Annotated in this window: 48 protein-coding genes (2 of these 48 cut by a window edge); 32 read left to right on the forward strand and 16 right to left on the reverse strand. The window is 57.0% G+C overall.

Going from position 1 to position 57671, the window contains the following annotated elements; genetic code table 11:
* Positions 1–3169, reverse strand: the 5' portion of a protein-coding gene (locus L6D81_RS04185) for a hypothetical protein (RefSeq protein WP_236178002.1). 1304 nt of this gene lie to the left of the window's left edge; only the first 3169 of its 4473 coding nucleotides appear in the window; the start codon lies at positions 3167–3169; its stop codon lies beyond the left edge, outside the window.
* A 218-nt stretch (positions 3170–3387) separates the two neighbouring features.
* Here L6D81_RS04185 and L6D81_RS04190 point away from each other — a divergent pair, with 218 nt between their 5' ends.
* Positions 3388–5850: an EAL domain-containing protein gene (locus L6D81_RS04190; RefSeq protein WP_236178003.1), complete on the forward strand. Its 2463-nt coding sequence runs from the start codon at positions 3388–3390 to the stop codon at positions 5848–5850.
* A 79-nt stretch (positions 5851–5929) separates the two neighbouring features.
* Positions 5930–6694: an iron-containing redox enzyme family protein gene (locus L6D81_RS04195; RefSeq protein WP_373874282.1), complete on the forward strand. Its 765-nt coding sequence runs from the start codon at positions 5930–5932 to the stop codon at positions 6692–6694.
* 61 nt (positions 6695–6755) lie between these two features.
* On the opposite strand, the gene L6D81_RS04200 is transcribed toward L6D81_RS04195, so the two are convergent.
* The 5 genes from L6D81_RS04200 to L6D81_RS04220 form a co-directional block, all read right to left on the reverse strand.
* On the reverse strand, positions 6756–7682 hold the full coding sequence (locus tag L6D81_RS04200) for a GGDEF domain-containing protein (RefSeq protein ID WP_236178005.1): 927 nt from the start codon (positions 7680–7682) through the stop codon (positions 6756–6758).
* Positions 7683–8044: 362 nt separating this feature from the next.
* The gene (locus L6D81_RS04205; protein WP_025113079.1) at positions 8045–8785 is read right to left on the reverse strand and encodes a YciK family oxidoreductase; all 741 of its coding nucleotides are present in this window, start codon (positions 8783–8785) and stop codon (positions 8045–8047) included.
* 90 nt (positions 8786–8875) lie between these two features.
* Positions 8876–9547, reverse strand: coding sequence for an N-acetylmuramic acid 6-phosphate phosphatase MupP (gene mupP / locus L6D81_RS04210; RefSeq protein WP_236178006.1), 672 nt, complete (start codon positions 9545–9547; stop codon positions 8876–8878).
* Between the two features lie 4 nt (positions 9548–9551).
* Positions 9552–10250, reverse strand: coding sequence for a bifunctional 2-polyprenyl-6-hydroxyphenol methylase/3-demethylubiquinol 3-O-methyltransferase UbiG (gene ubiG, locus L6D81_RS04215; protein ID WP_007950906.1), 699 nt, complete (start codon positions 10248–10250; stop codon positions 9552–9554).
* Positions 10251–10307: 57 nt separating this feature from the next.
* Positions 10308–11642, reverse strand: coding sequence for a TRZ/ATZ family hydrolase (locus L6D81_RS04220; protein WP_236178007.1), 1335 nt, complete (start codon positions 11640–11642; stop codon positions 10308–10310).
* A gap of 108 nt (positions 11643–11750) precedes the next feature.
* Between L6D81_RS04220 and mtnA the strand changes: the two genes are divergently transcribed.
* The 22 genes from mtnA to L6D81_RS04330 all read left to right on the forward strand — a co-directional run bounded on the left by mtnA (position 11751) and on the right by L6D81_RS04330 (position 40820).
* Positions 11751–12827 (forward strand): S-methyl-5-thioribose-1-phosphate isomerase, encoded by a 1077-nt coding sequence (gene mtnA, locus L6D81_RS04225; protein ID WP_011335374.1) that lies wholly within the window; start codon positions 11751–11753, stop codon positions 12825–12827.
* Between the two features lie 423 nt (positions 12828–13250).
* The gene (gene gyrA / locus L6D81_RS04230) at positions 13251–15914 is read left to right on the forward strand and encodes a DNA gyrase subunit A (RefSeq protein WP_074688032.1); all 2664 of its coding nucleotides are present in this window, start codon (positions 13251–13253) and stop codon (positions 15912–15914) included.
* Positions 15915–15978: 64 nt separating this feature from the next.
* Positions 15979–17064, forward strand: a complete 1086-nt coding sequence (gene serC / locus L6D81_RS04235) for a 3-phosphoserine/phosphohydroxythreonine transaminase (protein ID WP_236178008.1) — start codon at positions 15979–15981, stop codon at positions 17062–17064.
* On the forward strand, positions 17064–18158 hold the full coding sequence (gene pheA, locus L6D81_RS04240) for a prephenate dehydratase (protein WP_085730518.1): 1095 nt from the start codon (positions 17064–17066) through the stop codon (positions 18156–18158). The genes serC and pheA overlap by 1 nt, the downstream gene beginning before the upstream one ends.
* A 13-nt stretch (positions 18159–18171) precedes the next feature.
* The gene (gene hisC, locus L6D81_RS04245) at positions 18172–19284 is read left to right on the forward strand and encodes a histidinol-phosphate transaminase (RefSeq protein ID WP_236178009.1); all 1113 of its coding nucleotides are present in this window, start codon (positions 18172–18174) and stop codon (positions 19282–19284) included.
* Between the two features lie 28 nt (positions 19285–19312).
* Entirely contained in the window at positions 19313–21520 is a 2208-nt protein-coding gene (locus L6D81_RS04250) for a bifunctional prephenate dehydrogenase/3-phosphoshikimate 1-carboxyvinyltransferase (RefSeq protein ID WP_236178110.1), read from the forward strand.
* On the forward strand, positions 21517–22206 hold the full coding sequence (gene cmk / locus L6D81_RS04255) for a (d)CMP kinase (protein WP_236178010.1): 690 nt from the start codon (positions 21517–21519) through the stop codon (positions 22204–22206). Before L6D81_RS04250 ends, cmk begins: the two co-directional genes overlap by 4 nt.
* Before the next feature lie 120 nt (positions 22207–22326).
* Positions 22327–24012, forward strand: coding sequence for a 30S ribosomal protein S1 (gene rpsA, locus L6D81_RS04260; protein ID WP_236178011.1), 1686 nt, complete (start codon positions 22327–22329; stop codon positions 24010–24012).
* A 203-nt stretch (positions 24013–24215) separates the two neighbouring features.
* Complete coding sequence (locus tag L6D81_RS04265; protein ID WP_064598424.1) at positions 24216–24494, forward strand: hypothetical protein; 279 nt, start codon at positions 24216–24218, stop codon at positions 24492–24494.
* A 151-nt stretch (positions 24495–24645) separates the two neighbouring features.
* Positions 24646–24942, forward strand: coding sequence for an integration host factor subunit beta (gene ihfB / locus L6D81_RS04270; RefSeq protein WP_236178012.1), 297 nt, complete (start codon positions 24646–24648; stop codon positions 24940–24942).
* Positions 24943–24969: 27 nt separating this feature from the next.
* Positions 24970–25209 (forward strand): LapA family protein, encoded by a 240-nt coding sequence (locus L6D81_RS04275; RefSeq protein WP_236178013.1) that lies wholly within the window; start codon positions 24970–24972, stop codon positions 25207–25209.
* Positions 25210–25438: 229 nt separating this feature from the next.
* Positions 25439–26515, forward strand: a complete 1077-nt coding sequence (gene rfbB / locus L6D81_RS04280; protein ID WP_236178014.1) for a dTDP-glucose 4,6-dehydratase — start codon at positions 25439–25441, stop codon at positions 26513–26515.
* Positions 26512–27405: a dTDP-4-dehydrorhamnose reductase gene (rfbD, locus tag L6D81_RS04285; protein WP_236178015.1), complete on the forward strand. Its 894-nt coding sequence runs from the start codon at positions 26512–26514 to the stop codon at positions 27403–27405. The genes rfbB and rfbD overlap by 4 nt, the downstream gene beginning before the upstream one ends.
* Entirely contained in the window at positions 27402–28292 is an 891-nt protein-coding gene (gene rfbA / locus L6D81_RS04290) for a glucose-1-phosphate thymidylyltransferase RfbA (RefSeq protein ID WP_236178016.1), read from the forward strand. The genes rfbD and rfbA overlap by 4 nt, the downstream gene beginning before the upstream one ends.
* Positions 28293–28350: 58 nt before the next feature.
* Positions 28351–29274 (forward strand): glycosyltransferase, encoded by a 924-nt coding sequence (locus L6D81_RS04295; protein WP_236178017.1) that lies wholly within the window; start codon positions 28351–28353, stop codon positions 29272–29274.
* Positions 29271–30233 carry a UDP-glucose 4-epimerase family protein gene (locus L6D81_RS04300; protein WP_236178018.1) on the forward strand — a complete coding sequence of 321 codons (963 nt, stop codon included), beginning with the start codon at positions 29271–29273 and terminating at the stop codon, positions 30231–30233. Before L6D81_RS04295 ends, L6D81_RS04300 begins: the two co-directional genes overlap by 4 nt.
* A gap of 368 nt (positions 30234–30601) precedes the next feature.
* Positions 30602–31609, forward strand: a complete 1008-nt coding sequence (locus L6D81_RS04305) for a glycosyltransferase family 2 protein (protein WP_236178019.1) — start codon at positions 30602–30604, stop codon at positions 31607–31609.
* Between the two features lie 117 nt (positions 31610–31726).
* Positions 31727–32545 carry an ABC transporter permease gene (locus L6D81_RS04310; protein WP_085612176.1) on the forward strand — a complete coding sequence of 273 codons (819 nt, stop codon included), beginning with the start codon at positions 31727–31729 and terminating at the stop codon, positions 32543–32545.
* Entirely contained in the window at positions 32535–33902 is a 1368-nt protein-coding gene (locus L6D81_RS04315) for an ABC transporter ATP-binding protein (protein WP_236178020.1), read from the forward strand. The genes L6D81_RS04310 and L6D81_RS04315 overlap by 11 nt, the downstream gene beginning before the upstream one ends.
* A 4-nt stretch (positions 33903–33906) precedes the next feature.
* Positions 33907–38784, forward strand: a complete 4878-nt coding sequence (locus tag L6D81_RS04320; RefSeq protein ID WP_236178021.1) for a glycoside hydrolase family 99-like domain-containing protein — start codon at positions 33907–33909, stop codon at positions 38782–38784.
* A gap of 60 nt (positions 38785–38844) precedes the next feature.
* A complete protein-coding gene (gene cysC, locus L6D81_RS04325) occupies positions 38845–39438 on the forward strand; it encodes an adenylyl-sulfate kinase (RefSeq protein WP_065257146.1) in 594 nt (197 codons plus the stop codon).
* The gene (locus tag L6D81_RS04330) at positions 39435–40820 is read left to right on the forward strand and encodes an FAD/NAD(P)-binding protein (RefSeq protein WP_236178022.1); all 1386 of its coding nucleotides are present in this window, start codon (positions 39435–39437) and stop codon (positions 40818–40820) included. Before cysC ends, L6D81_RS04330 begins: the two co-directional genes overlap by 4 nt.
* Positions 40821–40931: 111 nt before the next feature.
* Here the strand turns inward: L6D81_RS04330 and L6D81_RS04335 are convergent, their stop codons facing one another.
* From L6D81_RS04335 to L6D81_RS04365, 7 genes are read right to left on the reverse strand one after another with little or no spacing between them, the layout of a single operon-like run.
* Positions 40932–42191, reverse strand: a complete 1260-nt coding sequence (locus L6D81_RS04335) for a hypothetical protein (protein WP_236178023.1) — start codon at positions 42189–42191, stop codon at positions 40932–40934.
* Positions 42172–42666 carry a hypothetical protein gene (locus L6D81_RS04340; RefSeq protein WP_236178024.1) on the reverse strand — a complete coding sequence of 165 codons (495 nt, stop codon included), beginning with the start codon at positions 42664–42666 and terminating at the stop codon, positions 42172–42174. Before L6D81_RS04340 ends, L6D81_RS04335 begins: the two co-directional genes overlap by 20 nt.
* 27 nt (positions 42667–42693) lie before the next feature.
* Positions 42694–43074 carry a GtrA family protein gene (locus tag L6D81_RS04345; protein WP_236178025.1) on the reverse strand — a complete coding sequence of 127 codons (381 nt, stop codon included), beginning with the start codon at positions 43072–43074 and terminating at the stop codon, positions 42694–42696.
* 15 nt (positions 43075–43089) lie between these two features.
* Positions 43090–44037, reverse strand: coding sequence for an aldo/keto reductase (locus tag L6D81_RS04350; protein ID WP_236178026.1), 948 nt, complete (start codon positions 44035–44037; stop codon positions 43090–43092).
* Entirely contained in the window at positions 44034–44771 is a 738-nt protein-coding gene (locus L6D81_RS04355; RefSeq protein WP_236178027.1) for a glycosyltransferase, read from the reverse strand. Before L6D81_RS04355 ends, L6D81_RS04350 begins: the two co-directional genes overlap by 4 nt.
* A complete protein-coding gene (locus L6D81_RS04360) occupies positions 44768–45925 on the reverse strand; it encodes an NAD(P)/FAD-dependent oxidoreductase (protein ID WP_236178028.1) in 1158 nt (385 codons plus the stop codon). Before L6D81_RS04360 ends, L6D81_RS04355 begins: the two co-directional genes overlap by 4 nt.
* Positions 45925–46944, reverse strand: a complete 1020-nt coding sequence (locus L6D81_RS04365) for a glycosyltransferase (protein ID WP_236178029.1) — start codon at positions 46942–46944, stop codon at positions 45925–45927. Before L6D81_RS04365 ends, L6D81_RS04360 begins: the two co-directional genes overlap by 1 nt.
* Before the next feature lie 322 nt (positions 46945–47266).
* On the opposite strand from L6D81_RS04365, the gene L6D81_RS04370 reads away from it, so the two are divergent.
* From L6D81_RS04370 to fabF, 5 genes are all read left to right on the forward strand, one after another.
* The gene (locus L6D81_RS04370) at positions 47267–48304 is read left to right on the forward strand and encodes an MraY family glycosyltransferase (RefSeq protein WP_236178030.1); all 1038 of its coding nucleotides are present in this window, start codon (positions 47267–47269) and stop codon (positions 48302–48304) included.
* Positions 48305–48384: 80 nt separating this feature from the next.
* Positions 48385–50379, forward strand: a complete 1995-nt coding sequence (locus L6D81_RS04375) for a polysaccharide biosynthesis protein (RefSeq protein WP_236178031.1) — start codon at positions 48385–48387, stop codon at positions 50377–50379.
* Positions 50380–50489: 110 nt separating this feature from the next.
* Positions 50490–50825, forward strand: a complete 336-nt coding sequence (locus L6D81_RS04380) for a ComEA family DNA-binding protein (RefSeq protein WP_236178032.1) — start codon at positions 50490–50492, stop codon at positions 50823–50825.
* A 216-nt stretch (positions 50826–51041) separates the two neighbouring features.
* Positions 51042–51836 (forward strand): SDR family NAD(P)-dependent oxidoreductase, encoded by a 795-nt coding sequence (locus tag L6D81_RS04385; protein ID WP_236178033.1) that lies wholly within the window; start codon positions 51042–51044, stop codon positions 51834–51836.
* Between the two features lie 26 nt (positions 51837–51862).
* Positions 51863–53137: a beta-ketoacyl-ACP synthase II gene (gene fabF / locus L6D81_RS04390; RefSeq protein WP_236178034.1), complete on the forward strand. Its 1275-nt coding sequence runs from the start codon at positions 51863–51865 to the stop codon at positions 53135–53137.
* Here the strand turns inward: fabF and L6D81_RS04395 are convergent.
* Positions 53134–53691 (reverse strand): TetR/AcrR family transcriptional regulator, encoded by a 558-nt coding sequence (locus L6D81_RS04395; RefSeq protein WP_236178035.1) that lies wholly within the window; start codon positions 53689–53691, stop codon positions 53134–53136. The two genes, fabF and L6D81_RS04395, sit on opposite strands and share 4 nt — an antisense overlap.
* 176 nt (positions 53692–53867) lie before the next feature.
* On the opposite strand from L6D81_RS04395, the gene L6D81_RS04400 reads away from it, so the two are divergent.
* Positions 53868–54719, forward strand: a complete 852-nt coding sequence (locus tag L6D81_RS04400; RefSeq protein ID WP_236178036.1) for an urea carboxylase-associated family protein — start codon at positions 53868–53870, stop codon at positions 54717–54719.
* A gap of 45 nt (positions 54720–54764) precedes the next feature.
* Here L6D81_RS04400 and L6D81_RS04405 read toward each other — a convergent pair whose 3' ends face one another.
* Both L6D81_RS04405 and eat read right to left on the reverse strand, forming a co-directional pair.
* Positions 54765–54932, reverse strand: coding sequence for a DUF2897 family protein (locus L6D81_RS04405; RefSeq protein WP_007950938.1), 168 nt, complete (start codon positions 54930–54932; stop codon positions 54765–54767).
* A gap of 119 nt (positions 54933–55051) precedes the next feature.
* Positions 55052–56416: an ethanolamine permease gene (eat, locus tag L6D81_RS04410; protein WP_236178037.1), complete on the reverse strand. Its 1365-nt coding sequence runs from the start codon at positions 56414–56416 to the stop codon at positions 55052–55054.
* A gap of 430 nt (positions 56417–56846) precedes the next feature.
* Here eat and kdpF point away from each other — a divergent pair, with 430 nt between their 5' ends.
* Positions 56847–56936 carry a K(+)-transporting ATPase subunit F gene (gene kdpF / locus L6D81_RS04415; RefSeq protein ID WP_007950940.1) on the forward strand — a complete coding sequence of 30 codons (90 nt, stop codon included), beginning with the start codon at positions 56847–56849 and terminating at the stop codon, positions 56934–56936.
* An 8-nt stretch (positions 56937–56944) separates the two neighbouring features.
* Positions 56945–57671 carry the 5' portion of a potassium-transporting ATPase subunit KdpA gene (kdpA, locus tag L6D81_RS04420; protein ID WP_236178038.1) on the forward strand. Its footprint extends 968 nt past the window's final position, so the window shows 727 of its 1695 coding nt (coding positions 1–727); it begins with the start codon at positions 56945–56947; the stop codon falls past the right edge of the window.

Raw genomic sequence — 57671 nt, forward strand, 5'->3', positions numbered from 1 at the left:
GGTCAAATGAGCGAAGCGGCGGGGTATCGGGATGGGGATCGCCAGTAATGAACTCATTAACGCAAATGTCACTCCCTGGTGCGCGTTTGATACGGCAGGAAGTGCGTTTGAACTTCGAACTTTCATCAATCAGTTCGATACGGCGCAACCAGTCGCCATCCAGTCGATAGGGTACGTTGTCGATATAAACGGTCATTTGGCCATCGATTTCCGGCAACTCGCGAATTGTGGCGTGTTCTGCCACTTCGACGAAGACGTGCTGATCGGTTTTTTGAATTGGGCGATAGGCAGAGCGGCCCAGCGACAACCGGTAAAGCTTGTCGGCCAGGGGCGGTCCAAAGGGTTTGTCGGTCATCGGATCAAGCATTCGATAATCAAGCAGCGTCGCGCTGTCGACTCTGCGAGCCGGAAGGTCATCGAACCCTCTGGTCGAGACCAGGTTGTCAGAAGCGGCAAGCAGCTTGTAGCTGCCCGGGTCCGTGACTTGCGGTAGTCCTTTTACGAAGTCATATGAGCCAGCTCTCCCGGTCAGCCTGTTGATTTGCCTGATGGCGGCCCGCAGTGCCAGCCGGTTCACGGCATAAAGTCCATGTACCAGTACTTTCCCCAGAGTGGGCGCGCCATCCAGCGGGTTGAAGTTGCGTAAGGACGTGATCAGTAGTTTTTGGGTCAGGCGGGAAAACTGTGGCAGTACCTGTTTGTAACCCAGGCGAACAGCGGTGGAGGCGAGTCTTGCAGAGCCGGAAACGAATTTTCCAAGAGGAAGGGCAAAGGACAGTGTGTCGGTGAACATGCCGAAGACTGCGTTAATGCTTTTTCGCGGATCATCGGAATGAAGATCGTCGAGGTTGCCAAAGAAGGGTACCCACTTCCCGATCTTGATAAGCAGGGTATGACGCCTCTCTTCCGCCTTCTCCAGTTCTGTCTGCTGCCGTGCGTTGGCGTAAAGCTTGTCTTCCGCTACATAGAGGTGGTCGCGTGCGATGAATAACGCGATCTCCGAGGCGCGCTTGGAGGTGATGGCAGGGGGATGACCCGTCGGCGCTTCAGGGGGAAAGGTCACGCCCAGTTGTTCGATGATGGCGATGCATGTGGCCTCTTTCTTTGGTGCGCGGCCGATTTCGTAGGCACCCCAGTCCAGTGGTACGGGTTTGCCACGCCGCACGGTCACCCGCACCTTGCCGCGAATTCGCCATTCTTCGGTTGTAAGGCGACCGTTGAGCATGTCCGCGTTGAAGTCGGTGCGCTGGCGAATGATTCCGGCGCGCGGCAGGCATTCATACCAGCAGGTCCGGTCGTTGTAGGTCATGGAAAGGATAAAGCCCATTCGCAGCCTCAACGGCATTGTGAGTGAGGGCTTCTCCTGGGAAGCTTCCAGGTCTTTGGTCGACGATCTCACGGTGTAGATTTTTGTCTCACCGTATTCGATGGCCAGACGATCATCATGGGGCAGATGGCTGAACAGGCTGATCAGTAATTGCCGGTAGGCACTTTTTATCATGTTGAGATAGGTGTTGTATTGACTCTCGAACAACACATTGACATCTGGCAGTGTCCTGAGCCGGATGGCTTCCGGGATCCATTTGGCGGTCGTTTCAATGCTGCCGTCCGATCGAATGCTGAAACGGGCGGTGCTGACACTTTCGCCATCGTATCCGGTAATGAGCCAGGTTTTGTCTTTATGTCCCTTCCACATATAGACATCGCGAAAGGACACGCTTTTCTGTCGTAGATCCGGCACGAACCTTGAACCCGTGTCGGGCCCCAGGTATCTGACCAGTTTTCGACCATCGCTGGTGAACACCTGTTGACCGAATACTTTCTTGATTTCCCGGTCTGCGATCTCCCAGCGTTTTGGCGGATCGATATCCAGTTGTTTCAAAGTGGTTTTCATCACCTCTGTATGCTGGTCGAGGGCCTCCATTACGCGCTTCTTGGTGGACTCGCTGTATTCGGCGTTTCTGTCTTCTTGCACGATGCCGTTGGCGACAGCCCAGTCCATCGCGGGAGCAATCCTGCTCCAGGCGACGATATCCAGTTCCTGTTCAGTGGCTTCTGTGGATTCCTCCAGAGGAAAGTCAACCAGTTGCTGGAATGTCATGTGGGGCACACGGTCCGGTTCGATGGCGTCAGCCAGATGAAGTCCATGGACAAAGTTCACCCAGACGAGAGAGCTTCTATAGGGCAGGTCGACGGGAGTGTCGGAGCGATGGAAGTCGATTGGAAATTCGCAGCGGTACAGGCAGGCCAGCAGGACCGCCTCGATTTCCGAAGTGACCCGATTGCTGCTCAGAAGGTGGTCTTCGAACTCGCTCCATATGGCCTGGTAGCTTTTCCCGTAGTTGGAGCGCTGATGCCAGGGATACCCTGCGATATCTCTCTCTGCATCAGTGTCACGTTGCTCCCACAAGCGGATTGCCCTGCTCAGCAGCTTGTTGCGAACGAGCGGTGAATCGTCTTGTTCAGTGTCGCTGCCGTACCATCCCAGTTTTGTCAGCAGCGACTTCGCCAGCTGGCTGGCGTCGGCCGATTGAAGGATTTGCTCCAGGTACACGGTGGGGGTCTGGCGAACGCGCGCTGCGGTGATATCGGAGGCGAGATTTTTCGCGAGATGGCCGATCAGCGATTTGACTGACGCCGGCAAGAACTGTCTGATGGCTTCACGGATTTTGCTCTCGGTCAGACGGCCCAGCAGGGTCGAGAGGGGCAAGCGTTCTTTGGGTGGTAAGCTCCGGCTTTTCCGCAAAGCCTGGTGTTCCTCGAGGTTCGGAGTGCAGGCCAGCGAGTCGACGTCAATGCCGCGTTCCAATTGCAGCCCATGACGGGCGCGCTTTTCTTCCAGGGCGCGCAATGCGGCTTGGTGTTCCTCTTTATCGGCAGGATTCCAGGGGGAGATACCGTAATAAAGTGCCATCCGGGCGAGGCTGAACTGCCCGTCCGGGCGTAGAGTCAGTTTCAGTTTTCGGGCGATGGACGGGTTTTTTGCATCCAGGTCCAGAGGCGAGCCAGGATGTGGCTTGAGGTAGGTATTGGTCAAGGCGCTGGCGGTGGAGGGCGTGTTACGCAGTTTTTCCAGCAACCTGCTGTACTCTTCCAGTAAGGCCTGATGCCGCGCGGGATAAGAGGAGCCTGCGTCGAGCGGGGCGCTGGAAGTCGAAGGGGGCAGCATGTTTGATTGTCCTTTTGGTGTGGAGGGATCCGTAAGGCTTTAGCCCTCAAGGGGGCGGTTTGCAGTAGATCGCTTCCAAAAGGCAGAAGGGCGGTACATATGTCTTGTCGGAAAGGAGTTGAAGCGCCCGTCGCTTGCCTAGATTCACAAGCCAACCTAGTCTCGTGATAGCGATTTCGTCCGGACGACGAACGGACTGTGCTCACGCAAGGAATCCCATGAAGCAAAAGCGGACTCTCGGAACGCCTCGGTTGCTGGGCATTGTCTGGCCATTTATCGCCGTCGTGCTGTTTCAAGCCTTGCTGGGGGGCGTGAGCCTCTATGTCCTTTCGGCCGTTCGCGGTTATGTGGCGGGCGAGAGTCTTTGGTCCAAGGGCCAGAAAGACGCCATCTATTACCTCAATCTTTATGCCGACAGCCGTGACGAGGCGATTTACCTCAAATATCAGAAAGCAATCGCTGTGCCTCAGGGTGGTCATCAGTTGCGAGTGGCACTGGACAGGCAACCGCCGGACCTCCAATCGGCGCGCGAGGGCATTCTCAAGGGCGGCAATCATCCGGATGATGTCTCCAGCCTGATCTGGCTGTATCTGAATTTCCGTCATTTCAGTTATCTGGAAATCGCCATCGACCGCTGGACGCTGGGTGATGCCTATCTGGTGGAACTTGATGATGTTGCGCGAGAGATGCATCGGTCCATCACCGCCAATGCCGCCACCGATGCGGATATCCGGCGCTGGAAGGCCCGGATCTATGCGATCAACGATGGCGTGACCCCCGCCGCCAAGGCCTTCAGCGATGCTCTGGGAGAGGGGTCGCGGGTGATCCTGCGCCTGTTGTTGTTCACCAACCTTGCCACGGCGCTGGGCCTGATCGTTCTGGCATTGCTGCGTACCCGCAAACTGCTCAAGCAACGCCATGCCTTCGCCGAGGCCTTGCAGCTGGAAAAGGACCGGGCCCACATTACTCTGCAGTCGATTGGCGACGGGGTGATCACCACCGACGTGAGCGGGGCAATTGAATACATGAACCCGGCCGCCGAAGCCTTGACCCACTGGAAAGCCGAACAGGCGGCCGGGCTGCCGCTGGCGGCCCTGTTCAATCTGCTGGACGACAACGCCCAGACCGAAGGGCTGACCTTGATCGAGCATATTCTCAGCGGTCAGCTCAGCGGTGGCAGCGAACACTCCAGGCTGATCCAGCGCCTCGACGGCAGTACCGTGTCGGTAACCCTGGTCGGGGCACCGATCCGCAACTCCGACAAGGTCAGCGGCACTGTACTGGTGCTGCATGACATGACGCAGGAGCGGCAATACATCGCCAATCTGTCGTGGCAGGCCACCCACGATGCACTGACCGGGCTGGCCAACCGTCGCGAGTTCGAATACCGCCTCGAACAGGGCCTGCACAATCTGACCCGGCAACCCGGCCGCCATGCGCTGATGTTTCTCGACCTCGACCAGTTCAAACTGGTCAACGACACCTGTGGGCATGCGGCGGGCGACGAGTTGCTGCGGCATATCTGTGCGTTGCTGCAATCGGGCCTGCGCGAAGGCGACACCCTTGCGCGCCTGGGCGGCGACGAGTTCGGCATCTTGCTGGAGAACTGCGCCCCGGAGGCGGCGGAGAAGATTGCCGAGAGCTTGCGCCAGACCGTGCAGAACCTGCACTTCGTCTGGAAGGGGCGACCGTTCCTGACCACCGTCAGCATTGGTCTGGTGCACGTCGCGCAAACCCCGACCACCCTGGAGGCCTCGTTGCGGGCCGCCGACATGGCCTGCTACATGGCCAAGGAAAAGGGCCGCAACCGGGTGCAGGTCTACCATGCCGACGATTCAGAGCTGTCCCTGCGTTTTGGCGAGATGGCCTGGGTGCAGCGCCTGCACATGGCACTGGAAGAAAACCGCTTTTGTCTGTACGCCCAGGAAATTGCGCCATTGAGTTCGGCTGCCGGTGGCTCAGGCGGGCATATCGAGATTCTGCTGCGACTGCACGATGAGGCGGGCCGGATGATCCTGCCGGACAGTTTTATACCGGCGGCGGAACGTTACGGATTGATGACGTCGCTGGATCGCTGGGTTGTGCAGAATGTATTCAAGGTTATTGCCCAGTGTATTAACGATAAGTGTCAGAGTCCTCTGGCAATGTGTGCGATTAATCTTTCAGGCATTACTATCGGAGATGACGCGTTCTTGCACTTTCTACGCGAACAGTTTGATAACTACGGTGTACCGCCTGAAATGATTTGTTTTGAAATTACAGAAACCAGCGCCATTGCGAATCTTGGGAGTGCAATCAAATTTATTAATGAACTCAAGGGCTTGGGTTGTTATTTCTCGCTTGACGACTTTTGCGCCGGAATGTCTTCATTCGCTTATCTGAAACATTTGCCTGTAGACTTCCTGAAGATCGACGGGAGTTTCGTAAAGGATATGCTGGACGACCCGATTAACCGTGCAATGGTCGAAGTGATCAATCACATCGGACATGTCATGGGTAAGCAGACAATTGCCGAGTTTGTCGAAACAGCGCAGATCGAGCAGGCATTGCTTGAAATCGGCGTGGATTACGCTCAGGGTTATGTTGTGGAGCGTCCGCAGTTGTTTACCTGTGACAGTTTGCAAAGTCGGCCGGCCAGACCGCAGCCGTTGTTATTCAAGGCGCCTGGCACGTTCCGTTGAAGTCTCTTGCCGATCCTTACAATCACAAATCAAAAGGAGCCGAACAGTGATCGACACATTCAACCGAACCGGACCACTCATGGAAGCTGCAAGTTATCCCGCCTGGGCGCAACAGTTAATCCAGGATTGCAGCGAGAGCAAACGCCGGGTTGTCGAACATGAACTTTATCTGCGTATGCGTGATAACAAGCTCAGCGCCAAAACCATGCGCCAGTACCTGATCGGGGGCTGGCCCGTCGTTGAGCAATTCGCGTTGTACATGGCGCAGAATCTCACCAAAACCAAATTCGCCCGCCACCCGGGTGAAGACATGGCGCGGCGCTGGTTGATGCGCAATATCCGCGTCGAACTCAACCATGCCGATTACTGGCTGCACTGGAGCCGGGCCCATGGGGTGAGCCTGGAAGATCTGCAGGCGCAGCAAGTACCACCGGAATTGCATGCCCTGAGCCACTGGTGCTGGCACACCAGTTCGGCGGACTCGCTGATCGTGGCCATCGCGGCCACCAACTACGCGATCGAGGGCGCGACAGGGGAGTGGTCGGCGCTGGTGTGTTCAACGGGGGTCTATGCCGCCGCTTTCCCTGAAGAGGATCGCAAGCGGGCCATGAAGTGGCTGAAGATGCACGCCCAATACGATGATGCCCACCCGTGGGAGGCGCTGGAGATCATCTGCACCCTGGCCGGGATGAACCCGAGCAAAGCCTTGCAGGCGGAACTGCGACAGGCCATCTGCAAGAGCTACGACTACATGTACCTGTTCCTTGAGCGCTGCCTGCAGCTTGAGCTGTCGGAGCGGGTGGTAATGGTCGGGCGCGAGCGTCGGGCGCTGGTCGAGAGCTAGTTTCGGCGACATCAATGAAAAACGGGAGCCTCGGCTCCCGTTTTTCATTGGCTGCAAAAATCTAACCTGCCATGGTCAGGCGATTTCGCCCTTCGCGCTTGGCGACGTACAGCGCGCTGTCGGCCCGGCGCAACAGGCTGTCGGCGGATTCACCCGGCAACAGGGTCGAGCAGCCAAGGCTCACGGTCAGTTCGATCAGTTGGCCATCGGCGTAATAGTCCTGGGCCTGTACCGCATGGCGCAGGCGTTCGCCGACCATTGCAGCGGCTTCACGGCTGGTGTTGGAAAGCAGAATCAGGAACTCTTCCCCGCCATAGCGAAACACCATATCAACGTTGCGTAACTGATCCTTGATCGATGCGGCCACGGCTTTGAGCACCTGATCGCCGGCACCGTGACCATGAAGGTCATTGACCTGTTTGAAGTGGTCGATGTCCAGCATCAGCAGTGACAATGGCTGCAGGTGTCGACGGGACATTTCGATTTCCCGATGCAGGGTCTGTTCCATGGCGATGCGGTTGCCGGCACCGGTCAGCGGGTCACGCAGTGCCGTTTGCGTGGCGACGCGATACAGCAGGGCATTACGCATCGGATACAGCAGGGTCGACAGCAATGACTCGAAATTGCCCAGCTCCTGCTCGCTGAACCGTTGATTGCGGCGGAACACCAACTCGCCCATATGCTCGCCTTCGTGGCTCAGGCTGTAGCTGGCCGAGTGGTGCCCGCGGGCACCGAACTCCAGGCGCAGGTCGCTACCGTTGTGCACGTAGATCAGGGCGTCCAGCGGTACCAGGCGCTGAACTTCGCGGAAAAACAGACCGAGAATACGTTGAGGCTCGAGGCTGGTTTGCAGTTGCAGGCTCATTTGTTGGCGCAATTGCGCCAGGCTGACAGGTCGCGCCAGCAGGGGAGGCAGCTGACCAAAGCCCAGGCGTTGCAATTTGGCACTGTCGAAGTCAATTGCAGTGGTCTGGGAGGGTGATTTCATATGGCGTGAGCCCCTAAGCAGTAAGTCTGTCTTACAGGCTGGGTGAGAGCGGCTATGGGCTGCGCGTCATACTGATCCATCAGTCCCGTAGGACATTTGGCGTAAGTTTAGTCTGCCCGATGACGATTAGTCAGCTATCGAATCAGGCCCTGCCCGACTGCCTTCACACGGCGTGCTTTGAGCAAATGTAGAGCGAAAGTCATGCCATACGGTTCATATTTTTTGAAAGCCGTTGCGAATCAATGGTTTGAGATTTACGCGGCAGAAATGACGGTGGTTATTTGACTGAGATGGCCGCGCTGGAAGCGGCAATTGCATGCCGCGACGGGATTCCGCCACGGCAACAAATGCGACGTATGGCATTACTGGGCGTTGAAAGCCTGGCCATTGATACCTGTGCTGTCCGGGCCCATCAGGTACAGATAGACCGGCATGATCTCTTCCGGCGTCGGGTTGTTCAGCGGGTTTTCACCCGGATACGCCTGCGCACGCATGCTGGTGCGGGTTCCCCCCGGGTTGATGCTGTTGGAGCGTACCGGCGCCACGCCGTCGACTTCATCGGCCAGGGTCTGCATCAGGCCTTCGGTGGCGAACTTCGATACGCCATAAGCGCCCCAGTAGGCCCGTCCCTTGCGCCCGACGCTGCTGGAGGTGAACACCACCGAAGCGTCCTGCGACAGCTTGAGCAGCGGCAGCAGGGTGCTGGTGAGCATGAACATCGCGTTGACGTTGACCTGCATGACGCGCATGAAGTTTTCACCGGACAACTGCTCGATCGGCGTGCGCGGACCGATGATCGAGGCGTTGTGCAGCAGGCCGTCGAGGTGGCCGAACTCGGTCTCGATCATCGCCGCCAGCTCATCGTACTGATGGGGCAGGGCGGTTTCGAGGTTGAACGGGATTACAGCCGGCTGCGGATGCCCGGCCGCTTCGATCTCGTCATAGACCTGGGTCAGGTTGGCTTCGGTCTTGCCCAGCAACAATACGGTCGCACCGTGGGCGGCATAGGTCTTGGCGGCGGCCGCGCCGATGCCGCGACCGGCACCGGTGACCAGAATGACCCGATCCTTGAGCAATTCGGGGCGAGCGGAGTAATCAAACATAAAAAACCTCATCAAGAGTCAGATCGTTCCCGCGTCCAGGCGTCGAACCGTCCGCGCGGGAATGCAGCCAATGACGCTCCGCGCCAGGTCTCAGCAACTGCAGAGTGCGTTATCCAGTACCTTGCGCAATTCCAGCGGATGATCCACCACCACGTCCGCCCCCCAGTGCCGAGGGTTATCGTCGGGATGAATGTAGCCGTAGGTCACGGCGGCGGTCTTGGTGCCGGCGTCACGACCGGATTCGATATCGCGCAGATCATCGCCGATAAACAGGACGGTCGACGGATCCAGATCAAGCATCTTGCAGGCAAGGATCAGCATTTCGGGATCCGGCTTGCTGTTCTTCACATGATCCGGGCAGATCAGCAGGGCCGAGCGCTCGGCCAGCCCCAGTTGCTGCATGATCGGTTCGGCGAAGCGCAGCGGCTTGTTGGTGACCACGCCCCAGATCAGATTGGCTTTCTCGATGTCGGCCAGTAATTCGCCCATGCCGTCGAACAGCTTGCTGTGCACGGCGCAGCCCACGAGATAGCGCTCGAGGAACTCCAGGCGCAACTCCTCGAAGCCCGGCGACTCCGGATCCATCGAGAACGTCACCGCGACCATGGCCTTGGCGCCGCCGGAGATTTCGTCGCGAATGTGTTTGTCGTTCATCGGTGGCAAACCGCGATCCGCGCGCATCGCCTGGCAGATGGCGATGAAGTCCGGCGCGGTGTCGAGCAGAGTGCCGTCCATGTCGAAAAGGACTGCTCTGATGGCCATCGGCTTATTCCTCGCGCAGGGTCTGGATCATGTAGTTGACGTCAACGTCCGCCGCCAGCTTGTAGTGCTTGGTCAGCGGGTTGTAGGTCAGACCGATGATGTCCTTGACGGTCAGGCCGGCCATGCGGCTCCAGGCGCCGAGCTCGGACGGGCGGATGAATTTCTTGAAGTCGTGAGTGCCGCGCGGCAGCAGCTTCATGATGTATTCGGCGCCGACGATGGCGAACAGGTACGCCTTCGGGTTGCGGTTGATGGTGGAGAAGAACACCTGGCCGCCGGGCTTGACCATGCGGAAGCAGGCGCGGATCACCGAGGACGGATCCGGTACGTGCTCGAGCATTTCCAGGCAGGTGACGACGTCGAACTGCTCGGGCATTTCTTCGGCCAGGGCTTCGGCGGTGATCTGGCGGTATTCGACGTTCACGCCGGATTCCAGCTGATGCAGTTGCGCGACTGCCAGCGGCGCTTCGCCCATGTCGATGCCGGTCACGGTCGCGCCGCGCTGGGCCATGGCTTCGCTGAGAATGCCGCCGCCGCAGCCGACGTCGAGGACCTTCTTGCCGGCCAGGTTGACGCGCTCGTCAATCCAGTTGACCCGCAGCGGGTTGATGTCGTGCAGCGGTTTGAACTCGCTTTCGCGGTCCCACCAGCGATGGGCCAGGGCTTCGAATTTGGCGATTTCGGCGTGGTCGACGTTGCTCATGATTCAATCCTCTAAAACTTGAAAAAGGCTGTAGCCCCGGAGTTTGCCCCGGGGTGTTTACGATTCGGTGTGGCCGTTGATGCGTCGGCCCCAGGCCCGGGCGGTTTCGCCGAGCTGTTGTTCGTCCAGTCGAGTCAGGCGGCGGTCGTCGAGCAACTGCTTGCCGGCGACCCACAGGTGTTTCACGCAGTCTCGGCCGGTGGCATATATCAGTTGCGAGACCGGGTCATAGACCGGTTGTTGTGCCAGACCGGACAAATCGAAGGCGACGATGTCCGCGGCCTTGCCGAGTTCCAGAGAGCCGGTCTCGGCTTCGATCCCCAAGGCTCTTGCGCCGTTCAACGTGGCCATGCGCAAAGCCCGGTGGGCGTCCAGCGCGGTGGCCGAGCCGGCGACGGCTTTGGCCAGCAGGGCGGCGGTGCGGGTTTCACCCAGCAGGTCCAGGTCATTGTTGCTGGCCGCGCCATCGGTGCCGACCGCCACGTTGACCCCGGCCTGCCACAGGCGCTCCACTGGGCAGAAACCGCTGGCCAGTTTCAGGTTCGACTCCGGACAATGGATCACGCTGGTGTTGCTTTCTACCAGCAACGCCAGGTCGTCATCGCTGATCTGGGTCATGTGCACGGCCTGGAAGCGCGGGCCGAGCAGGCCGAGCCGGCCGAGGCGGGCCAGCGGGCGTTCGCCGCGCTGTTCGACCGCTTGCTGCACTTCGAACGCGGTTTCGTGGACGTGCATGTGGATCGACGCGTCCAGCTCTTCGGCGATCACGCGGATTTTTTCCAGGTTCTCGTCGCCCACGGTGTAGGGTGCATGAGGGCCGAACGTGATCTTGATGCGCTCGTGATGCTTCAGGTCGCCGAACAGTTCGACGCCCTGACGAATGGCTTCATCGGCACTGGCGGCGCCCGGAATCGGGAAGTCGAGGATCGGAATCGCGATCTGCGCGCGGATTCCGCTGTTGTGCACGCGCTCGCTGGCAACCTTGGGGAAGAAGTACATGTCCGAAAAACAGGTGATGCCACCTTTTATCTGCTCGGCGATGGCCAGGTCGGTGCCGTCACGCACAAAATCTTCATCGACCCATTTGCCCTCGGCCGGCCAGATGTGGTTTTCCAGCCAGGTCATCAGTGGCAGATCGTCGGCCAGACCACGGAACAGCGTCATCGCGGCGTGGCCGTGGGCGTTGATCAGGCCCGGACTGAGCAGCACGTCCGGCAGTTCACGGACTTCGGCGGCGTTGCACTTCAGCGCTTCGGCACGCGGGCCGATAAACACGATGCGCCCGTCGCGGATGCCCAGGCCATGCTCCTTGAGCACAACGCCTGCGGGTTCGACGGGTACCAGCCAGGTCGGCAGCAATAATAAGTCGAGCGCAATGGCAGGTTTCGGCATCGAGGGTCGGTTCCAGTGCTTTTGTAAAGGATGGCGAAGTATACCCGAGCGTCTTCGCGGGGGGATCGCTATAATCGGCGGCTTTTGTTCATGAGTGCGGGGTGAGGGATGCGCGATCGACTGTTGGCTGCGGAGAAAGTAAAGGCCATCGATTGGCGTGATGGCGCGCTCCACCTGCTGGATCAGCGCGTTTTGCCGTTCGAGGAAAACTGGATCGCCTACACCAGCGCCGCCGGCGTGGCCGAGGCGATTCGTTCGATGGTGGTGCGCGGTGCGCCGGCCATCGGTATCAGTGCCGCCTATGGCATCGTGCTGGCGGCCCGTGCCCGGATTGCCGAAGGTGGCGACTGGTACGCGGCGCTGGAAGAGGATTTCATGCTGCTGGCCGATTCCCGGCCGACAGCGGTCAACCTGTTCTGGGCATTGAACCGCATGCACGACCGCCTGGATCGCTTGAAGGAAAATGCCGATCCGTTGGCGGCGCTGGAAGCCGAAGCCATCGCCATTCATGAAAGCGATCGCGAAGCCAACCTGACCATGGCCCAGCTCGGTGTCGACCTGATTCGCAAGCACCAGGGCAATGCCCAGGCGATTCTGACTCACTGCAACACCGGCGCCCTGGCCACTGGCGGTTTCGGCACGGCGCTCGGGGTGATTCGCGCGGCGTTCATCGAGGGTATGGTCGAGCGCGTCTACGCCGACGAAACCCGGCCGTGGCTGCAAGGTTCGCGCCTGACCGCGTGGGAGTTGGCCAACGAAGGCATTCCGGTGACCCTGAACGCTGACTCTGCCGCTGCGCACATCATGAAAACCAAAGGCGTGACCTGGGTGATCGTCGGCGCCGACCGGATTACCGCCAACGGCGATGTGGCGAACAAGATCGGCACCTATCAACTGGCGGTCAACGCCATGCACCACGGCGTGCGCTTCATGGTGGTGGCGCCGAGCTCGACCATCGACATGAATCTGGCCAGCGGTGATGACATCCCGATCGAGGAACGCGATGGTGCCGAGTTGCTGGAGGTTGGCGGCAAGCGTGTCGGGGCTGACGTTGAGGCGTTCAACCCGGTGTTTGACGTGACCCCGGCAGACCTGATCGATGCGATCGTCACCGAAAAAGGCATCGTCGAGCGCCCGGATACCGCGAAGATGGCGCAGTTGATGTGCCGCAAGCGCCTGCATTAAGGGGTTCGGCTCCCGCTGAATTGCCATCGCCAGCAGGCGGACTTCCACAGGTTTTGTGCTCGCCACTGATCCTGTGGGAGCTGGATTGCCAGCGATGGGGCCTTGAAAGTCAATAAACATCCGCAATTTCATCCCGAAATTTGCATTCAGGTAAGCTCTGAGCCTCTCTCGTCCCCGTTAAGCCTGTCATCGGTCAACTAACTATGCTCCATGCGCATCTGGGGGATAGGTGCGTGGCGGCTCTTGTGATAACATCCGGCGTTTTCCGAGGCAGTCCCACGGGGTTGTCTTCACTGCGCAAATCCAGGGTCAACTTGTCGATTTGTCGTAAGTCGGCGCATGGCACTCGGCCTGCATCGACGAGCTTCGTGCGTCCCCTATGGATATGGCGAAGTTTCACCAGAAAAAGGAATCAGGCTTCTCATGGGCGAACTGGCCAAAGAAATCCTCCCGGTCAATATCGAAGACGAGCTGAAACAGTCCTACCTCGACTACGCGATGAGCGTGATCGTCGGCCGTGCACTGCCGGATGCGCGCGATGGCTTGAAGCCCGTGCACCGTCGCGTGCTGTTCGCGATGAGCGAGCTGGGCAACGACTTCAACAAGCCGTACAAGAAATCTGCCCGTGTCGTCGGTGACGTGATCGGTAAGTATCACCCGCACGGTGATACTGCGGTGTACGACACCATCGTGCGCATGGCGCAGCCATTCTCGCTGCGTTATCTGCTGGTGGACGGTCAGGGCAACTTCGGTTCGGTGGACGGCGACAACGCTGCAGCCATGCGATACACCGAAGTGCGCATGACCAAGCTGGCGCACGAGCTGCTGGCCGACCTGCACAAGGAAACCGTGGACTGGGTGCCGAACTACGACGGCACCGAACTGATCCCGGCGGTCATGCCGACCCGCGTGCCGAACCTGCTGGTCAACGGTTCCAGCGGTATCGCCGTGGGCATGGCGACCAACATTCCGCCGCACAACCTCGGTGAAGTCATCGACGGTTGCCTGGCCCTCATCGACAACCCCGAGCTGACCGTCGATGAACTGATGCAATACATCCCCGGCCCGGACTTCCCGACTGCCGCGATCATCAACGGTCGCGCCGGCATCATCGAAGCCTACCGCACCGGCCGTGGCCGCATTTACATGCGCGCCCGCTCGATCATCGAGGACATCGACAAGGTCGGTGGTCGTCAGCAGATCGTCATCACCGAACTCCCTTACCAGCTGAACAAGGCGCGTCTGATCGAGAAGATCGCCGAGCTGGTAAAAGAGAAGAAACTCGAAGGCATCACCGAACTGCGCGACGAGTCCGACAAGGACGGTATGCGCGTCGTGATCGAACTGCGTCGCGGCGAAGTGCCCGAGGTGATCCTCAACAACCTCTACGCCCAGACCCAGCTGCAATCGGTATTCGGCATCAACATCGTTGCGCTGATCGACGGCCGTCCGCGGATCCTCAACCTCAAGGACCTGCTGGAAGCCTTCGTCCGTCACCGTCGCGAAGTGGTTACCCGCCGTACCGTGTTCGAACTGCGCAAGGCGCGCGAGCGTGGTCACATCCTCGAAGGTCAGGCCGTTGCCCTGTCGAACATCGACCCGGTCATTGCCCTGATCAAGGCTTCGCCGACCCCGTCGGAAGCCAAGGAAGCGCTGGTCAGCACGCCGTGGGAATCCTCGGCTGTGGTGGCGATGGTGGAACGTGCCGGTGCCGATTCGTGCCGTCCGGAAAACCTCGATCCGCAATACGGTCTGCGCGACGGCAAGTACTTCCTGTCGCCAGAGCAGGCGCAAGCCATTCTGGAGCTGCGTCTGCACCGTCTGACCGGTCTGGAACACGAAAAGCTGCTGGCCGAGTATCAAGAGATCCTCAACCAGATCGGCGAGCTGATCCGCATCCTCAACAGCGCCGTGCGCCTGATGGAAGTGATCCGCGAAGAGCTGGAAGTGATCCGCGCCGAATACGGCGACGTGCGCCGCACTGAAATCCTCGATGCCCGTCTCGACCTGACCCTGGGTGACATGATCCCGGAAGAAGAGCGCGTCGTGACCATCTCCCACGGTGGCTATGCCAAGACCCAGCCGCTGGCTGCGTACCAGGCCCAGCGTCGTGGCGGTAAAGGCAAATCGGCTACCGGCGTGAAGGATGAGGACTACATCGCTCACCTGCTGGTTGCCAACAGCCACACCACGCTGTTGCTGTTCTCCAGCAAGGGCAAGGTGTATTGGCTGAAAACCTACGAAATTCCGGAAGCGTCCCGTGCCGCCCGTGGTCGTCCGCTGGTCAACCTGCTGCCGCTGGATGACGGTGAGTACATCACCACCATGCTGCCGGTCGAGGAATACACCGAAGGTCACTACATCTTCATGGCGACCGCCAACGGCACCGTGAAGAAGACCCCGCTGGAATCCTTCAGCCGTCAGCGCAGCGTCGGTCTGATCGCGCTGGAGCTGGACGAAGGCGACGTGTTGATCTCCGCCGCCATCACCGATGGCGAGCGTGAAGTGATGCTGTTCTCCGACGGCGGCAAGGTGACCCGCTTCAAGGAATCCGACGTTCGTGCCATGGGCCGTACCGCCCGCGGTGTGCGCGGCATGCGTCTGCCGGAAGGGCAGAAGCTGATTTCGATGTTGATCCCGGAAGAAGGCAGCCAGATTCTCACCGCTTCCGAGCGTGGCTACGGCAAGCGCACCGCGATCACCGAGTTCCCTGAGTACAAGCGTGGCGGTCAGGGCGTGATCGCCATGGTCAGCAACGAGCGTAACGGCCGTCTGGTCGGTGCGGTTCAGGTGCTCGACGGCGAGGAGATCATGCTGATTTCCGACCAGGGCACGCTGGTGCGTACCCGCGTCGACGAAGTCTCCAGTCTGGGTCGTAACACCCAGGGCGTGACCCTGATCAAGCTGGCCAAGGACGAAACCCTGGTCGGTCTGGAACGGGTTCAGGAGCCTTCGGAAGTGGAAGGTGACGAGCTGGAAGGCGAAGAAGGTGTCGAGCTGGAAGAAGGCGTGATCGGCGCCGAACCGGACGATGCGGTCGACAACCTGCAGGCCGACGCCGCAGACGAAGAAGAGTCGCAAGACTAACCAAATCGTAGCAGGGCAGAGTGTTTGCTCTGTCCGCTACCGTGATTGCATAGCGAGAGTGGATGTGAGCAAACGAGCCTTTAACTTCTGCGCAGGTCCCGCTGCGCTGCCTGAAGCTGTCCTGTTGCGTGCCCAGTCCGAGATGCTCGACTGGCATGGCAAGGGTCTGTCGGTCATGGAAATGAGCCATCGCAGCGATGACTACGTGGCCATCGCCGAGAAGGCCGAACAAGACCTGCGCGACCTGCTGTCCATCCCCTCCAATTACAAAGTGCTGTTCCTGCAGGGCGGTGCGAGCCAGCAGTTCGCCGAGATTCCGCTGAACCTGCTGCCCGAGAACGGCACTGCCGACTATGTCGAAACCGGCATCTGGTCGAAGAAAGCCATCGAGGAAGCGCGTCGCTTCGGCAACATCAACGTTGCCGCCAGCGCCAAGCCTTATGACTACCTGGCCATCCCTGGCCAGAACGAGTGGAAGCTGACCCCGGGTGCGGCCTATCTGCACTATGCGTCCAACGAAACCATTGGCGGCCTGCAGTTCGACTGGGTTCCCGAAGCCGGTGACGTTCCGCTGGTGGTCGACATGTCCTCCGATATCCTCTCGCGCCCGATCGACGTTTCGCAGTACGGCCTGATCTACGCCGGTGCCCAGAAGAACATCGGCCCGAGCGGTCTGGTCGTCGTGATCGTTCGTGAAGACCTGCTGGGCCGCGCCCGCAGTTCGTGCCCGACGATGCTCGACTACAAGGTCTCGGCCGACAACGGTTCGATGTACAACACGCCGGCCACCTATTCCTGGTACCTCTCGGGCCTGGTCTTCGAGTGGCTGAAGGAGCAGGGCGGTGTCGCCGCGATGGAGCAACGCAACAAGGCGAAGAAAGAGCGCCTGTACGGCTTCATCGACAACAGCGACTTCTATACCAACCCGATCAGCACCAACGCACGCTCGTGGATGAACGTGCCGTTCCGTCTGGCTGACGAGCGTCTGGACAAGGCGTTCCTGGCCGGCGCCGACGCCCGTGGGCTGCTCAACCTCAAGGGTCATCGTTCGGTTGGCGGCATGCGTGCCTCGATCTACAACGCCCTGGGGCTGGACGCTGTCGAAGCGCTGGTCGGCTACATGGCTGAATTCGAGAAGGAGCATTCCTGATGTCCGAGCAGGAGCTCAAGGCGCTGCGCGTTCGCATCGATAGCCTGGATGAGAAGATCCTCCAGCTGATCAGTGATCGCGCCCGCTGCGCCGAGGAAGTCGCCCGGGTCAAGATGGCCAGTCTGGCCGAAGGCGAGCAGCCGGTGTTCTATCGTCCCGAGCGCGAGGCGCAGGTCCTCAAGCGCGTGATGGAACGCAACAAGGGGCCGCTGGGCAATGAAGAGATGGCGCGCTTGTTCCGCGAAATCATGTCGTCGTGCCTGGCCCTCGAGAACCCGCTGAAAGTGGCTTATCTCGGTCCGGAAGGCACCTTCACCCAGGCGGCGGCCATGAAGCACTTCGGGCACGCGGTGATCAGCAAGCCGATGGCGGCGATCGACGAAGTGTTCCGTGAAGTGGCGGCCGGTGCGGTGAATTTCGGTGTGGTACCGGTGGAGAACTCCACCGAAGGCGCGGTCAACCACACCCTCGACAGCTTCCTTGAGCACGACATGGTCATCTGCGGCGAAGTCGAGCTGAGGATTCACCACCACCTGTTGGTCGGTGAAAACACCAAGACGGACAGCATCAGCCGCATTTATTCCCACGCCCAGTCGCTGGCCCAGTGCCGCAAGTGGCTGGACGCCCATTACCCGAATGTCGAGCGTGTGGCGGTGTCCAGCAACGCCGAAGCGGCCAAGCGGGTCAAGGGGGAATGGAACTCGGCGGCGATCGCCGGTGACATGGCGGCCGGGCTGTATGGCCTGACTCGTCTGGCCGAGAAGATCGAGGATCGTCCGGACAACTCCACGCGCTTCCTGATGATCGGTAACCAGGAAGTGCCGCCGACCGGCGACGACAAGACTTCGATCATCGTGTCCATGAGTAACAAGCCCGGCGCGCTCCACGAGCTGCTGGTGCCGTTCCATGACAACGGGATCGACCTGACCCGGATCGAAACCCGTCCGTCGCGCAGCGGCAAATGGACCTACGTGTTCTTCATCGACTTCGTCGGTCATCACCGTGATCCGCTGATCAAAGGTGTACTGGAAAAGATCAGTCAGGAAGCAGTAGCACTCAAGGTGCTGGGTTCCTACCCGAAAGCGGTTCTCTAAGGGGCAGTAGCAAATGAGTGGCAACTTCCTCGCTCTGGCACAGCCGGGCGTGCAACAACTTTCGCCATACGTGCCGGGCAAACCCGTGGACGAACTGGCTCGCGAACTGGACCTGGATCCGGCCAGCATCGTCAAACTGGCAAGCAACGAAAATCCGTTGGGCGCGAGCCCGAAAGCGCTGGCCGCGATACGCGAAGCGCTGGACGAGCTGACCCGTTATCCGGACGGCAACGGTTTTGCCCTGAAATCCCTGCTGGCCGAGCAGTGCCGTGTCGAGCTGAACCAGGTGACCCTGGGCAATGGTTCCAACGACATTCTCGAGCTGGTGGCGCGCGCCTATCTGGCGCCGGGCCTGAACGCGGTGTTCAGCGAGCACGCGTTCGCGGTCTACCCGATTGCGACCCAGGCAGTCGGCGCGCAGGCCAAGGTTGTTCCAGCCAAGGATTGGGGGCATGACCTGCCAGCGATGCTGGCGGCCATCGACGCCAACACCCGCGTTGTGTTCATTGCCAACCCGAACAACCCGACCGGCACCTGGTTCGGCGCCGAAGCGCTGGACGAGTTCCTGCAGGACGTGCCGGAGCATGTGTTGGTGGTGCTGGACGAGGCCTACATCGAATACGCCGAAGGCAGCGATCTGCCGGATGGTCTGGATTTTCTCGCCGCTTACCCGAACCTGCTGGTTTCGCGCACCTTCTCCAAAGCCTATGGCCTGGCAGCACTGCGCGTTGGTTACGGCTTGTCCACCCCGGTGGTGGCGGATGTGCTGAACCGCGTACGCCAGCCGTTCAACGTCAACAGTCTGGCCTTGGCCGCGGCCTGTGCGGCGCTGAAGGACGAGGACTATCTGGCGCAGAGCCGTCAGCTCAACGAGTCCGGCATGCGACAGCTGGAAGCGGGCTTGCGCGAGTTGGGTCTGAGCTGGATTCCGTCGAAGGGTAACTTCATCTGCGTCGACCTCGGTCAGGTGGCGGCTCCGGTGTTCCAGGGCCTGCTGCGCGAAGGCGTGATCGTGCGTCCGGTGGCCAACTACGGCATGCCGAACCATCTGCGGGTGACCATCGGTCTGCCGGCAGAAAACAGCCGCTTCCTCGAGGCGCTGCGCAAGGTTCTGGCTCGTGGTTGATGTCACTGCGCTGCAATCTGCTGCACCTATGATCGGGCGCCTGGTGGTGGTCGGTCTGGGGTTGATCGGTGGTTCGTTTGCCAAAGGCTTGCGTGAAAGCGGCGTGTGCCGCGAAGTGGTCGGGGTCGATCTCGATCCGCAATCACGCAAGCTGGCGGTCGAGTTGGGCGTTGTGGATCGCTGCGAAGACGATCTGGTGGCGGCTTGCCAGGGCGCGGACGTGATCCAGTTGGCGGTGCCGATCCTGGCCATGGAAAAAGTGCTGGCTCGTCTGGCCGGCATGGATCTGGGTCAGGCGATCCTCACGGATGTCGGCAGCGCCAAGGGCAACGTGGTGCGCGCGGCGACCGAAGCGTTCGGCGGCATGCCGGCGCGTTTCGTACCGGGCCATCCGATTGCCGGCTCCGAGCAGAGTGGGGTGGAAGCCTCCAACTCAGAGCTGTTTCGTCGTCATAAAGTGATTCTGACCCCGCTGGAGCAGACCGATCCGGCTGCGCTGGCGGTGGTTGATCGCTTGTGGCGCGAGCTGGGCGCCGACGTCGAGCACATGCAGGTCGAGCGTCACGATGAAGTGCTGGCCGCGACCAGTCATCTGCCGCACCTGCTGGCCTTCGGTCTGGTCGATTCGCTGGCCAAGCGCAATGAAAATCTTGAGATCTTCCGTTACGCTGCGGGCGGTTTCCGCGATTTCACAAGAATCGCCGGAAGCGACCCGGTCATGTGGCATGACATCTTTCTCGCCAATCGCGAGGCTGTCCTGCGCACACTCGATACATTTCGCAGCGACCTCGACGCCTTGCGCGACGCGGTCGATGCAGGGGATGGGCACCAATTGTTGGGCGTCTTCACGCGCGCCCGGGTTGCCCGCGAGCATTTCAGTAAAATCCTGGCCCGCAGGGCCTATGTGGACGCTATGAATTCCAACGATCTGATTTTCCTGGCTCAACCTGGTGGCCGCCTGTCCGGTCGGATTCGCGTACCGGGTGACAAATCGATTTCCCACCGTTCGATCATGCTCGGTTCCCTGGCTGAAGGCGTCACCGAAGTCGAAGGCTTCCTCGAGGGCGAAGACGCCCTGGCGACCTTGCAGGCGTTCCGCGACATGGGCGTGGTCATCGAAGGCCCGCATCACGGCCGCGTGACCATCCACGGTGTCGGCCTGCATGGCCTGAAGCCTGCGCCGGGCCCGATCTATCTGGGCAACTCCGGCACGTCGATGCGCCTGCTGTCCGGCCTGCTGGCCGCGCAGGACTTCGACAGCACCCTGACCGGTGATGCTTCGCTGTCCAAGCGCCCGATGAACCGGGTGGCCAACCCGCTGCGGGAAATGGGCGCCGTGATCGAAACCGCTGCCGACGGTCGTCCGCCGATGACCATTCGTGGCGGTCACAAGCTCAAAGGCCTGACCTACACGATGCCGATGGCCAGTGCTCAGGTTAAGTCCTGCCTGCTGCTGGCGGGTCTGTACGCCGAAGGCAAGACCACCGTGACCGAGCCAGCCCCGACTCGCGATCACACTGAGCGCATGCTGCGCGGCTTCGGCTATCCGGTGAGCGTTGACGGCGCGACGGCGTCCGTCGAGTCCGGCGGCAAGCTGGCTGCGACCCACATCGAAGTGCCGGGCGACATCTCGTCTTCGGCATTCTTCCTGGTGGCCGCGTCGATCGCCGAAGGTTCGGAGCTGGTGCTCGAGCACGTCGGCATCAACCCGACCCGTACCGGCGTGATCGACATCCTGCGTCTGATGGGCGCTGACATCACCCTGGAAAACCAGCGTGAAGTGGGTGGCGAGCCGGTTGCCGATCTGCGTGTGCGAGCGGCTAAACTCAAGGGTATCGAGATTCCGGAAGCGCTGGTTCCACTGGCCATCGATGAATTCCCGGTGCTGTTCGTGGCGGCGGCCTGTGCGGAAGGGCGCACCGTGCTGACCGGCGCCGAGGAGCTGCGGGTCAAGGAATCGGACCGTATCCAGGTCATGGCGGACGGTTTGCTGGCGCTGGGCGTCAAGTGCGAACCGACCCCGGACGGCATCATCATCGACGGCGGCCAGATCGGCGGCGGCGAAGTGCATGGTCATGGCGATCACCGCATCGCGATGGCTTTCAGCGTGGCCTCCCTGCGCGCCACGGCACCGATCCGCATCCATGACTGCGCCAACGTCGCGACATCGTTCCCGAACTTCCTGGCGCTGTGCGCGCAGGTCGGCATTCGTGTGGCGCAAGAGGCTCAGTCGTGAACAGCATTGCACCGGTCATCACCATCGATGGGCCAAGCGGCTCGGGCAAAGGCACCGTAGCCGGAATTCTGGCCAAGCGTCTGGGCTGGAACCTGCTGGACTCCGGTGCGCTGTATCGCCTGTTGGCGTTTGCTGCGCACAACCATGGTGTCGATCTGACCAATGAAGAGCTGCTGAAGAAACTGGCCGCTCATCTGGATGTGCAGTTCATCGCGGCGACCGACGGTCAGTTGCAACGCATCATTCTGGAGGGTGACGAAGTCAGCGATGTCATCCGCACGGAAAGCGTCGGTTCCGGTGCTTCGCAAGTGGCTGCATTGCCCGCCGTGCGCGAGGCGCTGCTGCAGCGTCAGCGTGCTTTTCAAGAAGCGCCGGGTCTGGTGGCTGATGGTCGCGACATGGGCACGGTGGTATTTCCCAATGCGCCCCTGAAGATTTTCCTGACCGCCAGTGCCGAGGAGCGGGCGCGCCGCCGATATTTGCAGTTGAAGGGCAAAGTCGAGGGTGTTAGTCTGTCGAGTCTGCTAGATGAGATCCGTGCGCGCGACGAGCGTGATACCCAGCGAGCGGTGGCCCCGCTCAAGCCGGCGGCTGACGCCATACAGCTGGATTCCACGGAGTTGTCCATCGATCAGGTGCTTGAACGCATCATGAGTGAGATTGCCATTCGCGATATCACCGGGTGACCAGGAAGGCCGCAGGGGACCAGTCATAGTCCTGCGGTGGCTTCCTTTAAATGAAACTGACCCGCATCGTCTGGGATGTGGAGATGGGCGTATTTTTCGCCCTAATCAACAGGAATTAAAATGAGCGAAAGCTTTGCGGAACTCTTTGAAGAAAGCCTAAAGACCCTGAACCTTCAGGCAGGCTCCATCATCACCGCTATTATCGTTGATATCGATTACCAAGCTGGCTGGGTAACCGTTCATGCTGGTCTGAAGTCCGAAGGGCTGATCCCGCTGGAGCAGTTCTACAACGACGCTGGCGAACTGACTATCAATGTCGGTGACGAAGTTCATGTTGCGCTGGACGCGGTTGAAGACGGTTTCGGTGAAACCAAGCTGTCCCGTGAAAAAGCCAAGCGCGCTGAATGCTGGATCGTTCTGGAAGCAGCCTTCGCAGCTGAGGAAGTGGTCAAGGGCGTTATCAACGGTAAGGTTAAAGGCGGCTTCACTGTCGACGTTAACGGCATCCGTGCGTTCCTGCCAGGTTCTCTGGTTGACGTCCGTCCAGTGCGCGACACCACGCACCTGGAAGGCAAAGAGCTGGAATTCAAGGTCATCAAGCTGGACCAGAAGCGCAACAACGTTGTCGTTTCCCGTCGCAGCGTCCTGGAAGCCGAGAACTCCGCCGAGCGTGAAGCTCTGCTGGAATCCCTGCAGGAAGGCCAGCAAGTCAAAGGTATCGTCAAAAACCTCACCGATTACGGCGCATTCGTCGATCTGGGTGGCGTGGACGGCCTGCTGCACATCACCGACATGGCTTGGAAGCGCATCAAGCATCCTTCCGAGATCGTCAACGTTGGTGACGAAATCGACGTCAAGGTTCTGAAATACGATCGCGAACGCAACCGTGTTTCCCTGGGCCTGAAGCAACTGGGCGAAGATCCATGGGTTGCTATCAAAGCCCGTTACCCAGAAAGCACTCGCGTTACCGCTCGTGTAACCAACCTGACCGACTACGGCTGCTTCGCTGAGCTGGAAGAAGGCGTTGAAGGTCTGGTGCACGTTTCGGAAATGGACTGGACCAACAAGAACATCCACCCTTCGAAAGTCGTACAAGTCGGCGACGAAGTGGAAGTCATGGTTCTGGACATCGACGAAGAGCGTCGTCGTATCTCCCTGGGCATCAAGCAGTGCAAGTCGAACCCATGGGAAGACTTCTCTGGCCAGTTCAACAAGGGCGACAAGATCTCCGGCACCATCAAGTCGATCACCGATTTCGGTATCTTCATTGGTCTGGACGGCGGCATCGACGGTCTGGTTCACCTGTCCGACATCTCCTGGAACGAAGTGGGCGAAGAAGCCGTACGTCGTTTCAAGAAGGGCGACGAGCTGGACACCGTTATCCTGTCGGTTGACCCGGAGCGTGAGCGTATCTCCCTGGGTATCAAGCAACTGGAAAGCGATCCGTTCTCCGAGTACGTCTCGGTTAACGACAAAGGCGCAATCGTTACTGGCACCGTGAAAGAAGTTGACGCCAAAGGCGCCATCATTGTTCTGGCCGACGATATCGAAGCGACTCTGAAAGCCTCCGAAATCAGCCGTGACCGCGTTGAAGACGCGCGCAACGTTCTGAAAGAAGGCCAGCAAGTAGAAGCCAAGATCATCAGCGTTGATCGTAAGAGCCGTGTAATTCAGCTGTCGATCAAATCGAAAGACGATGCTGAAGAGAAAGAAGCCATCCAGAGCCTGAAAGCAGCTCCGGAAGGCGAAGCAGCTGACACCACCATGGCGGCACTGCTGCGTCAAGCAATGGCCAAACAGAACTGAGTTCTGTCTGATCATTAAAAAAGGGCGACTTCGGTCGCCCTTTTTTGTGCCTGCGATTTAGTGGGTGCTTCTTCGTGGTCCATCGGTGAAACCATTTCCTTCGCCGGGCGGTCTGTTTCTTTAATCGGATCAATCGTCTATTCGCGTCTAGGCTTAGGCTGAAGATCGCAGTAGTCGGGCAGGCGCCTGGCATAAGGAAGTGAATGAACAAGTTTATAGTTCTGGTGGGCATGTTGGTGTTGGCGGGCTGTACTACCAGCGCCAAGACCCATGCGGTACGCGGAGTGAGTGGCATCGAGGTTGACTGCTCAGGCTTGGGTTCGGGCTGGGAGCGGTGTCAGAAGCGCGCCGCCAAGGAATGCAAGGGAGCCGGTTACAAGGTGATCACGCGGTCTGATGATGCGCGGGATGAAGATGAGTTTCCCTTTGGCTTCAATCCGGCAGGCTACGTCACTCGAACCATGTTGGTGATTTGTCGGTGAGTGAGCGTTGGTGGGCTTGTGATCCGATGCCCTGAAAATGGGCGTTTCGGCGAGCGGAAAGATATGTCAAGCCCTGGGCTGTTCAAAATCTTCCGGGCGTGCTAAAACCTTTCAAGCGCTGACCTAGCTGCTTGAAAAAGAAGGGAAAAATATGACGAAGTCGGAGTTGATCGAACGAATTGTCACCCATCAAGGGCTGCTCTCATCCAAAGATGTGGAGCTGGCCATCAAGACCATGCTTGAGCAAATGTCCCAGTGTCTGGCCACGGGGGATCGTATCGAGATCCGTGGTTTTGGCAGTTTTTCCTTGCACTATCGTGCGCCGCGCGTCGGTCGTAACCCAAAGACCGGTCAGTCCGTCAGCCTTGACGGAAAATTTGTTCCGCATTTCAAGCCAGGCAAAGAGCTGCGTGATCGCGTGAATGAAGAAGAGGATGAGGGGGCTTGATGGTCGCCGTTACGCAAGGAGCCGCTAATGAGTAATCTCAAGCGCATTTTTCTTTCCGTTTTAATTCTATTGCTGGTATTGGTGATCCTTGCGTTCGTTCTCGAAAATCAGCAATCGGTCTCCCTGTTGTTTCTTGGCTGGGCAGGGCCGCAACTTCCGGTGTCAGTGATTACAGTTGGTGCTTTGCTGGTGGGCATGCTGATCGGGCCGGTTTTTGGCTGGTTTCTGGGACGTACGTCCAGAGGCTCACGTAAGCGTCTTGTCTGATTACGACATGGAAAGGAAGGCGAACTAAACTTTAGCCACTGCTTGTCTATATCCATTAGTAAAACGTTCATTAAGCTGTAAAATGCTGCGCTTGTCCGATAGTGGCCTATTCCCACGTCGGTACGGACTGATTCTGTCAGAAGCCGGCTGGACTGATGGCTTTTGCATTGTATGGATTAGACAGTGCTCGGTTGGCAGCCCTGTCAGCAACTCAAGGGTATGGTTTCGCGTGAAAATTCTAGTAACCGGCGGAGCCGGGTTCATCGGCTCAGCTGTTATCCGTCATATCATCTCCAACACTACCGACGCAGTGGTAAACGTCGACAAGCTGACGTATGCCGGTAACCTTGAGTCGTTGGCCGAAGTCAGCGGAAACTCGCGTTACACGTTCGAGCGCGTCGACATCTGCGACCGTGAGCAGATCGACCGTGTCCTGCGTGAGCACCAACCGGATGCGATCATGCATCTGGCCGCAGAGTCTCACGTGGATCGCTCCATCTCGGGGCCTTCCGAGTTCATTCAAACCAATATCATTGGTACTTACACACTGCTGGAAGCTGCACGCCATTATTGGGCTGCGCTGGATGATGCGCGCAAGGCAGCTTTCCGCTTTCACCACATCTCTACGGACGAAGTTTACGGCGACCTCGAAGGTCCGGAAGATCTCTTCACCGAAACCACTCCCTATCAGCCAAGTTCGCCGTATTCGGCAAGCAAGGCCAGCTCCGATCATCTGGTCCGCGCCTGGGCTCGTACCTACGGCTTGCCGACGCTTGTGACTAACTGCTCGAACAACTACGGTCCTTGCCACTTCCCCGAAAAGTTGATCCCGTTGATCATTCTCAATGCGCTGGAAGGCAAGCCGTTGCCGGTCTACGGCAAAGGAAACCAGGTACGTGACTGGCTTTATGTGGAAGATCACGCCCGTGCGCTTTACAAGGTCGTGACCGAAGGCGTCGTTGGCGAGACGTATAACATTGGCGGTCACAACGAAAAGCAGAATATTGAAGTCGTGAACACTCTATGTGCTCTTCTCGACGAATTGCGTCCCGACTCTGCGCATCGCCCGCATGCGAGCCTGATCACTTACGTTCAGGATCGTCCGGGTCACGATCAGCGCTATGCCATTGATGCCAGCAAGATTCAGCGTGAACTGGGCTGGACGCCGGAAGAAACCTTTGAAACCGGCATTCGCAAGACCGTCGAGTGGTACCTGAACAACACTGAATGGGTCGCTCACGTCAAAAGCGGAAGCTACCAGCAGTGGATCGACCAGAACTACGCAGATCGCTCGACCAAGGCATGAAAATCCTCCTACTGGGTAAAAATGGTCAGGTAGGGTGGGAGCTGCAACGCTCCCTTGCGCCGCTTGGTGAGTTGGTTGCGCTGGATCGTCATGCTGTCGATGGCTTGTGTGGTGATTTGTCGGATCTCGAAGCCTTGCGTGCGACGATCCGCACGCTTAAACCAGATGTCATTGTCAATGCCGCCGCATACACCGCAGTTGATAAGGCCGAATCTGAAGTGGAGATGGCCGATCGTATCAATGGCCATGCATGTAAGCTCATGGCTGAAGAGGCGGCTTTGCTGGGTGCTTGGCTGATCCATTACTCAACCGATTACGTGTTCAGTGGTGAGGGCTCCATGCCATGGCTGGAGACCGATGCCGTTGCACCGGTCAACCATTACGGTGCGAGCAAGCTCGCGGGTGAGCAGGCAATCATTTCATCAGGCTGCAAGCATCTGATTTTCCGAACCAGCTGGGTCTACGGTGCTCGCGGCAATAACTTCGCCAAGACCATGCTACGGCTGGCAAAAGATCGCGAAACGCTAAGTGTGATTGCCGATCAGGTCGGAGCGCCTACGGGTGCTGACCTGATCGCCGATGTCACGGCAATCGCGATTCGCAATGTGCTAAAGCAGCCGGAACTGGCGGGTTTGTATCACCTCGCAGCGAGTGGCGAAGTATCGTGGCATGGCTATGCAAGTCATGTCATCGCGTTTGCCCGGGATAATGGTGAGCAGCTTGTTGTTACTGAGATCAATCCGATCGATACAACGGCGTATCCAACACCCGCTCGTCGGCCTCTAAACTCGCGTTTGAATACTCGGAAGTTGCGCGACAATTTTTCTCTACACTTGCCGGATTGGCAAAGTGGTGTAACCCGAATGCTTAGGGAAGTTCTTAATAAATGACCACGACAAATCGTAAAGGCATCATTCTCGCCGGCGGCTCAGGTACGCGCCTGCACCCGTTGACCCTTGGTGTTTCCAAGCAGATGCTGCCGATCTACGACAAGCCGATGATCTTTTATCCGCTGTCGGTTTTGATGCTGGCCGGAATGCGCGAAATCCTGATCATTTCCACCCCGGAAGATTTGCCTTGTTTCCGTAAGTTGCTGGGCGATGGCAGCCTTTACGGAATCAAGCTGACTTACGCCGTGCAGCCGAGCCCGGACGGTCTGGCGCAGGCCTTCATCATTGGTGAGGAGTTCATCGGAAAGGATCCTTGCTGTCTGATCCTGGGCGATAACATCTTTTATGGTCAGCACTTTTCTGACAACTTGCGTTCGGCCAGCTCTCAACAGCACGGCGCGACTGTATTCGGTTATCACGTTTCCGACCCCGAGCGTTTCGGTGTCGTGGAGTTCGATGCGTCCGGTCGCGCTTTGAGTATTGAAGAGAAACCACTGAAGCCAAAATCCAGCTATGCGGTTACAGGTCTTTATTTCTATGACAATCAAGTCGTGGAGATCGCCAAGAACATCAAGCCTTCCGAGCGGGGAGAGCTGGAGATCACTGATGTGAATCGCGCCTATCTAGAGCAGAAATCGCTGAATGTCGAGATGCTCGGTCGCGGTTTTGCCTGGCTGGATACGGGTACTCACGACTCTTTGCTTGAAGCCAGTCACTTCGTTCATACCATTGAGCAACGCCAGGGTTTGAAAGTGGCCTGCCTGGAAGAAATTGCGTACCACAATGGCTGGATCACCGCCGATCAGCTGGCTGAGCAAGCTGATGCCTTGAAGAAGACGGGCTACGGTCAATACTTGCAGAAGTTGCTGGACTCGCCTTCTCACTGATTCGAATAACAAAGCGTTTTCGGGTGAGAAAGTTAAAATCGGTGTAGGCGGGAAGGGCATGCCAGTAAAACATCCCAAGGTTGCGGTTTTGCTGGCGGCCTTCAATGGAATGCAGTGGATCGAAGAGCAACTCGATTCGATTCTTCGACAGTCCGGTGTAGACCTGAGCGTCTATATCAGTGTTGATCCCTCGACTGATGGTACCGAGGCCTGGTGCCTCGCCTATGCGGCCAGGTGCCAGGGTGTTCATGTGCTCCCTGGCGTCGGTGCGTTCGGTGGTGCCGCGCGCAACTTTTTCAGATTGATCCGTGATGTATCCCTCGAAGAATACGACTACATCGCGTTCTCCGATCAGGATGATGTCTGGTATCAGGACAAGCTCGAGAGGGCGATCGGCGAAATTCAGGCGCGAAGCGTGGATGCCTACTCCAGCAATGTTGTTGCGTTCTGGCCGGATGGCCGCACACAACTGCTGGACAAGGCTCAGCCCCAGACCTCCTGGGATTTCCTGTTCGAGGCCGCTGGGCCGGGATGTACATACGTCTTCACTCGTGAGCTGGCGCATCCACTCAGGGCCGCCATGCTGGGGAGCTGGGGTGACTTGCAGAAGGTCACTCTCCACGATTGGTATTTTTACGCTTTCGCACGCAGCCGCGGATTCCGCTGGTTCATCGACGCGCGTCCCTCCATGGATTATCGCCAGCATGAAAGTAACCAGGTTGGCGCGAACGCCGGCATCGGTTCTCTGCTCATGCGTTACAAGACCATTCATGACGGGTGGTGGTTTTCTCAGGTCAGGCAGATCGTTCGGCTGGTGGGGCTTGATCGAAATTCATTTGTCGAGCCTTGGCTGCCTTTGGGGCGCCGGCAACTGATAAAACTTTCGTTCAGCGCCAGAGACTGTCGGCGAAGGGTACGGGACAAGCTGTTTTTCTTTTGTATCTGCTGGGCTACGGCGCTGGTTGGAAGCAAGGCTAAATGATCGGTTCTCAAGTTTTGGTGACGGGCGCGACCGGGTTTGTCGGAGAGGCGCTTGTGTTTCGACTGCTGCGGGACAAGGTATTCAGCCCTGTCGCTGCTGTGCGCGGCGAAACGAGGTTGAGTGGTCTATGCCAGATTGTGACATTTGACATGGGGGACAAGGTCCTGCTCCCTCCTCTGGCTGGCATTGACGTGGTTGTTCATTGTGCTGCGAGAGTGCATGTGATGAATGAGTCGGCAGAGGGGGCTCTTGAGCGGTTTCGCAAAATCAATGTCGAAGGGACTGTTCGTCTGGCACGCAGTGCAGCTGAAGCTGGCGTTAAAAGATTCATTTTCGTCAGTTCGATCAAGGTCAATGGTGAAATGACCCTGCCGGGACTTGTCTTCAAGGCGGACGATGTACCGGCGCCGCTCGATCCTTACGGCCTGTCAAAACGCGAAGCAGAGGACGCCTTGCGAGCAATCAGCGTCGAAACGGGTATGGAGGTCGTCGTCATCCGGCCGCCATTGGTCTACGGCCCCGGTGTCGGGGCCAATTTCCTGAGCATGATGCGCTGGCTTGAACGAGGTACTCCGTTACCGCTTGGGGCGATACATAACCATCGCAGCCTTGTTGCGCTTGAGAATCTGGTGGATTTGCTCAATGTCTGCATCAGTCATCCAGAGGCGGCGGGAAACACCTTTCTGGTCAGTGATGGAGAAGACTTGTCCACTACTCAATTGCTCACGCGTATGGCGAGTGCCCTGGGTGTAAAGCCTCGCTTGCTGTCGATTCCTTCCTGGGTGTTGAAGACGGGCGCATCGCTGATCGGTCGTGCTGATCTCGCGCAGCGATTGTGTGGGTCATTGCAGGTCGATATCAGTAAAACTATCGATAGGCTGGGGTGGTCGCCTGTCATTGGCGTCGATGATGCGTTGAAGCGGACGGCGTGCCAGTATCACTCGCGGCAGCGTACTTGAGTGGAGACGGCTGACCGTTGATGGCCTTTGCCTGCTACTTCGACATTGGCAAACTGCCACCCTTTTTCTAACGATGGCGGCTTGATACCCTACGCGCCGCCACCGCGGCGCTCATCTCTGCTCTGCTCTGCAATATTCACGTTATCCATGTCTTGTCGGGGCTGACGGTCCTGCTTCCAGCGTTTGCAAAGCGATAATGTCACTGGGCTATCAAATGGCAATGTTTCGTCGTTATAATTGCACATTTTGCGCAGCTGGAAGTGGCGCATGAGCCGTTCCGATGGCGCTCTCCTTGTACGTCGAATGCTCGCTCGTGTTGAACGAATCGGCACAGGTGAAATTTTCTCCTTTAAGCAACGGAGTGCTCGGTGATAGCCCCTCTTTTCCCGGATGTTCAAAACAGCAGTCCGGATCCCCGCATTGTCGACCGGCTTCAGCAGGAACCAGGTGGTCCTTGCGGACGTGTTGCCGTTCTGTTGTGCACCTTCAATGGCGAGCGTTTTTTGGCACAGCAGTTGGAGTCCATTGCGCGACAAAGCTATCCCCACTGGTTTGTCGTGGTGTCGGATGATAGTTCTGACGACTCTACCCTGGAATTATTACGCGAATACGCCGAGCGCTGGGGAGAGGGCAAACTGTCGATTCGCCAAGGACCAGGACGTGGATACGCCGCCAACTTCCTTTCGCTGACCTGTGACCATTCCATCGAGTCCGATTTCTATGCCTGGGCCGATCAGGATGATATCTGGCAAGAAAACAAGCTGGAGCGTGCCCTGTGCGAACTTCAGGGCACCTCCCCACAGGAGCCGGCTCTTTACTGTGGCAGGACCGAATTGATCGATGAGGAGGGGGCACCCATAGGTTTTTCTCCTCTGTTTGAGCGTCCCGTCGGATTTGCCAATGCGCTAGTGCAAAGCGTGGGAGGGGGCAACACAATGGTCTTCAATCAGGCTGCCCGTAAGCTGTTCCTGCAGGCAGGATCCAGTCTGGACATCGTTTCGCATGACTGGTGGGCGTATCTCCTCGTCTCAGGTGCTGGAGGGCGAATCACTTACGACGTTCGGCCAACCATTCTCTACAGGCAGCACGGAGCAAACCTCATCGGCTCTACATCGGGCCTGATGGCGCAATTGAACAGAGTACGGATGCAGTTCCGCGGTCGTTTCCGTGGGTGGAATCAAAAGAATATTGCGGCGCTGGAGTCGACCAGATTCCAGTTGAATGAAGAAAGCCGGATGAGGCTGGATCTGTTTCAGCGGGCACGAAATTCTCGCGGATTGGCGCGGATCATCTGGTTACGGCGATCTGGCGTCTACCGGCAATCCTTATGGGGCAACCTTGGGCTGCTTTTGGCGGCGGTATTCAATGGAATCTGATCCGCAGTCGGACTTGGCCTTTTTCAGGAAGAGTGTTGTGGTAATTCAAGTGATGGCAGGACGAGAGAGTTTGCTGAGGAATTTAAACTCCCTCGGATTTATTGAGGTTTTGAGACAATGCTGAACTTTTCTGCTTCGCCAAAGGAGATGCTCAATAGCATCTGGCGCAACAAAGGTCTCATCCGGGCGCTGGTGCAGCGGGAGATCGTTGGGCGTTATCGCGGGTCGATCATGGGCATGCTGTGGTCACTGTTCAATCCGATTGTGATGCTGGTGATTTACACATTCGTATTCAGCGTTGTGTTCAAAGCCCGATGGAGCGTCGATAGCAGTTCGAAAACCGAATTTGCGCTCATGTTGTTTGCGGGTCTGATCGTTTTCAATCTGTTTGCCGAGTGCATAAACAGAGCCCCGGGTCTGATTATCGGCAACGTCAACTATGTTAAGAAAGTGGTGTTCCCGCTGGAAATACTTCCATGGGTTACGCTTGGCGCGGCTATGTTTCACTTTCTCGTCAGCCTCAGTGTCTGGCTGATCGCGTATCTGATTTTCTTCGGAAAGCTTCAGTACACCATTCTGTTGCTTCCGGTATTTCTGGCTCCTCTGATCATTTTCGTTGTCGGCCTGGTGTGGTTTCTCGCCTCTATGGGCGTGTACTTGCGAGATGTCAGTCAGATCATCGGTGTCTGCACTTCCGTTCTGATGTTTCTGTCACCGATTTTTTATCCGATCACGGCGTTGCCTGAAGAATACCGGCATCTGCTCTTTTTGAACCCCCTGACCCCGGCAATTGAAGATACCCGGGCTCTGCTCTTCAGGGGCGAACTGCCAAGTCTGATTCATCTGGGTTTCTACTATATCGCTGCAGCTCTTGTCTTTTGGCTAGGATTTGCGTGGTTCCAAAAAACGCGTAAAGGGTTCGCCGATGTCCTCTAATACCGCCATTGCCGTCAACAACCTGAGTAAGTGTTTCCATATTTACGACAAGCCGAGAGATCGGCTGATGCAAATGTTCGCACGCGGCCGCAAGCAGTACTTTCGTGAGTTCTGGGCGCTGCAGGATGTTTCTTTCACCATCGACCGAGGCGAAACCGTTGGTATTCTCGGGCGAAACGGTAGCGGTAAATCGACGCTGTTGCAGATGATTTGCGGCACGCTCAATCAGACACACGGCGACATCATGACCCACGGTCGTGTCGCAGCCTTGCTGGAGTTGGGTTCGGGATTCAACCCGGAATTCAGCGGTCGCGAAAACGTGTACATGAACGCTGCGGTGCTTGGACTGACGCGCGCTGAGACCGAGTCCCGTTTTGCCGAGATCGAAGCCTTTGCGGAAATCGGCGAATTCATCGATCAGCCAGTCAAGACTTACTCCAGTGGCATGATGGTGCGTCTGGCTTTTGCCGTGGCGATCAACGTAGATCCGCAAATCCTGATTGTTGATGAAGCGCTGTCGGTCGGCGATGAACGGTTCCAGCGCAAATGCTTCGCGCGGATCGAGGCAATCAAGGCGAGTGGCGCGACCATTCTGTTTGTTTCGCACTCCGGTAGTGCCGTGATCGAACTGTGTACGCGTGCGATTCTGCTGGATAAGGGAGAGAAGCTCGCCGAAGGTGTTCCCAAGGTCATTGTCGGCCAGTATCAGAAGCTGCTCTATGCGCCTGCGGACAAAGTTGCGGAAATCCGCGAATCGATCAAGACCGGTGTACTCGAACGTCTTGAACTGCAGCGGGAGGCCCAGCGCACCGAGGTGGCGGTCGAGGCGTCGCAGGCGAAGGACAAAGGACTTGAGGAATACTTCGATCCTCATATCGTTTCCAAAAGTATGATGTCCTACGAGTCTCACGGCGTTCTGATCAGCGAGCCGCGCATCCTCAATGCGGTCGGTAAACAGGTTAACTGCCTCAAACGCGGTGACAGCTACCGCTATACCTATCGCGTCGCCTTTTCGACGGGAGCGGGGGCTGTTCGCTTTGGCATGATGATCAAGACGCTCACCGGTATCGAGATTGGTGGGGCGGCCAGTGCGGCGAGCGCGCAGGACGCCATTACCTACGTGGCTGCCGACGCTGAAGTCGATGTTGAATTCAAGTTCGAGTGCAATTTGAACCCCGGAACGTATTTCCTCAACTCTGGGGTGGTCGGTGTCGTAGGGGAAGAGGAGACCTATCTGCATCGTCTGATCGACGCCTGCCTGTTTCGTGTTCTGCCGGAAACTGCAATCACGGCAACCGGGACAGTAGATTTCAAATGTATCCCAGCTTTTACCATTTCAAGTGTTGAGCATAATTAATCTTATGGATCATAAACAAATAGTCGTAGTTTTGGGCATGCACCGAAGCGGTACGAGTGCCATTACGCGTGGTTTGAAAGTCCTTGGTGTGGATCTGGGCGATAACCTGTTGCCTGCCGAATCGGGCAATAACGAAAAAGGCTTTTTTGAAGACGCAACGATTACCGCTTACAACGAAGAGTTGCTGGCGGATCTGGGGCACGCCTGGGACAGTCTGCTTCCCATTCGCCGGGAAGAGCTGGACTCGCCGGTCGCGCAGAGCCACAAGGCGCGAGCAATCGAGCATCTGCGCGATAAGCTCAATGAGATCAAGTGTTTCGGCGTAAAAGACCCACGGATGTCCCGACTGCTGCCATTCTGGCAGGAGATCTTTGCCGAACTGGGTCTGCAGGTCAGCTATGTCATTGCTTTCCGTAACCCGATAAACGTTGCGCATTCGTTGGTCAAGCGGAACGAGTTCGAAGTTGAGAAAGGCTACTTTCTCTGGCTTGAGCACATGCTGTTCAGTATGAAATATAGCCAGGGCGCATCGCGTGTTTTTGTAAATTACGAGTTGATGCTTCAGGAACCCGAGAAGCAGCTGCGACGCATGTCTGAGTCGCTGGGGTTGCCGTTTGACCCGCAGGGCTCCGAGTTCCTGGAATATCAGAGCAACTTTCTCCAGCGGTCGCTGCAGCACAACAGCTTTACGCTGGACGAGCTCAAAAAGGATTCCGCAGTACCGGCCGATGTCTTGAACCTCAGTCTTCTGCTATTGGAACTCTCGCGTGATGAGCGTGCAGATGACCAGGCGGTCGTCAGCACTGTCAACAGCCTTTGCGAGGCGATGAACGAACGTTTGCCTGCCTATCGACTCATGCGTCGTTTCGATGAAAACAACGCTGATCTGAATGTGCAACTGAGGCTGAAAGAACAAAACATCACGACGCTTGCCGCCGACTACGGCGAACTTGATAAACGACACGAAGCGTTGAAGGCCGATTACTCAAACCTCGATGGACACCGTCGTTGGCTCGAGACTGAGTATGGTGTTTTCAAGACGTCTCTTTCAGACGCGGAGCTATCAATTGAGAGCCTTGAGGCTGACCTGCGTCGTTATTCTTCTGGACGCTTTTTGCTGAAATCCCTTGTCTCGCGCATTGCAGAGCGGTTCGGTCTTCGCTATCGAGATGATCATCCGGCTCAGAGCGAGCTGTTCGATGCCGCTTACTACCTCAGTACCTACGAAGATGTTCGGGCGGCGGGTGTCGACCCGTTGCAGCACTATCTTGAGCAGGGCTGGCGTGAGGGGCGTGACCCGTCGGCAGGATTTTCCACCAAGGCCTATCTCGACAACTATCCGGACGTGCGGTTACGCCGTATCAATCCGCTGATCCATTACTTGCGCCACGGGTACTACGAAGGCCGGTCGATCCACGACACCAAAGGTCGTAACTACCATCTATCCCGCAAGGTCGGTCGCCATCGCCTCGCCATACAACTGTTGAATCTGGTTGCGCAACAGCCGCAGCTGCTCAGCCGTTTTGTACGCGAAGCTCGCCGTGGCGGTTTGCGTCATGCACTGGCTATTGCAGTCCGCAAGCTCAAGCTCAGCCAGAAGCGACTGGCGTTGAATCAGGTTTCAAAACCGCTTGGCGACGCCGCATTGACTGAGTACGAAGTACTCAAAGTGGTGCCTTACTACCTGGATCCTTACCTGCCAGAGGCACCAACAACAGCGCCTGGAATGGTTGCCGTTCATCTTCATTTGAGCGGTGAGCAATTGTCGGGCCATTGGCTCAGCTACCTCAAAAATGTCCCGGTCGAATTCGATCTGTTCATTTCTCGCAGCAGCGGCGATAGCTTGAAGTTTGACGACAGAGCGTTGCGTGCAGCAGTGCCTCTGTTGCGCAAGTTGGTCGTTGAGGTTGTCCCCGGGCAGGTTGGAGCGATTGCTGCGCTGATTGTCCAGTTCGGCAGTCGATTGAAAGCTTACGACGTAATAGCGCACTTCCATGACGAAGCCGGCAGCGCCGATAACGATAACGGTTCCGGGTTGAAAGAGCGCCTGGTGCTACTATGCGGTTCCCCTGCCAATGTCGGGCAGATTCTTCAATTGCTCGGTGGGGACGCGAAGGTTGTGTATCCCGTCGACACCCGACCTGAGTCTGCCATCTACCACCAGGCTGGCTGGACTGATACCGGAAACGTGATTGCCACGGCTCTGGAAAAGTACCGCGAGATCGATGCGACTACTTTCCCGAGTGCGCAATTCCCTCGAGTCGGGCTGTTCTGGGCACGGGTTGGCACTATCAGTGACCTGCTGCAGTTGCCATTGCAATTCGAGCACTTCGCGAGTAATGAAGACGCCGTTGCCGGTGATCTGCTGAGCCGTTCGCTGGAACGCCTGGTACTGGTCAATACAACCACCAGTGAGGGACGTAACTATCAGTTGGAGGCTCCGCAGATTTCGCACGAGCCCCGGGAGTATTACGAGCCTCAGGTTGATTACTCTGCGAGCATCACACACGACACCATCAAGGTGCTGGCGTACTACCTGCCGCAGTTTCACCCGACACCCGAGAATGATGAATGGCACGGCACCGGATTTACCGAGTGGTACAAAGTCCGTTCGGCCAATCCGTTGTTCTATGGTCATTATCAGCAACATGTTCCGCACGAGGACATCGGTTACTACCATCTGGACGGCCCGGCCAGGTTGGAACAGCAGGCTGAAATGATGAAGAAGTCAGGTGTTCACGGCCTGATTTTCTATCATTACTGGTTCACCGGCAGAATGATCCTTGAGAAGCCGGCACAAATGCTGCTGGATAATCAGCAGATCGATATGCCGTTCTGTTTCTGTTGGGCGAACGAGAACTGGACTCGCCGCTGGGATGGTAACGAGGCGGAAATCCTGCTGGGGCAGGTCTATTCGAAAGAAGACGCCCGCGGCTTTATTCGCTATCTCATTCCGTTCTTCAAAGACGAGCGCTATATCAAAGTAGATGGCCGTCCGATGTTGCACGTGTATCGTCCGTCCTCGATCGAACATATCGACGACTACCTGGCTGTGTGGCGCGAAGAGTGCGAGCGCGAGGGTCTCAAGGCGCCATATATGGTGGCGACGCTGACGCGCGGTGCGACGCATCCGCAAGATCATGGCATGGACTCTGCCGTCGAACGGGTACTGCATGACTGGACTGCCGACGCGGTTCAGGACACTCGCAGCCAGTTGCGCCCTTACTGGCCTCTGGAAGGTAACATCATTAACTACAGCGAAGTTGCCGATCACTACATGGGGCAGGATCTGGGCAAGGATTTCACGCTGTTCCGGTCGCTGGTTCCAACCTGGGATAACACTGCTCGTTACGGTAACCGGGCGTACGTGCTTAACCACTTCACTACGGAAAAATTCCAGAGCTGGATGGAGTTTCTGGTGGATTACTCCGAGCAGCACCTGCCGGAAGATCGCCGCTACGTAGTGGTAAACGCCTGGAACGAATGGGCTGAGGGGGCGCACCTTGAGCCCGATACCCGCTTTGGTTACGGCTACCTCAACTCCATCGGACGGGCGTTGTCCGGCCAGTCCTTTTCGGCGACCACCGATTGTGTCCTGCCAGCAGAATTGAAGCTGAATGTGGTGCTGACACCTGAAGCAGTGGCACGCCTGGAGGCTGAACCTGAGTCGCGTCGCAAGTTCCTGGCATGCCTTGCCAGTTCAGATGCGTTCAAAGCTTGCTCGGTTTCTTTCGAAAACCCAGAGCTTCACCAGACGTTGCAGGCGCAAGGTGTCAAGATCTCCGGGCTTGCGCCTGCCGAATGCGACTTCACGTTGCAGTTCAGCGATATTTGCCTGTTCCCTGCAACGGCCATCGAGTCGTTGCTGAAAATGGCCAAGCGGCACAAGGGGTATTCCGTGTCGGCCAGTCTGCGAAACGATCCATCGTTTGTGCAGGGTGAAAGTACTGTCAACTTCAGTATCGAGCCTGATCAGGTTGCCTGCATGGAGTTGCGTCCGAATGCACCGACGATCGGCTACAAGATCTGCTGTGAGGCCTCATGTTTCCGACTGCTGCCGGATAACGGCATCCAAGGATCATCGCTCGACACGGTATCGACCATCGTGCGTTACCACCGTCGTGGTGACCGTGCATCGCTGATCAATGCACTTCTTTCGTTGGTCGCTCAATCCGGTAGTCAGGTTTTGCCTGTTCTGGCCATCCAGGATATGGATGACCAGGAAATCGCAATTCTTGAAGCGCAGCTCGCTCAACTGCCGTGGAATGAGCATTGTGCTCCGGTGATTCGCCGTTACTTCTCGACGGAGCAAGCGCCGGATTTGCGCTCGTTGATGTTGAACGATGCGCTCAAGGCAGTCGGCAGTGGTTACGCAGCATTTCTTGATTATGACGACATGCTGTTTCCGTGGGCTTACAGCTCACAACTGGAACAGATTAAGTCCAGTGGCAAGAATGCAACCTTTGCACGTGTCTACTCCACCATGGTGGATGCGGCGACTGGTTGCATCGTCAAGCGTGACAAGATTTACGATTACGGTGATAACTACCGTGATTTCATCGAGCATAACCACGCGCCGCTGCACAGTTTTCTGCTCGATCTGAACAAGTGCGATCTGGAAGCGGTCACCTACTTCGATGATATGAAGTACATGGAAGACTACTATCTGACCATGCAGTTGTTCACGCGCGACGGTACCGATTGGGCGTCACTGCGTTCCTGTGATTTTATCGGCGATTACATTCACCGGATCGGTTGCGATACCCATACGCTTGCGCTGACTGATGAGCAACAGCGTGCGGACTTGCTGGCTAGCGAGTCTTACCGGATCTGCGAGGCTCGCATCAAGGCCCTGCGTGATCGCCTGTTGCCCCACGCTTAGAGCAGAAGGCCCGCCAGTTGCTGGCGGGCCTTGTAGTCTGATTCGAATAAGGTTAATCGTATGAGCAAGGATCTGGTTTTTCACGCTACCGCCATCAGTGCGTCGGCAAGAGCTCAGGTAAAGGGGCAAAAACCGGCTGTTATCTGGCTGACGGGTTTGAGTGGCTCGGGCAAGTCGACGATCGCCAATGCTCTGGAGCAGGCACTCGTGGCCAAGGCCCGGCACACATTTCTGTTGGATGGCGACAACTTGCGCATGGGTTTGTGCAAGGATCTGGGTTTTACCGATGCTGATCGGGTCGAGAATATTCGACGTGTTGCAGAAGTGTCGAAGTTACTCATCGACGCCGGCTTGATCGTGATTACCGCGTTCATTTCCCCGTTTCATCGTGATCGCGCCATGGCGCGTGACGTCATCGGCAATGAAGCATTTGTCGAAGTCTTTATCGACACCTCGCTGGAAGAGTGTGAGCGACGCGATCCGAAAGGACTTTACAGCAAGGCAAGGGCGGGCCAGATCAAGAACTTCACCGGGATCGACTCTGCCTATGAGGCACCGGTCAATCCGGATATTCGCATCAACACTGTTGCCGAAGACCTGTCCGAATCCATCGCAAGAGTACTGGAATATCTGGATAAAAGGTTTGATCAATGAAAACCCTCGTCATCATTGGCGCTGGTTTCAGCGGAGCAGTAACGGCAGCACAATTCTTGCGTCGCAGCCCCTCCGATGTCCGAGTCGTACTCATCAACCGCTCCGGGACCATGGCGCGAGGATTGGCGTACGGCACCAACAGCCCGTTACACCTGCTCAATGTGCCTGCGGGGAATATGAGTGCGGACGTCGATGATCCTGAACACTTTCTGCGCTTCTGCCAGGCGAGGGATCCTGCCTGCACGGCATCGTCATTCATTCCACGCAAGATTTATGGAGAGTATCTGACGTCGGTTCTGGATGATGCCGAAAAGCATTGCTCGAAGAGCGTGCGGTTGGAACGACTAGTTTCCGAAGTGCATTCAATAAAGGCACAAGGTGCGCAAGGCGTTGTTGAGTTGGCCGGCGGTGAAAAAGTTATCGCGGATCGAGTGGTGCTCGCGTTTGGTAACTTTTCACCTGTTGATCTGGATTGTTTTACATCTCACGTTGAATCTGATCTTTATGAATCTGACCCTTGGGCGATCAGTAAAGCAGCCACTCCAGATGTCGACTTACCGATTCTGCTTGTGGGGGCCGGGCTAACCGCGCTCGACGTTGCGCTCGGACTGATACATGAAGGGCATCGGGGGCCAATTCATATGCTCTCGCGTCGCGGTTTGTGCCCTGCTCCTCATCGTGCAAGCCGTAACGCTGAGCTGCTGTCTACGGACATCGTTGCTAAGTTAATGAGCACTGCGTCAACCGTACGTAGTTACATGCGGGTAATTCGTACTGAAGTCGATTTGTGTGAGCAGCGGGGTGTTGACTGGCGAAATGTTCTGGGTGCATTGCGGCCCATTACTCCTACGTTGTGGAAACGTCTGCCCAACGTCGAGCGTCAACGGTTTCTGCGGCACCTCCAGCCTTATTGGGATGTTCATCGCCATCGAGTGGCCCCGGAGGCGTACAGCCGCTTCGAGAGGGCTCAGTCGCGCGGGCAAATTCGCTCAATAGCGGGACGGATCAAGGCTGTAACAACTTGTGCAGAAGGCATGAATATTGATATTCAAGCAAGAGGCGAGCAATTCGTTACAAGCTTGAAAGTCGCCAAAGTCGTAAATTGTACAGGACCTAACACCAATCTTAGGCGGGTTGAGGATCGTTTGATCCTACAGCTGGAGCGCGATGGTCTTTTGAAGGTCGATGCGTTAAACCTTGGGTTGTGTGTTAGCAGTGAATTGGCCGTGCTAAGTCAGGAGGGAAAGGCGTCCGATTGGTTGTTCTATATAGGGCCTATGTTAAAGGCGGACTATTGGGAGGCTACCGCTGTACCAGAGTTGCGTCAGTATGGAAAAGTATTGGCGTTAAAACTGATTGCGGATTTTGAGCTGGGTTCTTGACTGAATGGTTTGCTTATAGATACCCATCGCCCATTCCCTCCGTTTATCCCTTTATATGTACCGAACACCTGTTAACCAAGTGTTCGGTACATGAAACTCTTGATCGAGGGGTTATTTCGAAGGGGTAGGCAGCACGCAATGACTGCGCTGATCAATGAGTTCTTTAATGAGCAGGCAAATCAACATTAGGCTTATCATGTCACCTGTCAATAGAACCCTGTAGCCCGATTCATATGCTGTCGGAGAAAGACCTACCAGAGTCGTAACTGCGGTATGCAGGAGCAGGAAGAAAGTGGCGAGATAGAAGCTCGCGTCATTTTCTAACAGTTGTTTCATGATGTAGATCATGCTGACAAGCGAAAGAATACTAAGCGTGTAGGACAAAAAGTACTCTAGGCCGAGTCCTGTGCTTGCGTAGCGCAGGGAGTAATACTCATTTGTTCCTATGTTGAAGATGTTAGAAAAAATACTTCCTTGGAATACTCCGATCGCCATCAATACAAAGGCAATTTTTTTGAATTTGAATTGTTTTTGAAAGGCAAGCATCGTTATTAGTATTCCGATCGCTTTTGGATATAGATTTCTTGTGTCGGTGTAGTGGGCGTTGAAAACATCAAAGCCAGTCGAGATTTTCTTTATTATATTGTAGTCATTGAATTCTGGCATGTAGCGCAATTCGGAGACGAGGCGCAGGTAGTTCCCTGGGGCAGTGATAAGAAACGCAAATCCAATGGCAACGATTACCAGTAGTGTGCTTCTATATGCTAATGAACTCTTTTTGTCCCATAATAAAGAAACGGTAAACAGTGCGAGTGTTGATATGCCGGCCTGCTCGGACTGCGATGCGATCAGTGCGAGAGGAATGGCGAGAAATTTCTCGGGGGTAGAGAATAACGAGGGGCGCATGAATGTTGCGCATACAAAAACTGCTGCTGAAATCGGCAGCAAGTAGTTATAAAATCCGGTCACGTAATATATGGTGGTGTCGAGGATGTTATGGCCTGTTAACAGCATTAAAGCCATGCAGATCGGAATGCCATAGCGGAAGTCGATTGTCTTGGAAAAGAAAACTCTCCAGGTGGCGTAGATGCTAAGTAGCAATAAAGTAGGTATTGCCAGTTTCCAGAACGCAGAATAGGCGATCGTGGTGTACATGACTGCTTCAATAACGATCCTACCTGTCCAGGCGTTGTAGCGCCTGGCTAAATAGTGGAGCGGTGATTCGCCTGATGTGGCAACTGATAGAAAAGTTACATCGTCGGAAAAAGGTTTGAGTTCCAGAGTTAGAAAGAAGTACAAGTAGAACAAGGCAATAAATAACACAAAGGCCAGTGTCTTTTGGGTGTTGGAATCAATTTGCTGTGCAGACATTTTCGCCTCCGTAGTGAATTAAGCCCTTCGAGTCTTCAATGAAGATTTTTACTTTTTCACCGTACCGCTGGCTCAGGTTGCGCCCTATTGCAGATGCGTAAAAACCGTGCAAGTGGAAATCACTGTGAATTTTTAGAAAGTCACTGACATCTTTTCTTTGCAGACGCCGTGTTGTCAGCTTTATAGAGCCGCCTGGCCCGGTGGCAAATAGGTGGATTTTTGTCGCGCTGTCAGGCCGGTCCAATAGTGCCCAGCCATTTACAGTTATCCAGTATTTTCCAGTTGTGCACTGATCAAAGTTAACCTTCAGTGCGGGAATATAATTTTCTTCTGGTGGGAGTGGTGCAGGGATAGTTGTGTTGTTGGCAATAAAAAAAATAACACCAATTGCCATGGAGAGCAGAAGAGCTAAGCCATAACTAAGCGGTGAGAACAAGGCGTTTGTGACGCGCTTGTTGATGGGGTTGGTCGGCACTTGTTGTGTCCTTGTGTAGTGTCTTTTTTAATCGAGATCTGTTTTTTTGTTGAATACAAATTTTTTGTTCAGAGTGTAAAAGCTGATGGTGTAAGAAATCATGGCAAATACTTGCGCGATTTTCGGATCCAGGCCCGCCAGGCGATACCCGGAGATCAACACCAGCTGGTTGATTCCAAAAGCAATGCCGAAAGCAATAATGAACTTCGGTATCGTGCTTCGATCAGTGGTGGATTGGTTGAACACAAAAGTCTTGTTGAGGATGAACGCGGCTATCAAGGCAATGACATAGCCAATGGCGTTCGCATAGGAAGGGTTCATGTCCAGCAATGTGACAAGTAGCAGGAAAACGCCATAGCCGATGGCCGTATTGGCGACGCCTGCAAATATGAATTTGAGCGGTTGCATTGTCAGCGAGTCTTCCTAGTCGGACGGTAATTCTTCGAACAGTCGAGTGAAGACTTTCTGCCCTGTACTTGTGTCTGCTTGTGCTTGCAGCGATTTCCAATAGTTGAGGGTATTGTCTAATTGGTCGGTGTTTCTGGGGCCAATGACGATCCCGGACAGCGACGGGTTTACAAAGGAAGCGGCGAGGGCCAGTTCGTTGAGCGTTGTGGGTCTTGGTTCGAATGCGTGCGGCTCGTTGAGGAAGTCGACGAGCTTCTGTGTAAACGCCTGAGGAATATTGATGTTGCGCAATTCCATCGAACTGTTTGTCTTGGTCGCTTCGGTCTTCAGGCCGCCCAGATTGATACCGTAGGCCAGATACTTCGCATCGGGGAACCAGGCTTCGTAGGCTGCGCGAGCAGCATGGGTCTTGAGGTTCTCTTTGACCTGAATGGCCCACTTGCGAGAGAGCGACGGATCGGCCTTGTAATAAAGCTCGGGATGTCTGATACCCGAAAGACCGATACCGAGACCCTGCTGTTCAAGTCTGGACATGGCCTCGACGGTATCTGCAATGGTCGCACCGTCGATGTCGTCCTCTGCGCGATTGTCCCAGTGGATCGAAACGCAGGAAAGTGCCGAACCAAATTGACTGTGCAGGGTACTCGATGCGCGATCTATATCATCCGGGCTCAGACTGACTTCAGGCGAGCCCATATTGTCCTTCGAGCCGATTTTGACAGTCAGTGCGAGTTTCGAACTGGTGTTTTGACTGACCCAGTCAGCAATCCAGCGAACAGCGAGACCGAAGTCCTCCTGACGCTTGTTGATAGGGTAGTTCGTCGCGGTGTCGACCATTGTTCCGCCGCTGAGCAAAAATTGCTCGAGCAACTCATACGCCTGGGTGCGTTCAATACCCCAGCCCCAGAGGGCGGTACCCAATACCAACTGTTTATGGTCTGGCGAAAGATTCGAGTTCTTCATGCTTCACGCTTTGAGTTGTTCAGGCGTTGGCGCAGGGAAAACATCGCTTTGAGGTACTCGATGGTCAGTTTGAGCACTTTCACCTTCGAGTTCGGGTCGTCAGTCCATGTGACCGGCAAGTCCATCACGCGGTATTTCAAGTGTTCGCCGGTGATCAGCAACTCGGTTGCAAAAAACCATCCGTCACTGTTGGCGCCTGTCTGCATCAAAGGGGCGAGAACACTGCGCTGGAGAAATTTGAACCCGCACATCCCATCGCTGAATGATGTTCGGAAAATCAGTTTGACGATGAGGTTGAAGCCAAAGCTGGTCACGTTTCTGAGAGGTTTGCGTCCGATGACCCTGGCGCCTTTGGCCAGGCGCGAGCCTGTCACAATATCTGCCTTGTTGGCTTTCAGCGCTTCTAGCGCCGGGCGCAGGTGGCTCAAGTCGGTGGCCAGGTCGAGATCCATGTAGCCGACGATGTCGGCGCTCGATTGCGTCCACGACGCTTTGAGCGCACGACCGACTCCGCGCTGTTCAAGGCGCAGGTAGCGAACGTCGGAAAGGTTTTTTTCCAGCTCCAGAGCAATCTCTTGAGTTCGGTCGGTGGATCCATTATCCGCGAGGACAATGCGAATGGTGCCGATATCGCTCAGGTTGGTTTGAATATAATCGTGGGTTTTACGAACCTGCTCGGCCAGCGTTGACTCTTCGTTCAGGACCGGGATGGTAATTTCAATCAGCGAATTCATTGTGATTGCTCGGAAGAAGTGGTTTGCGCGCCGGACAGGTTTTCAGTCTCGAGCTTTTCCAGCACGTCATAAATATTGTCGATCTTGCCACCCAGGATGGAATAACAGCCCGGAAGGGTTTCGTGTTTCTCGAACAAAATAGGTCGGCCATCGTCACCTTCATTTTTGCTGAGAATGGTTTTGACCTCAAAGAGTGAGTCGACGTATTCCGAGTCCAGTACTGAAGGCAAGTAGCGTCCAATATCGCGGATCATTCGATCGACCCGGGTATCCCTTTGATAGCTGTCCAGCTTTTGATAGGGATTGGTATTGGGGTCATCGGCCCAGTGCAGGTGAGGCGTGTAACGAACATGCGAAACCGTATGCAAGCCACGAGCTGGAAAGGGCATAACGGAAAAGAACGGTCCATCCATTACGGTGATACCCAGCTCGCTGAGCGCTGGCGGCATTCGCATGAGCGCCATTTCGGTGATTTCCTGTTTCAGCGCAGTGCGAGTACCAGGAAAGTCGCCGCCAAACTGGTTCAGGCCACTGTAGGTGCAGTTGAAGACGTATCGAGCGCTGATCTGTTCCCGGTCTTTGCCTTCGGGAGCCAGGGTAATGTTCAGCGATTGATTCGGGCTGTTGGCAATGGCTACGGCCTGGGTATTCAGGCAAATGCGGACACCGCTCTCCTGCAGTTCACGTAACGCCCATCTGGCGAGTTGGGTCGAGTCAAATGCGTACTCTTCTACCAGAAAAACCTCTTCGATCAGCCGAGGCTCAAACAGTGATCGAAGTGCAGGGCTGGCCAGCTCGATTTTTGCCCCGATTTCCCTGTAGAAGCGTTCGAACTGGTTCGCAGTAACCTTCGAATTTCGTCGCGCGATCGCATACAGCTTGGTGAAGTCTTGTTTTACAGCTTCAGGCCAGTCTTGAACGAATTTCGGAAGGTTGACCCGGCTGCGGTATGCCGTAGTGAAACTGCGCGGGTAGTGGTAGCCATTGTGTACGCGAGCCTGATTGTTATAAGAGGCCCGGCTCAACAGCGAAGATTCACGCTCGATAAGCGTGACCTGTTTCATGCCGCGTTGTCTGGCAAGGTAAACCGCGATCGCTGCGCCGTAGAACCCTCCTCCGATAACGACCGCATCCTGCATATTGGTCGTCGACATCACGCCACTCGGCCTGAGGAGGATGGTGGCGTCTCAGGCGATGCGACTTCTTCGATATTCAGCTTTTCACGGCGGGTTATGCGCGCACTGGTGAACTCTTGGGCAATATGATACAGCGGCCCTTCATTGGTCAGGCTGGTCATGTGCAGGATGTATTCACCCAATACCAGGAGCACCAGCGAAATCAGGAAAAACATACCGGATTGTTGTAAGGAGAGACTGATCCAGCCCGGTGCAATATCTGTTTTGAGAAAGGCGCTGGCGACAACATAAAAGCTGTAGATGAGATTCGCGACTGCTCCAAACAGCGAAAGGGAAGTGACCAGACGCATGGGCGCCCGAGTGGTCGACACCAACAGGAGCATGCCTCGATCAATACTTTCGCGTAGTCTTTTTTTCTGGGTAACTCGGGGGCTGGAACTGTAATTCAGATTGGCACGGGCAAAACCGCCTGTCGCCGGGAGGTGGCGATAGGTTACCGACGGTTGAGGGTGCTGCAGGATGAAATTGATGACGCGCTTGCTGAGCACCCGATACTGCGGCGCCTCGGTGGCAAGATGTATACCGTTGAACGATTTGTAGACTTTGTTGAAGACCGAATAGGCGACTTCGTAAGCGAGACTTTGTGCGGGCTTCTGTTTGTTCTTGGCGAAAACCACGTCTGCACCGCTGACTGCCTTGTCGAGCATTTCAGGCAAGAAAGCGATGTCATCAACGAGCGGATCGATCACTGCGACGAAATCGCCCAGAGCGTTTTCCAGGCCAGCCCACGATGCGGTATCGGCATCGACTTCTTTGGTCAGCGCATAGACTTGCAGGTTGGGCAGGCCGTTTTCGCCGGTCAGGCTTTTCAATATCGATATGCTGTCGTCATCCGAAGCATTATCGACAACTATAAGTTCGTAGTCGCTAACGAGCGTGGACATCCGTTCAACTGCGTCTGCCAGGATACTTCCAATATGGTTTGATTGGTTGCGCACTACAAAGACAACCGAAAGAAACACCGGAAAAAATGCCATTTAAAGTCCCTCGAGACGTCGGCCATCGGCTGTCGTCCATCATTTCGAAAAAAAAGCCCGTAATCTTAATCTGCAAGGTAGGTCGCGTCACCCTTTTCGTTCATGGTCTTTTGCAGGAAAACCTGCAAAAACAGCCCGTCCGCTGTACGCATCGCTCGCTGTCAGACATCCGAGGGACATTCCGTCGTGTATCCTTAGCGGTTTTGATGCACCGAGCGCGGTCTGCCGCCGACTCCCCTTATTTGCCTGCCTCACTTGTTTTCATCAAAGAGAGCAGGGGGCATTACGTGCGACAGTTTTATTTTTTGGAGTGATGTACTCGATGATTTTCTGGTGGCTCATACCTGCTATCTGCGGTCTTTCGTTTGTATTGACTGCCGGCCTCCGCCGATATGCGCTGGCCCGCAGCATGCTCGACGTGCCGAATGATCGCAGCTCTCACACCGTTCCCACTCCGCGTGGCGGTGGAGTATCGATTGTGGTGACCTTTTTGTCTGGCCTGGTGGCAATGTGGGCAGCAGGGCTGATCGATTCAGGTTTTTTCCTGGGTGCTGCCGGTGCGGGCGGTTTGGTGGCTGTTATCGGCTTCATGGATGATCATGGCCATATTGCGGCTCGCTGGCGTCTGTTAGGCCATTTTGCCGCGGCTGCTTGGGTGTTGTGGTGGAGCGGCGGGCTGGCACCGGTGGAAGTGTTTGGTATGACCTTCGATCCAGGCTGGGTTGGCGATGTCTTCGCTCTGTTCTATCTGGTATGGATGTTGAACCTTTACAACTTCATGGACGGGATCGACGGCCTGGCCAGTGTCGAGGCAATCAGTGTCTGTGGTTCAGCCTGTCTTCTCTATTGGATAAACGGTCATGAGGGCTTTGTCTGGGCGCCATTGCTGTTGGCGATGTCGGTTCTGGGGTTTCTGGTCTGGAATTTCCCTCCGGCAAAAATCTTCATGGGTGATGCCGGAAGCGGATTCCTGGGGATCACTCTGGGGGTCCTTGCATTGCAGGCTGCGTCGCTCAGCCCGGATCTCTTGTGGGCATGGCTGATCTTGCCGGGTGTGTTTATCGTGGATGCGACGTTTACATTGCTCAGGCGTTTGCTGCGAGGCGAGAAGGTGTATGAGGCTCACCGAAGTCATGCCTACCAGTATGCCTCGCGGGTGTATGGACGGCATCTGCCGGTGACCGTTGCCGTGGCGTTGATTAACGTGTTGTGGCTGCTGCCGATTGCCATCGCTGTGTTAGTGGCGGGGCTGGATGGTATGGCGGGCCTGATAATTGCTTACGTGCCATTGCTGGTTTTGGCCGTGAAGTTCCATGCGGGCGAGTCCGAAGTCAGAGCGACACAGGGCAAGGACTGTTAGACAAAATCCGTCTGGTCTCCAATTATTACGTACAATGAAGGCGGATTAAGTAGGCCAACGTGCCTGGTCGGTTGAGGTTTATGGATAAATTACGCGCCTTTTTGTTAGGTTTGCCACGCAGGCAAAAACGACTGATTCAAGTTGCCACAGATGTGTTTCTGGTCTGGGGGTCTCTTTGGCTTGCGTTCATCGTCCGGCTTGGCATCGACGATATGTACAACCCGCTTAAAGTACATTTCTGGTTGTTCGTCAGTGCCCCGATCGTTGCAATCCCGCTTTTCATTCGCTTCGGAATGTATCGTGCAGTCATGCGTTACTTCGGTAACGATGCGCTGATCGCGATCGTCAAGGCCGTCAGTCTTTCATCGCTGATCCTGGCGCTGGTGGTTTACTGGTACAGCAATCACGAGGCCGTGGTTCCCCGCTCTATTATTTTCAACTACTGGTGGCTGAGCCTCGTCATCATTGGTGGTCTGCGCCTGTGCATGCGCCAATACTTCATGGGCGACTGGTTTACCGCAGCCCAGCACGTGCCCTTCACCAACCGCGACGACGGGCTGACCAAAGTGGCAGTGTACGGTGCCGGCGTGGCGGGCAATCAACTGGTTGCGGCACTGCGCATGGGCCGGGTGCTGCGTCCCGTGGCGTTCATCGATGATGATCCGGGTATCTCGGACCGCTCGATTTCCGGGCTGCAGGTCTACAAGCCCAAACATATCCAGCAAATGATCGACGTGACCGGTGCCCAGGAAATTCTTCTGGCGCTGCCTTCCTCGACACGTGCCCGTCGTCGGGAAATTCTCAACCTGCTGGAAGGTTTTCCGCTGCACGTTCGCAGCGTTCCCAACTTTACTGACCTGGCCAGTGGCCGGGTAAAAGTCGAAGACATTCAAGAAGTCGATATTGCCGACCTGCTGGGGCGTGACTCAGTGCCGGCTCAGCCGGATTTGCTCGAACGCTGCATCAAGGGCAAGACGGTGATGGTCACCGGCGCAGGGGGATCCATCGGTTCTGAACTGTGCCGGCAGATATTTTCGTTGCAGCCGACGACGCTTCTGCTGTTCGAACATAGCGAATTCAACCTCTACAGCATTCTCTCGGAACTCGAGCAGCGTGGCAGTCGTGAGTCGACGCCTGTTCGTTTGCTGCCAATTCTCGGCTCGATCCGCCATCAGGACAAACTGCTGGATGTGATGAAAACCTGGAAGGTCGACACCGTTTACCACGCGGCGGCCTACAAGCATGTGCCGATGGTCGAGCACAATATCGCCGAAGGCGTGTTGAATAACGTGATCGGTACGCTCAATACGGCACAGGCGGCGTTGCAGTCGGGCGTTTCGAATTTCGTTCTGATCTCGACCGACAAGGCCGTTCGTCCGACCAACGTCATGGGCAGTACCAAGCGTCTGGCGGAGCTCACGCTTCAGGCGTTGAGTCGAGAAGTCGCGCCGGTGTTGTTCGGCGACAAGGCCAACGTCTCCCGGGTCAACAAAACCCGCTTCACCATGGTCCGTTTCGGCAACGTGCTGGGCTCGTCCGGTTCGGTGATCCCGCTGTTTCACAGCCAGATCAAGTCCGGCGGTCCGCTGACGGTCACCCATCCGAAAATCACCCGCTACTTCATGACGATCCCGGAAGCCGCGCAACTGGTGATTCAGGCGGGCTCCATGGGGCAGGGCGGCGATGTGTTCGTGCTGGATATGGGCGAGCCGGTGAGAATCGTGGAGCTGGCCGAGAAAATGATTCATCTGTCTGGTTTGAGCATTCGTTCCGAACGCAATCCGCAGGGCGATATTTCCATCGAGTTCACGGGGTTGCGTCCCGGTGAAAAGCTCTATGAAGAACTGCTGATTGGCGACAACGTTGCCGCGACGCCGCATCCGATGATCATGACCGCCAGTGAAGATCACTTGCCATGGGATGTGTTGAAAACACGCCTGGGTGAACTACTCGCTGCTGTGGACGCCGATGATTATTCTCGCGTCCGTCAACTTCTGCGTGAAACCGTCAGCGGCTATACCCCCGACGGCGAGATCGTCGACTGGATCTACCAGCAGCGCCGCCTCGAACCCTGATTGTTTCACATCCTGTAACGGACACGTTTTTGACAGGCTCCCATCATCGCCTAAGTTTGGAGAGCAGCTTCGGAAAAGCTGCTTTCTCAATTGATGATGGAGCGTCACATATGCGTACCGGATATTTCTACTCCCTGATTTTTGCCTTGCTGACCAGCGCCTCGATCGCCGCAGTTGCTGCGCCTCTGGCTTCGTCGGAGGCGAACAAGGCGCCCGTGGTGATGGACGCGTCAGCCACTTCTGAAAATCAGAAGGTCGATCTGAACGGTGCCGACGCGGCTACTCTGCAAAAGGAACTGGCAGGAGTAGGCGAGGCCAAGGCGAAAGCGATTGTTGCTTATCGTGAAACAAATGGGCCGTTTGCATCCGTGGATGAATTGCTGGAAGTGAAGGGTATCGGCAAGGCGATCCTCGATCGTAATCGCGACAAGCTGGAAGTGAACTAAGCTGATTGTTCAACGCCAAGGGGCCGGTCATTGACCGGCCTTTTTTGCTTTCAGGTTCATGGAAACGTCGAAGGAGGATGATTGCCTTTCCGTCGGGTAATGGAAAATTACGACTATCATATGGTCTTTGGATTATGCCTATAATAATTTCAGTCGCCCCTGAAGCCTCTGCTTTTCAGCGGTCGCTCTTTCCTCACGCATACCAGGAGTACCGTCATGAATTCCCCGAAATCCCAAGGCACGGCGCTGGTCACCGGCGCTTCTTCCGGCATTGGTGCGGTGTACGCCGAGCGACTGGCGGCACGTGGTTTTGATCTGTTACTGGTGGCGCGCGATCAGGAGCGTCTGGAGTCTACGGCCAGCAAGCTGCAAGACGCCCATGGCGTTCAGGTTGAAGTGCTCAAGGCCGATCTGACGCAAAAGGATGATGTGATCAAGCTTGAGCAGCGTCTGCGCAGCGATTCCAGCATCACGCTACTGGTCAACAATGCTGGCGTAGCGTCCAACGGATTGCTGGCCAACGCCGATCCCGATGAACTGGAGAAGCTGATCCAGCTGAACGTCACGACCCTGACCCGGCTGGCAGCCGCAGCCGCCTCGGCGTTCACCCGCGCCGGGCGCGGCACGATCATCAACATTGCGTCGGTGGTTGCCCTGTTTCCTGAGCGTTTCAATGCCACCTACAGTGCCAGCAAGGCTTATGTGTTGAGCCTCACCCAAACGCTTAATGCGGAACTGGAAGGCACCGGCGTCAAGGTGCAAGCGGTATTGCCGGGCGTCACCCGGACCGAAATCTGGGAACGCTCCGGATTCGATGCCAGCGGCATTCCGGCGGAAATGGTCATGGAGGCGGGCGAGATGGTCGATGCCGCGCTGTCCGGCCTGGATCAGGGCGAATTGGTCACGATTCCTTCGCTGCCCGATGCCGGGGAATGGCAAGCCTTCGTCGCCGCACGTCATGTGATGGCGCCCAATCTGTCCCATAGCTCGGCCGCCAGCCGTTACAAGTAAATCAAGTCGAGAGAGGTCAACCCGATATGGATCAGCGTCGAGTAGTTGTCACGGGTATGGGCCTGGTATCGCCCTTGGGAAGCGGCGTCGAAGTCGTCTGGCAGCGCCTGTTGGCCGGGCGTTCGGGATTGCGAAACCTGCCGGAAGCGGTCATTGCCGATCTGCCGACCCGGGTCGGCGGTGTGGTGCCGACGATGGAGGAGGATGCCGAAGCGGGTTTCGATCCGGATCGCGCCACGCCACCCAAAGAACAGAAGAAAATGGACCGCTTCATTCTGTTCGCGATGGAGGCTGCACGGCAGGCGCTTGAGCAAGCGGGCTGGCATCCCACCGAACCCGGCGCTCAGGAGCGCACGGCCACGATCATAGGCTCCGGTGTCGGCGGCTTCGGCGCGATCGCCGATGCGGTACGCACCACCGACAGCCGTGGCCCGCGACGCTTGTCGCCGTTCACCATTCCCTCGTTTCTGGTCAACCTTGCGGCGGGGCATGTCTCGATCCAGCACGGCCTGAAGGGGCCGCTCGGCGCGCCAGTGACCGCGTGCGCGGCTGGTGTACAGGCGATCGGTGACGCCGCTCGATTGATTCGTGCCGGTGAGGCCGACATCGCGGTATGCGGCGGTGCGGAAGCCTGCATCGATCGCGTCAGTCTTGCCGGTTTCGCGGCAGCACGTGCTTTATCCAGTGGCTACAACGACACGCCTGAACGCGCCTCGCGTCCGTTCGACAGTGGACGTGACGGTTTCGTGATGGGCGAGGGCGCCGGGCTGCTGGTGATCGAGTCGCTGGAGCACGCGTTGGCAAGGGGCGCGCAACCATTGGCCGAACTGGTCGGTTATGGCACCAGCGCCGACGCCTATCACTTGACCGCCGGTCCGGAGGACGGCAGCGGTGCACGGCGGGCAATGGAATTGGCGCTGGCCCAGGCCGGCATCACGCCGGATCAGGTGCAGCATCTGAACGCGCATGCGACTTCGACGCCGGTGGGTGACCTCGGTGAACTGGCTGCGATCAAGTCAGTGTTTGGAGCGCAAAACTCAATCGCCGTGACTTCGACCAAATCCGCGACGGGCCATTTGCTGGGTGCGGCGGGAGGTCTGGAAGCGATCTTCACGCTGTTGGCGATCCGCGATCAAGCCGTTCCGCCAACGCTTAACTTCGACAATCCTGATCCGGCGAGCGAAGGGGTGAACATCGTTCACGGTCAGGCGCGGTCGATGCCGATCGAATATGCGTTGTCCAACGGTTTCGGGTTTGGTGGGGTCAATGCCAGCGTGCTGTTCAAGCGCTGGCAGGCTTAGGCTTCCGACCGCTTGAGGTGTTCGCGGGTGACGTCGAGGATGCGTTGCGCAAACCCGGCATCCGCGACACTGCGAGACAGCAGGAGCGCCCCGGCCAGTGTCGCCATGATGACGATGCTGCGCTCGGCGGCGTTCTCGCCTTCGAGGGTGCCTTCTATCTGGTCCAGGCGCGCCTTGAGCACTTCATCGCTGGTCGGGCTAGGCTGACCACGCAGACCCAGCTCCGATGAAAGGGTGACCAGCGGGCAGCCTTCATGCGGCGTGGTCTGGTGCCACTCGGACAGGTAGGTGTCGATGAACAGCGCCAGCGCATTTTCCTGAGCGAAGATCTCCGCGCACAAGCCAGCCACTTGATCGCCGGCCGCTTGCAGGGCTTTTTCAACGAGTTCGTCCTTGGACTTGAAGTGCGAGTAGAAACCGCCGTGCGTCAGGCCCAGCGCTTTCATCAACGGCTGCAGGCCGGTCGCACCGATGCCGTCCTTGCGAAAACGCTCGGAGGCTTCCTTGATAATACGCTGATGGGTCTGGGCTTTATGATCCTGCGAGTAACGCATCTAAACTCTCCGCAACGAGACCGCCATCTTAACCAATGAAAATTGAATGGTGACTGTACTTCTACTTCCAAAAACCATGCCGATGCATCCAATACATTCCCAACGGGCGCATCGGGTTGGCATGGATAGTGATTGCAGCTTGAAAAGTTGCCCATCACATGAGGAGCAGGAGAATCATGTACAAAGACTACCCGGCCGCCTATCAGGTCAGCAAAGGCTCGGCGTTACAGGTCAATACACCTTTCTACGAACGGATTCGAGACCGCAAGGACGGGCGGACGCTGATCGAACAATTCGAAGTTCCGATCCGCACCGGCCGTGCCTGGCATGTGCCGGCGGGGCATGTGTTTCGTGTCACCACACCGGTCGGGCCCCAGGTGGGCGATTTCAATGTGTGGAACGCACACGATCCGCGCGAACGGATGTGGGCGGCGCGTACCCGGCAACTGCAGGGCGCGCATGTCAGCACCCATGACCGGTTATGGTCGAACCTGCCTTTTCTGCGTCCGCTGGTGACCATCACCGATGACAGCCTGGTCGGCTACGGCATCGACGAGCACGGCGGGCGCCTGCACGATTTGCTCGGCACGCGCTGCGATCCTTATGTGAACAAAATGCTCACCGGCGAGGACTTCCATCATCACTGCCATTCCAACCTGACCCGCGCCGTGTTGCCCCATGGCCTGACCGAATTCGACGTGCATGATGTGCTGAACATCTTTCAGTGCACCGGCCTGAATCACGATGACCTGTATTTCATGAAGGCCTGCCCGGCGCAGAAGGGCGACTACCTGGAGTTCTTCGCCGAAATCGACTTGCTGTGCGCATTGTCGACCTGCCCGGGTGGAGATCTGTCATTGGCGATGTGGGGGCCAGACGCGCAGGATCCGCTGACCGTGTGCCGCCCGCTCGGGGTGGAAATCTATCGTCTGGACGATGCGTTACTTGAAGGCTGGAGCCAGCCAGAGCGCGCGGCGTACAAAGGCCTGCATGGCTTGCACATTGCCAAGGCAGAGTGGGAAAAGTAATCGCCACAAACAACAAACCCCGCCGATTCAGGCGGGGTTTTTCGTTCAGCGGTCCTGCGCGTCCTTGATGTCCGCTTCGGCATTGCGTTCAGCAACGCGTTTGCGTTGTTCGTCGGTCAGTTCGACCTTGTTGGCGGTGTCTCGCAACATCATCAGACCGCCGACGATCGAGCCGATTGCAACGACCAGAATCAACCAGGCATACCAGGGCATAACGGCTCTCCTTAAAGACAGGTCGACGGGCGAGGGTTTCGCCGTGCAACGCTGTATACCACTTTGAGCGAATTGCATTCGCAGTGGTTCCATTCTAGGCCGGTTATGCCCTTGGCGGTTTACAGTCCCGTGAGCATGGCGTCTGCCGGAGCATTGGCGCGCAATTGGCCGGTCAGCAGGAAGTAGCCGAACCCGACGGCCATGAAGCCGAGGAAGATCAGCCCGATCAGCGCATTGAACCAGGCCATCGCCACCAGGCACACCACGGCCAGCACCAGTGCAATCAGCGGAATCAGCGGATAGCACGGCGCGCGGAAGGTGCGCTCCAGATTCGGTTCGGATTTGCGCAGTTTGAACAGGCTGAGCATGCTCATGATGTACATCACGATCGCGCCGAACACCGCCATGGTGATCATCGCAGCAGTGAGGGTCATGCCGCCGAGGTTGATCAGGCCGTCGCTGTAGATCGCCGCGATGCCGATCAAACCGCCGGCGATGATGGCGCGGTGCGGGGTCTGGAAGCGCGACAGCTTTGCCAGCGAAGCAGGCAGATAACCGGCGCGGGCGAGGGCGAAGAATTGCCGCGAGTAGCCAAGAATGATCCCGTGGAAACTCGCCACCAGTCCGAACAGACCGATCCAGACCAGCATGTGCAGCCAGCCGGAGTTGTCGCCAACCACGGTTTTCATCGCCTGCGGCAGCGGATCGTTGATGTTCGACAGGGTGCGCCAGTCACCGACGCCACCGGCGAAGAACATCACGCCCATGGCCAGCAACACCAAGGTCAGAATGCCGCTGATGTAGGCCTTGGGAATCGTGCGTTTCGGGTCCTTGGCTTCTTCGGCCGCCATGGCCGCGCCTTCGATGGCGAGGAAAAACCAGATCGCAAACGGAATCGCCGCGAACATCCCGGCAATTGCCGGAGCGCCGAAAATGTCCGAACCGGCCCAGCCGTTGAGGGCGAAGTTGCTGAAACTGAAGGCCGGGGCGACCACGCCCATGAACACCAGCAACTCGGCCACCGCCAGTACGCAGACGATCAGCTCGAAGGTCGCGGCCAGTTTCACACCGAGAATGTTCAACCCCATGAAGACGATATACGCGCCGACCGCTGCATGTTTCGGATCGAGGGCCGGAAACTGCACGTTCAGATACGCGCCAATCGCCAGGGCAATCGCCGGCGGAGCGAAGACGAATTCGATCAGCGTCGCGAGCCCGGCAATCAATCCGCCTTTTTCACCGAAGGCCCGGCGGCTGTAGGCAAACGGCCCGCCCGCGTGGGGAATCGCCGTGGTCAGTTCGGTGAAACTGAAGATGAAGCAGGTGTACATGGTCGCGACCATGAACGAGGTCACCAGAAAACCGAGTGTTCCCGCGACGCCCCAGCCATAACTCCAGCCGAAATATTCCCCGGAAATCACCAGCCCCACCGCAATGCCCCACAGGTGCAAGGTGCCCAGTGTGGGTTTGAGTTGTGTGTTCATGCGTTGCTCCCTGAACGGTTTGGAAAGCTCGGGGAAGGGCGTGTGCAGTGGGCGTGCCATTTTGTATTGGCGGGTCGTAAAGAGCTGAAAGCTGTCGTATCGGGGATGTTCGCGGCGCAATGCCCATACAATTGTGCGCCAGTTGGGTGCGAAGTTGTCTTTGCTGCCGTCTTCGCGAGCAAGCCCACCCCCGCATTTTGAAATGCGCTCGTCCAAATAACGTATACCCCTGTGGGAGCGGGCTTGGTCCGGGCGGCGATCCGACGAAGAGGCCCGTCCACACGACGCAAGACTGTGCTGTAACGCCGCCGTAAACCCACTCTTTACGCTTTCTTTATGCCCCGCGCGCACCCTCGGTCTCGTTCCTTTACAGCCTCCTTTCCGACAATGCCTCCACACGCGGCAATACGCCGTAACACGGAGATCTTCCATGAGCGTTCTGGACGGGGTGTCACTGCTGCTGGCAGTGGGGCTGTTCATTTATCTGTTGGTTGCGCTGTTGCGCGCGGATCGGACTTAGGAGCGGCTATGCACAGTTATGACTATGGGCTGATCCTCGCATTCTTCGCGGTGGTCTTGCTGCCGGCGCCGTTCCTCGGGCGCTTCTACTACAAAGTGATGGAGGGCCAGCGCACCTGGCTGACGCCGATTCTCGGCCCGGTCGAACGTGGCTGTTACCGCATCGCCGGGGTCAATCCGCAAGATGAACAGAGCTGGCAGAAGTACACGCTGGCGTTGCTGGCGTTCAACCTCGCCGGTTTTCTGCTGCTGTTCGCAATTCTCGTGTTCCAGGATCACCTGCCGCTGAACCCGCAAAACCTGCCGGGCCAGGAGTGGACGCAAGCGTTCAACACGGCGGTCAGTTTCATGACCAACACCAACTGGCAGTCCTACAGTGGTGAGGCAACCCTCAGCTATCTGAGCCAGATGGTCGGCCTCACCGTGCAGAACTTCGTCAGCGCCGCCACCGGCCTCGCCGTGCTGGTTGCGCTGTGCCGTGGCATCGGACGCAAATCCACCAAGACCCTCGGCAACTTCTGGGTCGACATGACCCGCGCCACCCTTTACGGCCTGCTGCCGCTGTGCCTGCTGCTGGCGCTGTACCTGGTGTGGCAGGGCGTGCCGCAGACTTTCGCGCAATACGTGAATGCGGTGACTCTGCAAGGCGTCGATCAGGTGATCCCGCTGGGTCCGGCCGCCAGCCAGATTGCGATCAAGCAACTGGGCACCAACGGCGGTGGTTTCTTCGGCGTCA

Source organism: Pseudomonas sputi (assembly GCF_021603585.1).
Classification (GTDB): Bacteria; Pseudomonadota; Gammaproteobacteria; order Pseudomonadales; family Pseudomonadaceae; genus Aquipseudomonas; species Aquipseudomonas sputi.

Coding starts and splice junctions, on each gene's coding strand:
- ubiG (WP_007950906.1), bottom strand. CDS start 10,250: ATGAGCAACGTCGACCACGCCGAAATCGCCAAATTCGAAGCCCTGGCC.
- L6D81_RS04400 (WP_236178036.1), top strand. CDS start 53,868: ATGTACAAAGACTACCCGGCCGCCTATCAGGTCAGCAAAGGCTCGGCG.
- L6D81_RS04195 (WP_373874282.1), top strand. CDS start 5,930: ATGGAAGCTGCAAGTTATCCCGCCTGGGCGCAACAGTTAATCCAGGAT.
- L6D81_RS04220 (WP_236178007.1), bottom strand. CDS start 11,642: ATGCCGAAACCTGCCATTGCGCTCGACTTATTATTGCTGCCGACCTGG.
- cysC (WP_065257146.1), top strand. CDS start 38,845: ATGAGCAAGGATCTGGTTTTTCACGCTACCGCCATCAGTGCGTCGGCA.
- fabF (WP_236178034.1), top strand. CDS start 51,863: ATGGATCAGCGTCGAGTAGTTGTCACGGGTATGGGCCTGGTATCGCCC.
- L6D81_RS04275 (WP_236178013.1), top strand. CDS start 24,970: ATGAGTAATCTCAAGCGCATTTTTCTTTCCGTTTTAATTCTATTGCTG.
- L6D81_RS04320 (WP_236178021.1), top strand. CDS start 33,907: ATGGATCATAAACAAATAGTCGTAGTTTTGGGCATGCACCGAAGCGGT.
- rpsA (WP_236178011.1), top strand. CDS start 22,327: ATGAGCGAAAGCTTTGCGGAACTCTTTGAAGAAAGCCTAAAGACCCTG.
- L6D81_RS04335 (WP_236178023.1), bottom strand. CDS start 42,191: ATGTCTGCACAGCAAATTGATTCCAACACCCAAAAGACACTGGCCTTT.
- kdpF (WP_007950940.1), top strand. CDS start 56,847: ATGAGCGTTCTGGACGGGGTGTCACTGCTGCTGGCAGTGGGGCTGTTC.
- L6D81_RS04350 (WP_236178026.1), bottom strand. CDS start 44,037: ATGAAGAACTCGAATCTTTCGCCAGACCATAAACAGTTGGTATTGGGT.
- L6D81_RS04385 (WP_236178033.1), top strand. CDS start 51,042: ATGAATTCCCCGAAATCCCAAGGCACGGCGCTGGTCACCGGCGCTTCT.
- L6D81_RS04355 (WP_236178027.1), bottom strand. CDS start 44,771: ATGAATTCGCTGATTGAAATTACCATCCCGGTCCTGAACGAAGAGTCA.
- L6D81_RS04395 (WP_236178035.1), bottom strand. CDS start 53,691: ATGCGTTACTCGCAGGATCATAAAGCCCAGACCCATCAGCGTATTATC.
- ihfB (WP_236178012.1), top strand. CDS start 24,646: ATGACGAAGTCGGAGTTGATCGAACGAATTGTCACCCATCAAGGGCTG.
- eat (WP_236178037.1), bottom strand. CDS start 56,416: ATGAACACACAACTCAAACCCACACTGGGCACCTTGCACCTGTGGGGC.
- L6D81_RS04345 (WP_236178025.1), bottom strand. CDS start 43,074: ATGCAACCGCTCAAATTCATATTTGCAGGCGTCGCCAATACGGCCATC.
- L6D81_RS04360 (WP_236178028.1), bottom strand. CDS start 45,925: ATGTCGACGACCAATATGCAGGATGCGGTCGTTATCGGAGGAGGGTTC.
- mupP (WP_236178006.1), bottom strand. CDS start 9,547: ATGGCCATCAGAGCAGTCCTTTTCGACATGGACGGCACTCTGCTCGAC.
- L6D81_RS04405 (WP_007950938.1), bottom strand. CDS start 54,932: ATGCCCTGGTATGCCTGGTTGATTCTGGTCGTTGCAATCGGCTCGATC.
- pheA (WP_085730518.1), top strand. CDS start 17,064: ATGTCCGAGCAGGAGCTCAAGGCGCTGCGCGTTCGCATCGATAGCCTG.
- L6D81_RS04295 (WP_236178017.1), top strand. CDS start 28,351: ATGCCAGTAAAACATCCCAAGGTTGCGGTTTTGCTGGCGGCCTTCAAT.
- L6D81_RS04265 (WP_064598424.1), top strand. CDS start 24,216: ATGAACAAGTTTATAGTTCTGGTGGGCATGTTGGTGTTGGCGGGCTGT.
- L6D81_RS04315 (WP_236178020.1), top strand. CDS start 32,535: ATGTCCTCTAATACCGCCATTGCCGTCAACAACCTGAGTAAGTGTTTC.
- mtnA (WP_011335374.1), top strand. CDS start 11,751: ATGCGCGATCGACTGTTGGCTGCGGAGAAAGTAAAGGCCATCGATTGG.
- hisC (WP_236178009.1), top strand. CDS start 18,172: ATGAGTGGCAACTTCCTCGCTCTGGCACAGCCGGGCGTGCAACAACTT.
- L6D81_RS04365 (WP_236178029.1), bottom strand. CDS start 46,944: ATGGCATTTTTTCCGGTGTTTCTTTCGGTTGTCTTTGTAGTGCGCAAC.
- L6D81_RS04200 (WP_236178005.1), bottom strand. CDS start 7,682: ATGAAATCACCCTCCCAGACCACTGCAATTGACTTCGACAGTGCCAAA.
- L6D81_RS04250 (WP_236178110.1), top strand. CDS start 19,313: ATGATCGGGCGCCTGGTGGTGGTCGGTCTGGGGTTGATCGGTGGTTCG.
- L6D81_RS04310 (WP_085612176.1), top strand. CDS start 31,727: ATGCTGAACTTTTCTGCTTCGCCAAAGGAGATGCTCAATAGCATCTGG.
- L6D81_RS04300 (WP_236178018.1), top strand. CDS start 29,271: ATGATCGGTTCTCAAGTTTTGGTGACGGGCGCGACCGGGTTTGTCGGA.
- L6D81_RS04190 (WP_236178003.1), top strand. CDS start 3,388: ATGAAGCAAAAGCGGACTCTCGGAACGCCTCGGTTGCTGGGCATTGTC.
- gyrA (WP_074688032.1), top strand. CDS start 13,251: ATGGGCGAACTGGCCAAAGAAATCCTCCCGGTCAATATCGAAGACGAG.
- rfbA (WP_236178016.1), top strand. CDS start 27,402: ATGACCACGACAAATCGTAAAGGCATCATTCTCGCCGGCGGCTCAGGT.
- L6D81_RS04380 (WP_236178032.1), top strand. CDS start 50,490: ATGCGTACCGGATATTTCTACTCCCTGATTTTTGCCTTGCTGACCAGC.
- rfbD (WP_236178015.1), top strand. CDS start 26,512: ATGAAAATCCTCCTACTGGGTAAAAATGGTCAGGTAGGGTGGGAGCTG.
- L6D81_RS04330 (WP_236178022.1), top strand. CDS start 39,435: ATGAAAACCCTCGTCATCATTGGCGCTGGTTTCAGCGGAGCAGTAACG.
- L6D81_RS04205 (WP_025113079.1), bottom strand. CDS start 8,785: ATGTTTGATTACTCCGCTCGCCCCGAATTGCTCAAGGATCGGGTCATT.
- L6D81_RS04370 (WP_236178030.1), top strand. CDS start 47,267: ATGATTTTCTGGTGGCTCATACCTGCTATCTGCGGTCTTTCGTTTGTA.
- L6D81_RS04375 (WP_236178031.1), top strand. CDS start 48,385: ATGGATAAATTACGCGCCTTTTTGTTAGGTTTGCCACGCAGGCAAAAA.